At 50.3% G+C, this 57,671-nt stretch carries 44 protein-coding genes (2 of these 44 only partly in view); 39 read left to right on the top strand and 5 right to left on the bottom strand.

Annotated elements, in window-relative coordinates; genetic code table 11:
- From AC50Y5_RS27775 to AC50Y5_RS27790, 4 genes are all read left to right on the top strand, one after another.
- Positions 1-5,279, top strand: the 3' portion of a protein-coding gene (locus AC50Y5_RS27775; protein ID WP_056028432.1) for a type I polyketide synthase. The gene continues 424 nt to the left of window position 1, outside the view; the window shows 5,279 of its 5,703 coding nt (coding positions 425-5,703); its start codon lies off the left edge, out of view; the stop codon is at positions 5,277-5,279.
- A 512-nt stretch (positions 5,280-5,791) separates the two neighbouring features.
- The gene (locus AC50Y5_RS27780; RefSeq protein WP_056028428.1) at positions 5,792-7,141 is read left to right on the top strand and encodes an ATP-binding protein; all 1,350 of its coding nucleotides are present in this window, start codon (positions 5,792-5,794) and stop codon (positions 7,139-7,141) included.
- Positions 7,142-7,199: 58 nt separating this feature from the next.
- Positions 7,200-8,453 carry a tetratricopeptide repeat protein gene (locus AC50Y5_RS27785; protein ID WP_056028425.1) on the top strand — a complete coding sequence of 418 codons (1,254 nt, stop codon included), beginning with the start codon at positions 7,200-7,202 and terminating at the stop codon, positions 8,451-8,453.
- A 21-nt stretch (positions 8,454-8,474) separates the two neighbouring features.
- Positions 8,475-9,689: a hypothetical protein gene (locus AC50Y5_RS27790; protein ID WP_494864504.1), complete on the top strand. Its 1,215-nt coding sequence runs from the start codon at positions 8,475-8,477 to the stop codon at positions 9,687-9,689.
- 307 nt (positions 9,690-9,996) lie between these two features.
- On the opposite strand, the gene AC50Y5_RS27795 is transcribed toward AC50Y5_RS27790, so the two are convergent.
- On the bottom strand, positions 9,997-10,419 hold the full coding sequence (locus AC50Y5_RS27795) for a VOC family protein (RefSeq protein WP_056028419.1): 423 nt from the start codon (positions 10,417-10,419) through the stop codon (positions 9,997-9,999).
- Between the two features lie 396 nt (positions 10,420-10,815).
- On the opposite strand from AC50Y5_RS27795, the gene AC50Y5_RS27800 reads away from it, so the two are divergent.
- The 30 genes from AC50Y5_RS27800 to AC50Y5_RS27945 all read left to right on the top strand — a co-directional run bounded on the left by AC50Y5_RS27800 (position 10,816) and on the right by AC50Y5_RS27945 (position 49,860).
- Entirely contained in the window at positions 10,816-12,483 is a 1,668-nt protein-coding gene (locus AC50Y5_RS27800; RefSeq protein WP_494864507.1) for a DUF6138 family protein, read from the top strand.
- 42 nt (positions 12,484-12,525) lie between these two features.
- Positions 12,526-13,305 carry an SMI1/KNR4 family protein gene (locus tag AC50Y5_RS27805; protein WP_155972693.1) on the top strand — a complete coding sequence of 260 codons (780 nt, stop codon included), beginning with the start codon at positions 12,526-12,528 and terminating at the stop codon, positions 13,303-13,305.
- A 19-nt stretch (positions 13,306-13,324) separates the two neighbouring features.
- On the top strand, positions 13,325-14,302 hold the full coding sequence (locus AC50Y5_RS27810; RefSeq protein ID WP_494864509.1) for a hypothetical protein: 978 nt from the start codon (positions 13,325-13,327) through the stop codon (positions 14,300-14,302).
- A 17-nt stretch (positions 14,303-14,319) separates the two neighbouring features.
- Positions 14,320-14,919, top strand: coding sequence for a DUF6630 family protein (locus AC50Y5_RS27815; RefSeq protein WP_494864511.1), 600 nt, complete (start codon positions 14,320-14,322; stop codon positions 14,917-14,919).
- 158 nt (positions 14,920-15,077) lie between these two features.
- The gene (gene gucD, locus AC50Y5_RS27820) at positions 15,078-16,529 is read left to right on the top strand and encodes an alpha-ketoglutaric semialdehyde dehydrogenase GucD (protein ID WP_494864513.1); all 1,452 of its coding nucleotides are present in this window, start codon (positions 15,078-15,080) and stop codon (positions 16,527-16,529) included.
- A gap of 40 nt (positions 16,530-16,569) precedes the next feature.
- The gene (locus AC50Y5_RS27825; RefSeq protein ID WP_235533003.1) at positions 16,570-17,262 is read left to right on the top strand and encodes a GntR family transcriptional regulator; all 693 of its coding nucleotides are present in this window, start codon (positions 16,570-16,572) and stop codon (positions 17,260-17,262) included.
- Positions 17,263-17,402: 140 nt separating this feature from the next.
- Positions 17,403-18,308 carry a dihydrodipicolinate synthase family protein gene (locus AC50Y5_RS27830; protein WP_056028401.1) on the top strand — a complete coding sequence of 302 codons (906 nt, stop codon included), beginning with the start codon at positions 17,403-17,405 and terminating at the stop codon, positions 18,306-18,308.
- A 158-nt stretch (positions 18,309-18,466) separates the two neighbouring features.
- Complete coding sequence (locus AC50Y5_RS27835; RefSeq protein WP_056028398.1) at positions 18,467-19,555, top strand: glycoside hydrolase family 88/105 protein; 1,089 nt, start codon at positions 18,467-18,469, stop codon at positions 19,553-19,555.
- A complete protein-coding gene (locus tag AC50Y5_RS27840; protein ID WP_494864516.1) occupies positions 19,542-20,711 on the top strand; it encodes a mandelate racemase/muconate lactonizing enzyme family protein in 1,170 nt (389 codons plus the stop codon). Before AC50Y5_RS27835 ends, AC50Y5_RS27840 begins: the two co-directional genes overlap by 14 nt.
- A gap of 75 nt (positions 20,712-20,786) precedes the next feature.
- A complete protein-coding gene (locus AC50Y5_RS27845; protein WP_494864518.1) occupies positions 20,787-22,343 on the top strand; it encodes an extracellular solute-binding protein in 1,557 nt (518 codons plus the stop codon).
- A gap of 16 nt (positions 22,344-22,359) precedes the next feature.
- Positions 22,360-23,346, top strand: coding sequence for an ABC transporter permease (locus AC50Y5_RS27850; RefSeq protein ID WP_056028389.1), 987 nt, complete (start codon positions 22,360-22,362; stop codon positions 23,344-23,346).
- Positions 23,347-23,375: 29 nt separating this feature from the next.
- On the top strand, positions 23,376-24,269 hold the full coding sequence (locus tag AC50Y5_RS27855; RefSeq protein WP_056028386.1) for a carbohydrate ABC transporter permease: 894 nt from the start codon (positions 23,376-23,378) through the stop codon (positions 24,267-24,269).
- Positions 24,270-24,588: 319 nt separating this feature from the next.
- The gene (locus tag AC50Y5_RS27860; RefSeq protein WP_494864521.1) at positions 24,589-26,112 is read left to right on the top strand and encodes a response regulator; all 1,524 of its coding nucleotides are present in this window, start codon (positions 24,589-24,591) and stop codon (positions 26,110-26,112) included.
- Between the two features lie 74 nt (positions 26,113-26,186).
- Positions 26,187-27,935 carry a sensor histidine kinase gene (locus tag AC50Y5_RS27865; RefSeq protein WP_056028380.1) on the top strand — a complete coding sequence of 583 codons (1,749 nt, stop codon included), beginning with the start codon at positions 26,187-26,189 and terminating at the stop codon, positions 27,933-27,935.
- Between the two features lie 109 nt (positions 27,936-28,044).
- Positions 28,045-29,421 carry an ABC transporter substrate-binding protein gene (locus tag AC50Y5_RS27870; RefSeq protein WP_494864523.1) on the top strand — a complete coding sequence of 459 codons (1,377 nt, stop codon included), beginning with the start codon at positions 28,045-28,047 and terminating at the stop codon, positions 29,419-29,421.
- A 127-nt stretch (positions 29,422-29,548) separates the two neighbouring features.
- Positions 29,549-30,352: a carbohydrate ABC transporter permease gene (locus tag AC50Y5_RS27875; protein ID WP_155972917.1), complete on the top strand. Its 804-nt coding sequence runs from the start codon at positions 29,549-29,551 to the stop codon at positions 30,350-30,352.
- Between the two features lie 5 nt (positions 30,353-30,357).
- Positions 30,358-31,188, top strand: a complete 831-nt coding sequence (locus AC50Y5_RS27880) for a carbohydrate ABC transporter permease (RefSeq protein ID WP_494864525.1) — start codon at positions 30,358-30,360, stop codon at positions 31,186-31,188.
- Between the two features lie 7 nt (positions 31,189-31,195).
- On the top strand, positions 31,196-33,511 hold the full coding sequence (locus AC50Y5_RS27885; protein WP_494864527.1) for a beta-L-arabinofuranosidase domain-containing protein: 2,316 nt from the start codon (positions 31,196-31,198) through the stop codon (positions 33,509-33,511).
- 58 nt (positions 33,512-33,569) lie between these two features.
- Positions 33,570-34,640, top strand: a complete 1,071-nt coding sequence (locus tag AC50Y5_RS27890; protein ID WP_056028368.1) for a M24 family metallopeptidase — start codon at positions 33,570-33,572, stop codon at positions 34,638-34,640.
- A gap of 23 nt (positions 34,641-34,663) precedes the next feature.
- The gene (locus AC50Y5_RS27895; protein WP_494864529.1) at positions 34,664-35,860 is read left to right on the top strand and encodes an NAD(P)/FAD-dependent oxidoreductase; all 1,197 of its coding nucleotides are present in this window, start codon (positions 34,664-34,666) and stop codon (positions 35,858-35,860) included.
- Positions 35,857-36,858 carry a proline racemase family protein gene (locus AC50Y5_RS27900; RefSeq protein ID WP_494864531.1) on the top strand — a complete coding sequence of 334 codons (1,002 nt, stop codon included), beginning with the start codon at positions 35,857-35,859 and terminating at the stop codon, positions 36,856-36,858. The genes AC50Y5_RS27895 and AC50Y5_RS27900 overlap by 4 nt, the downstream gene beginning before the upstream one ends.
- Before the next feature lie 46 nt (positions 36,859-36,904).
- Positions 36,905-37,906: a proline racemase family protein gene (locus tag AC50Y5_RS27905; RefSeq protein ID WP_494864533.1), complete on the top strand. Its 1,002-nt coding sequence runs from the start codon at positions 36,905-36,907 to the stop codon at positions 37,904-37,906.
- 513 nt (positions 37,907-38,419) lie between these two features.
- Entirely contained in the window at positions 38,420-39,307 is an 888-nt protein-coding gene (locus AC50Y5_RS27910) for a dihydrodipicolinate synthase family protein (protein ID WP_494864535.1), read from the top strand.
- Between the two features lie 49 nt (positions 39,308-39,356).
- Complete coding sequence (locus tag AC50Y5_RS27915; RefSeq protein ID WP_494864537.1) at positions 39,357-40,802, top strand: aldehyde dehydrogenase family protein; 1,446 nt, start codon at positions 39,357-39,359, stop codon at positions 40,800-40,802.
- A gap of 303 nt (positions 40,803-41,105) precedes the next feature.
- Positions 41,106-41,378, top strand: coding sequence for a (2Fe-2S)-binding protein (locus AC50Y5_RS27920; RefSeq protein ID WP_099520054.1), 273 nt, complete (start codon positions 41,106-41,108; stop codon positions 41,376-41,378).
- Positions 41,378-41,710, top strand: a complete 333-nt coding sequence (locus tag AC50Y5_RS27925; RefSeq protein WP_494864539.1) for a (2Fe-2S)-binding protein — start codon at positions 41,378-41,380, stop codon at positions 41,708-41,710. The genes AC50Y5_RS27920 and AC50Y5_RS27925 overlap by 1 nt, the downstream gene beginning before the upstream one ends.
- The gene (locus tag AC50Y5_RS27930) at positions 41,707-42,942 is read left to right on the top strand and encodes an NAD(P)/FAD-dependent oxidoreductase (protein ID WP_494864541.1); all 1,236 of its coding nucleotides are present in this window, start codon (positions 41,707-41,709) and stop codon (positions 42,940-42,942) included. Before AC50Y5_RS27925 ends, AC50Y5_RS27930 begins: the two co-directional genes overlap by 4 nt.
- A complete protein-coding gene (locus AC50Y5_RS27935; protein ID WP_494864543.1) occupies positions 42,926-44,914 on the top strand; it encodes a glycoside hydrolase family 127 protein in 1,989 nt (662 codons plus the stop codon). The genes AC50Y5_RS27930 and AC50Y5_RS27935 overlap by 17 nt, the downstream gene beginning before the upstream one ends.
- A gap of 27 nt (positions 44,915-44,941) precedes the next feature.
- The gene (locus AC50Y5_RS27940) at positions 44,942-47,608 is read left to right on the top strand and encodes a LamG-like jellyroll fold domain-containing protein (protein WP_494864545.1); all 2,667 of its coding nucleotides are present in this window, start codon (positions 44,942-44,944) and stop codon (positions 47,606-47,608) included.
- Between the two features lie 53 nt (positions 47,609-47,661).
- The gene (locus AC50Y5_RS27945; protein ID WP_494864547.1) at positions 47,662-49,860 is read left to right on the top strand and encodes a LamG-like jellyroll fold domain-containing protein; all 2,199 of its coding nucleotides are present in this window, start codon (positions 47,662-47,664) and stop codon (positions 49,858-49,860) included.
- 157 nt (positions 49,861-50,017) lie between these two features.
- Here the strand turns inward: AC50Y5_RS27945 and AC50Y5_RS27950 are convergent, their stop codons facing one another.
- The 4 genes from AC50Y5_RS27950 to AC50Y5_RS27965 all read right to left on the bottom strand — a co-directional run bounded on the left by AC50Y5_RS27950 (position 50,018) and on the right by AC50Y5_RS27965 (position 54,202).
- On the bottom strand, positions 50,018-51,124 hold the full coding sequence (locus AC50Y5_RS27950) for a glycoside hydrolase family 88 protein (RefSeq protein WP_494864549.1): 1,107 nt from the start codon (positions 51,122-51,124) through the stop codon (positions 50,018-50,020).
- A gap of 150 nt (positions 51,125-51,274) precedes the next feature.
- The gene (locus tag AC50Y5_RS27955) at positions 51,275-52,141 is read right to left on the bottom strand and encodes a helix-turn-helix domain-containing protein (RefSeq protein WP_494864551.1); all 867 of its coding nucleotides are present in this window, start codon (positions 52,139-52,141) and stop codon (positions 51,275-51,277) included.
- A 129-nt stretch (positions 52,142-52,270) separates the two neighbouring features.
- Entirely contained in the window at positions 52,271-53,275 is a 1,005-nt protein-coding gene (locus AC50Y5_RS27960) for an aminoglycoside phosphotransferase family protein (RefSeq protein WP_494864553.1), read from the bottom strand.
- A 63-nt stretch (positions 53,276-53,338) separates the two neighbouring features.
- The gene (locus AC50Y5_RS27965; protein ID WP_494864555.1) at positions 53,339-54,202 is read right to left on the bottom strand and encodes a hypothetical protein; all 864 of its coding nucleotides are present in this window, start codon (positions 54,200-54,202) and stop codon (positions 53,339-53,341) included.
- A gap of 219 nt (positions 54,203-54,421) precedes the next feature.
- Between AC50Y5_RS27965 and AC50Y5_RS27970 the strand changes: the two genes are divergently transcribed.
- The 5 genes from AC50Y5_RS27970 to AC50Y5_RS27990 form a co-directional block, all read left to right on the top strand.
- The gene (locus AC50Y5_RS27970) at positions 54,422-54,865 is read left to right on the top strand and encodes an SMI1/KNR4 family protein (protein WP_056028326.1); all 444 of its coding nucleotides are present in this window, start codon (positions 54,422-54,424) and stop codon (positions 54,863-54,865) included.
- A 30-nt stretch (positions 54,866-54,895) separates the two neighbouring features.
- Complete coding sequence (locus AC50Y5_RS27975) at positions 54,896-55,339, top strand: DMP19 family protein (RefSeq protein WP_494864558.1); 444 nt, start codon at positions 54,896-54,898, stop codon at positions 55,337-55,339.
- Positions 55,340-55,354: 15 nt separating this feature from the next.
- Entirely contained in the window at positions 55,355-55,876 is a 522-nt protein-coding gene (locus AC50Y5_RS27980) for a hypothetical protein (protein ID WP_494864560.1), read from the top strand.
- A 97-nt stretch (positions 55,877-55,973) separates the two neighbouring features.
- A complete protein-coding gene (locus AC50Y5_RS27985) occupies positions 55,974-56,858 on the top strand; it encodes an AraC family transcriptional regulator (protein ID WP_494864562.1) in 885 nt (294 codons plus the stop codon).
- A gap of 189 nt (positions 56,859-57,047) precedes the next feature.
- Positions 57,048-57,671, top strand: the beginning of a protein-coding gene (locus AC50Y5_RS27990; RefSeq protein ID WP_494864564.1) for a hybrid sensor histidine kinase/response regulator. It continues 2,502 nt past the right edge of the window; only the first 624 of its 3,126 coding nucleotides appear in the window; the start codon lies at positions 57,048-57,050; its stop codon lies off the right edge, out of view.

Consider the following 57,671-nt stretch of genomic DNA (forward strand, 5'->3'; position numbering starts at 1 on the left):
CGCTCGATTATCACGCGCTGCAATTCGGCGATCCATTCCAGCGGGACGCCGGGCCGTATACCGCCGCAAGCAGTATGACCACGATGATTTCAAACCGGATTTCATATATTTATGATTTTTGCGGCCCGTCCATGACCATTGATACAGCCTGCTCGTCTTCACTTGTTTCGCTGCATTTGGCTTGCGAAAGCCTGCGTAAGGGCGAGAGTGAGCTTGCGGTTGCTGGTGGCGTTGTGCTGATTTTCACCCCGCAATACACGCTGGTAGAAAGCAGAGGCGGATTTCTGTCGCCGGAAGGCCGGTGCAAAACTTTTGACAACTCTGCGGACGGCTATGTCCGGGGCGAAGGCGTTGGTATGCTCGTGCTGAAACGATTGGAGGATGCTCTAGCAGATGGCGATCCGATTCAGGCGGTTATTATGGCAAGCAGTGTCAACCAGGATGGACATACGGCTAGCATTACCGTTCCCAGCTCCGAGGCGCAGGAGCGGCTGATTCGAAAAACGCTGGGCAAGGCGGGCATTTCTGCAGCGGACGTGCAATATGTTGAAGCGCACGGAACAGGCACGCCGGTCGGAGATCCAATCGAGGCGCGGGCCATTGCCGCAGCCTATGGAGAAGGGCGGACGGAATCGGAAAAGCTGTTCATTGGCTCCTGTAAAACGAATATAGGCCATACCGAAGCAGCGGCCGGTGTAGCTGGTCTAATAAAAACGGTGCTTTGCCTCCAGCATAAGCAAATTCCGCCGAACCTGCATTTTCATAATCCGAACCCGGCCATTCGATTTGATGAATGGGGCATCCGCGTGCCCGTCAAGCTTGAGCCGTGGCCTTCGCATGACGGTGAAGCCATTGCGGCAGTCAATTCATTCGGTTATGGCGGCACAAATGCGCATGTGATCGTCCGGGAGCCATCTGTGAGCGAAAAGGATATTTTGCCGCAAGAAGAGGCGTCCTTGATAGCCGTTCAAGCTGGCTATCGCCGTGATGGCGAGCGGCAGGCAGCGGCAGATGTTGACACAAGGGCAGCAGCAGGTCCATCAGCCGTTGTGGAGCAAAAAGGATTTGCTGCACAGCGCTCGTATTTGCTGCCGTTCTCGGCAAGGCGAGCGGAAGGACTGCAGTTGCTCAGCAAAAGCTACTTGCATCGGCTTAGCAGTCCCGGCTTAGCGCTGGAAGACCTGTGCTGGAGCGCTGGCGAGCGCCGCGAGCATCACGCTCACCGTCAAGCGAGTATTGCGAAAGACAGTGATGTGCTGGCAGAGCTTTTGGCTGCAGCTGGCGAAGGAAAAGCGGCACAGGGCGTCATCACCGGCATGAATAGGCCAAGCGACAAGCCGCGGCTTGCTTGGGTTTTCTCAGGTATGGGCCCGCAGTGGTACGGCATGGGAAGGCAGCTGCTGAAGCTTGAACCTGTGTTCCGAGAGACGATGGAGCAGTGTGACCGCTTGTTTGAAGAAATTGCCGGCTGGTCGATGCTGGCTGAGCTCGAGAAGGATGAAGCGGACAGTCTGATGGACGAAACCGAAATTTCAATGCCGATCAGCTGTGCTCTCCAGATCGCATTGGCAGAGCTTTGGCGCTCATGGGGAATCGTGCCGGAGTCCATCGTAGGCCATAGTGCAGGCGAGGTTGCTGCATTTTATGCGGCGGGCGTTTATCCCTTAAAGCATGCGCTTCAGATCGTTTACCACCGCAGCCGACTTCTTCAGCGCTTAAGTGGAAGAGGCGGCATGGCGGCTGTCGGCGCCAGCGAGGAGGAAGCGAAGAAGCTAGTGGAGGACTTTGAAGAAACGGTGAGCATTGCTGCGATTAACAGCCCTTCATCGGTCACGCTTGCAGGAACAATTCAGTCATTGGACAATGTTTTGGCCTTGGCGGCAGAGCAGAAATTATTCAACCGAAAATTGAAGGTGCGAGCCCCTTTTCACAGCCATTTCATGAAGGAGATTGAGGAGGAGCTGCTGGACAGCCTGCAGGGGATTCCGTCACAGTCAGCGTCCGTCCCGCTTTTTTCGAGCGTCACTGCTGAGCTTGTTGACGGCGCGTCTGTAGATGCTCATTATTGGTGGCGCAATGTTCGTGAACCGGTGCGCTTCGCACCGGCCATTGAACAAATGCTGCAGAGTGGCTATACGGTTTTTGTGGAAATCGGAGCGCATCCTGTTCTTACTGGAGCGCTGAATGAATGCTTTGGTGCCCGCCGGGCCTTGGCTGTTGCCTCCATCCGCCGCAAGGAGGACGAGCATGAAGCAATGCTGCTGTCGCTTGCTGAGCTTTATGCTTGGGGATTTGAGCCGAACTGGACCGCCCTTTATCCGCAAGCGCAGTGGACGAAGCTTCCGGCCTATCCATGGCGGAAGGAGGCCTACTGGCATGAGCCGGAGGTCATCCGGCTAATTCGTCTAGGATTGCGTGATCATCCGCTGCTTGGCAGGCCATTGCTTGGCGCAGCGGCAGCTTGGGAGGGTGAGGTCTCGCTCATTCGTTTTCCCTATTTGCGTGACCACCGGGTACTGGATCAGACGGTTTTCCCGGCGGCAGCATATATTGAAGCGTCAATGGCGGCGGTTCAGCACACCTTGGGCGGAAGCGGGTATGCGCTTGAGCAGATCGAACTGCACCGCAGTCTTACGCTACCTCAGCTCTCCACGGTCATGCTTACCCAGCACTATCTCGACGTGGAGAACGGCACGTTCCAAATTTATTCGGCGGCAGATACGTCAGGAAGTCCATATACGCTACATGCCTCCGGTCGGGTAAGGCAGCTCCAGCCGGTCGCGCCAGCGGCACAGCAGAATCCGAAGCTTGCGAGTCAAACGATGCGCCGTACCGTAGGGCGCGATCAGGCCTACCAGATTTTAAACCGTATGGGTTTTGATTACGGAGCCATGTTCCAAGGCTTGCAACAAGCTTATATTGGAATGGATGAGGCCTGGGCAGAAATTAAAATGGACCTAGCGGCAGCGGAGACAGAGGGTTACATCTTCCATCCTCAGATAATGGACTCCTGTTTTCAGGCGATGCTGGCTGCTGAATTCCCGCTTGAAGGCGAGGCGCCAAAGGAAACGAGAGATGAGTTTCGTCTGCCCGTGCGAATTGGGGAAATTCGCTTTTATCGAAAGGTAGAAGGGAAACTATGGGCTCACAGCCGATTGACGGAGCGCAACGATAAGATAACAAAGGGAGACCTGCGCGTCTATGACGAAGATGGACGCCTGGTAGCCGAGTTTCTCGGCTTCGTCAAACAGGCGGTGGATGCGGGAGTAGGAAAGATCAGGAGTGCACAATTAAAGCGCTGGTTCTATGAGCCGCAGTGGCAGCCTGCTCCTGAGCTGAGCGACTCGCCGCTGCGCGTGACAAAGAAGGATGTCTGGCTGTTTCTCGCCGATGACAGCGGTGTGGCGGAGGCAGCAAGCACAATACTGCGACAGCAGAATTTTGAGGCGGTTATTGTATGGCCCGCTGTTGAAGGAGAATATCATTTTGTGCCTGCTTTGAATGGGAGTAAAATACACCCTGGCACGAAGCAGCATTACGACAGCATGGTGAAGGATGCACTACAGGCATTTGGAAGCCGTCTTCGCGGCATTGTTCATGCCTGGAATTTGGATATTCCTGAACCGGTGAGCATGCATTTGCATGCTCTTGAAGCGGAAGCTGAGCAGGGCAGCAGGTGCTGGAGCAGTCCATGGATGGAAGGGAATGAGAGCTTTACACCGCATAAAGCGCTATCCCTTTATTCCATGCTTTATGCGGTGCAGAGCATAGCCAGTCATCATGCGAGGGTACGTCTCTGGACGCTGACGCGCGGTGCACAGCTCGTCCATCGCTTGGATGAACTCGCCGTTACAAAGCCGCCAGCAGTCTTCCAGTCCGCAGCATGGGGGCTTGGACGATCGATCGCACAAGAGTTTCGTGATTATTGGGGCGGCATTTGCGATATCGATCCGAATGCGGCCGCTGCAGAAGCGGCGCAGCAGCTTGTTCGGGAGCTGGTCAGTGAAGAAGCGGGACGCGAGGATCAGCTGGCCTTCCGGGATGGTGGGCGCCATGTGCTTCGCCTCAATCAGGCAACTCGCATTCCAGGAACGGCACTTCCGCTGCGCTGCCGTGAGGACGGCGCATATCTCATTACTGGCGCCTTCGGCTCGCTCGGCCAGAATGCTGCGCGCTTGCTTGTCAAGCGGGGGGCTAGAAGGTTGATTTTACTCGGTCGGAGCCCGCTGCCGGAAAGGCATGAATGGAAAGGCTATTTGGCGAACCTTGCCGATGATCCGACAAAGGCTGTGCAAGCGGAGCGAATCGCTTTCGTACTCGAGCTGGAAGCTGCTGGTGTTTATGTGCAGACCCTTTGCATCGACATTACAGATCAGCAGAGCCTAAAAGCTTTTATGGAGAATTATATCAGCAGTGGCCACCCACCAGTTCGAGGCGTCATTCATAGTGCAGGCACCGTCCAAGATATGCTGCTGAGACAAATGCCGGCACATATTTTCGATGAAGCCTATGAACCGAAGGTGAAAGGGGCTTGGAATCTGCATGAAGCAACACGCTCCGAGCCGCTGGAATTTTTCGTGATGTTCTCCTCCATTGCCGCGCTGCTTCCGCCAGCGGGACAGGGGAATTATGCCGCAGGCAATGCATTCATGGATGGATTGGCCCATTATCGTCTTAGTCAAGGGCTGCCAGCTATGAGCATTAACTGGGGGCCATGGCTGTCTGGTATGGTCACCAGACTGAACTTAGCAGCCCATTTTCAGGAAAATGGAATAGACTGCATTCTCGATGGAGAAGGGGAGCGACTGCTGGAGCATTTGCTCGGTCAACCGATTGCTCAGGTGGCTGTGCTTTCCGCAGAATGGAATTCCGTCCGCATGCTGTACCCGGACACGCCGCTGCTTAATCTGCTAGAACAAAAGGCGCGCAGCGAGGGGCAGCAGATTGAGGAAACCATTAACTGGTCAGAGAAATTGGCAGCATTAGAGCCAGCAGGAAGAGCGGCTGCTGTATTGGCACAGCTCACGGCAATTATCGCGGAGCTGCTTCGCTACGATCAGGAATTTCTTGAAACGACACGCAGCCTTCCGGAGCTTGGCCTCGACTCTATGATGGCTATTAAACTCCGTAATCGCATTACTAGCGAATTTGGCTGTGCGCCAATGGTGGGCGATCTTCTCAGCGGCAACACGATTGAAATGCTATCGGATGTGTTAGTCAGCTTATTGGAAGAGGAGAAACAGGCTGTAGAGCAGAATCTGGAAGCGAGTGTACTGTAATAGTGCTAACAAAAAAAGTCGCCGTTTTGACGGCTTTTCTTGTCAAATTGTAGAGAAACCCTACGTCTTGTCTCAAGACGCTTGGGTTTCTCTTTGTTTTGAGGCCTGAATGAAGCTAAAAGAAGGATTTCCCCGTATTGCGCTCATCTTCGTCATTTAATATAATAATACATCCATATTTTACCGATATTACTTATACCTTCATACGAAAGGTTGATATAAATATTAGATGGATCGAATAATAGGAAAAAACTTGCGCTCTACTTATGGTAAACGTGAACACATTTTCAGGATAGCTATATCAAGGCTTGTTTACCGATTTCATGCTGCTTAAGTTGAGATAGAAAGTATAAAAAATCAGAAATCATGAATGAAACGCTATTGTATCCTTTTGAATGATGATGGAGTTCAGGTGGAAATTAAGGTCCATTTTTGTGCATCTATTGAAATTGGACAGAAAGTATACGACATATATAGAGAGACTATTTTTCAGGAGTGGGGAGCATACACAGATGAACAAAATCGATTGGCTGCGCCAGATGGCGTCCGAAAGACCGGAAGACCCTCAAACCCATTATTGGCTGGGGATGGAATATGCCGCAGGCGGACAGTACGTGGAAGCAATTGGCGCTTATTCCGCAGGGCTTTCATGCTGTACGGGGCAAGAAGAGCTTCGCGCTCAACTGCTGCAGGAGCTTACTCATGCGTCGATGCGCCTACAAGGTGGCGCGGTGGCGCTAGCTGCTGCCGCTAGCGAAGCGAAGAGCGAACAGAATCAGAATTCAGCAAGCGGATGGACGGACAAATCCGATAGTATTGTAGCAAGCGACGATGAAGAAGAGTTCGAGGAAGATGGACAAGATGGTGAAAACGACGAAGATCGTGGTATCGCCGAACAGCCGGGAGCGGACGGCAGGTCTTTTTTAACAAAGGGACATATCGGATTGAAGGTGATTGACGGTGGACAAGTGGACCCGAAGCAGGAAGCGGTCAGCGTGCCCAAAATTACGTTCGAGGATGTCGCAGGCTTGACCGAGCTCAAGAAGTCGATTCATATCCGCATTATTAGTCCGTTTTACAATCAAGGGCTCTTTTCCAAGTTTCGTAAAAAAATCGGCGGAGGCGTACTGCTGTATGGCCCGCCCGGCTGTGGCAAAACATATATCGCGAGAGCGACGGCGGGAGAGTGCCGGGCGTCCTTCATTCCCGTCCATATTACGGATATTTTGGATCCTTACATAGGCGTCAGCGAACGAAACTTAAAAGACATGTTCGATAAGGCCCGTTCTCAAAAGCCCAGCATTATGTTTTTCGATGAAATCGATACGTTAGGATACAATCGTTCTAAATCTTCAAGCAGCTCGATGCGAGGCGTGATCGACACCTTCCTTACGGAGATGGAGGGAATCGATACGAACACAGATCAAGTGCTTATTCTTGGAGCGACGAATTTGCCGTGGGATGTGGACGGCGCGCTGAAGCGGCCGGGCCGGTTCGATCGGATGGTATTTGTGGCACCGCCTGATGTGGAAGCGAGAAAACGTACGTTCGAAATGAAGCTGCATGGCCGTTACGTCAAGCAAATGGATATCGCAAAGCTGGCCGCGTCCACGGAGTTTTATTCGGGCGCCGATATCGACAACGTCGTCGAAAGAGCGACGGAAATCGTGCTGGAGCATATTCTCGAGACGGGCGTCGAGCGGCCGATCGGAATAAAGGATATGGAGCAGGCGCTCGGAGAAATTCGTCCGACGACGCTGGAATGGCTACGCACGGCGAAAAACTACGTCAAATATTCCAATCAGAGCGGTATCTACAACGAGGTGGAGCATTATCTGCGGCAATTCGGGAGATTGATTTAATGGAAGCCGTGTACGGACTAGATATTTTACTAACGGAACAGAAAGGCAAGATAAGCATATGACAAATCAGGAACGTCAAATCGATAAGATAATGGAGCTTGCGAGAAACTATTGGGACATGAACAAGCATGAGGCCGCGTTGGAGCAAGCAGCCGAAGCGCTGCGAATCGATCCTGAGCATTACGACGCCTTGTACACCTGCGGATGGAATTGTTACGAGCTAGCAAGATACGGCGAGGCATTGGAGTTTGGCAGACTGTTAATCAAGCAGCAGCCCGACGATTTGTATGTGCATCGATTGTTTGGCTTTATTTATAGAAAGCTTACAAGATTCGAAGAATCGGTAGAGTCGTTGACGCGCAGCCTGGAGCTGGACCCGAACGATGCGCCATCCAACTATCATTTGGCCGTTACATTCTGCGAACAGGCAGTATATCGTTACGGCAGAAAGCCATACCAGAGAGTTTGGTTTCGTGTCAGTTGGAAAAAAAGATTGAAGGAACGGCTGGACGAGTCATGCAAGCTGCTGCGGACGAGCATTCGTCTCGATCCAGAATACAGTTGGTCGTATGCCTACCTCTCCTATGTGCTTCGGATAGTAGGAAGGATGGAAGAATCGGAGAAGCTCATTGTAACCGCACTTCAGCTTGAACCGCAAAACGCCGAATTTTTGGCGGAGCATGCAGTCGTGCTGCAAAATTTGGGCAGGCTTGAGGAGGCTGTACAGGTGGTAGAGTCGGCTGTGGAGCTCGATCCGTTCAACAAGTTCGTCGTTGGCACGCACGATAGCGTTCGCAAAAACCAAGAACGATATATCCATTATTTACGCAGTCTATTCAGCGAAACCTTTGTGCTCGCCAAACTGAACGACAACGATCCGGCAATACTGTTACGGGGCATCAGGATCGCACAATTAGAGAAGAAAATTAGTCCGAATACGTTGTTGAAGGAATACTTGAAGAAGCATCCCAATGATTTGGAAATGAGCCTGCATTACGGAAATATACTGTATAAGGGTAAGTTTTACCAACAAGCGATTGCGCATTTCAAGCAATGCTCGGAACGGCATCCTGGTCACCCGCAAGTTGAAGCGTGGGTTCAGCAAGTATCGAATCTTACACCTGGCGAGGTGCGTTACCGCTATTGGATTGCCAACCCGCTTCGCTCGGCCAGAAGCTTTACGATTATTGCGATAGGAATGACGTTGTGGATTATGCTTATTAGCATTCCTATCGCTATCGCATTTTCTATCACGTATTTCCAAAACCTGAGTCAGAAACGCGCCGATCGTAAAAATTCTTTATCCGTATAGTGTTCGAAAGGAGGGGGGATCGTGGACGAAACAAGCATGGAATGGCAGAACGAGCTGAGAGCGGTTTTCGACCGTTATATGCAAGGCTACAAGCATTACTGGAGTAAGATTCCGGCGAATAAGGAGCCGGCTATACGGCGAGCGCATCGCATTCCCTCTAGCGAAACCATCGTCGCTGTATTGGATCAATCCTTAATGAACAGTGCAAAAGACAGTCTTGTCGTAACCGATACGGCATTGTATGAAAAAATATTGTGGTTTCGTTATCGTTGTTCCTGGGAGGCTTATGTTCATTTGGATATAAAGGCCCGTAACGAAAAAACCGTCTATTTCTCGAAATACGAAAGCGTCAATACGAGGGAAGGAATGTCGGCATATCTGCTGGAGGAAATGCTGCGGGAAATACAGAAGCTAGCCGTTCAACGCGTGGATAAGATTAAAGCGGTGAAGGTACCGCTTGTCGAGGAAATGATTGTTCTTGAAGGAGACGATAGCGGCGAAATAATCGATCTCGGCGTTAACGGCGGTTCACTGTTGTTGGAACCGTCCAGCCTCGACGCCAGGGTTGACGAGCTGTATTTGCGCGAGCTTTGCTCGCGGCATCAGTGGACCCCTCATTTTTCGGCGGGCGCTTCGCTGTCGCCGAAAAAGCTGGACAAAATACGGAGCCATTATTCAATCGGCCATACCAGTTTGGTCCATGGGATCGTGTATCCTCGCAATTTCAAGTCGGGGCGTTACGGTATGGTTGTCGAATCGCGCGGCGTGCAGTGGAAAAAGGACGATTACCCGCCCGTGAATTGGAACTGGTCGGCGCTGAGAAATGCGGAGCTTGAAATGACGGACCGCAGCATTACTGCGGGAGGAGCGCCGCTGCTGGAGGGTCCTGTGGAATATGTATCAACCGCAAAGAAATTACTGGACGATATCAGGCTGTATTTGGAGGCTCTGGAGGCGGATGACTGCCCAATCCGTTACGCCTACGACGCATCCTATTCCAACGTTCGAGCAATGCCGACCGTCTCCAATTCGGACGATACACTTTGGATACCGGCAGAGAACGGCATGCCGCTAACGCCGATGCGGACGAACGAGCTGCTTTGGGCGATAGAAACGCGGCAGGTCGACTGGCAGATGCTCATGGTATGGAGAAGAGGTCTCTCCGGTTGGACAAACGCCGAGCACATTGAATCGCTCACAGGTGTCATCGGCAAAATCGAGAGTGCGGAAGGTTAAAATCGACTGAGGCCCTCCGCTCTTCCGCCAGAAACGCCTTATGGAAGGCAGCTCGGCACGAGGCTGAAGTGGCATATGGACACATTTCTTGAAGATGTCGGCGAAAGCTTGAAACCGGCTTTTGATAAATCACGCTAAATTCAGCGTTCCCTTGAAACAGGAATGAGGCTATACGATATTCTGCTCACTGCGCAAGACCACAAACGTTCAAGTAAATGTCAGAAAAATACCCGCCTGCCGCTGCTTGGACGAACTCCAAACAGGGCAGGCGGGTATTTATATGCAAAGCCTTATGAATGAGGCTTGATTAAAGCTCTTCGTCGGATTGGTTGATGAGCCATTGAATGCCAAATTTATCCTTCAGGCTGCCGTAGCCTTTAGACCAGAAGGTTTGCTGTAACTCCATCTCTACAGTGCCGCCTTCTTTGAGCTTGTTGAAGACTGACTGCAGTTCTTCAAGGTCCTTGCTGACGACGGAGAGGCTGATGTTTGTGCCTTCAACGTAAGGAGAGTCTGGAAATACATCAGAAAACATAATTGTGCTGCCCATTATTTTCAGCCGCGTATGCATAACCAAAGGTTTTACTGCTTCCGGCATCTCATACTCCGGATTTGGAGGAGAATCCCCGAATGTCATAATTTCAGGCTTGTCCGTTCCGAAAACCTCTGCATAAAACAATACCGCTTCACGACAGTTGCCATTAAAATTCAAATACGCCTGAACAGCCACTTACGTCACTCCTTCGTAGGTTTGAGTTGGGGTTAAGCTTGGTCAATTACGCTCCTATTGTATCATTAAACCGAGCATGTTCAAACTTGGAATCTGTGCAGCTAAGCTGAGGGCTTCTTTACCAGCAATTAGGGGAAAACCGTCCATAAGACTTATTGTTCCCGGCATCTGCCGCAGATAAAATAAGAGGACAAGCTTCGTTTGCAGTTGACGCTGGAAGCATGCCCCTGAAGATGATCATAGCTGTGCTTAAAAGCCGGGTACCCGCAGCGGGTGCCCTTTCATTTTTTAAAAAGCGGGCTGTTCAGGTTTAATGAAATCGGGTATTTAATGGATGGGATACATAACGGTTATTGCTTTAACTTTAAATATGGAAAGTGGAAGGTGAACAGTTGGATGGAAGCAGCACAACGAGCGGCAATAGATGAGATGAAACGAGAGATTCACCAATGGTTCGACCAATTGGAGAAGCAGGATGCAGCGGATACTGTTAAACGTACGAAGCTGCAAGTAGGCGTCTCTGATTACGCGTTAATAGACTGTACGGCGGAGCCTATACAAATTGTAGATCACGATTTGGGATTTGGTTGGCCGGATGAAAAGGATGAGCAGCCTGATCCGCATGCGCTGTTTACGATAGAGCAGATCCAGACGCTCATTAAGCCTCAACTGGCGGAAGCAATCGGGGAACGTTTGGAATTGCTGGCGGCTTCACCTGTTACGGATTACCGCTTTACTTTTTGCGGGAAGTTCCGGGCTGTGGAAAGCGTCTTCGAGCTCACGCTCGTAGAATACGTGAATGAGGCGAAAAAGCAGGAGCTGCTGGGACATATTCAAACTTATGTGGCGCAAAAGCTGGATGCCGGCAAATTTCCGACGAAGCCGCTGGATACGTTTTTTCTGGTGCGGCACCTGCTGAGTGAGCAGCTTTTCCCGCAGCTGGACGGCGAATGGATCATTGCCAAATTCGAGAAAATTTTAGAGCTCAATAAATCCCGTAAAGAAGCGCTCCAAGAACATCGCAGCTATATCATTATGATGCTGAAAGCCTGGGTGGAAAACCAACTGCTGCCTACGTATTTCGCCATAGAGGAGGGCGAGGATGGACAGAAGCAGTATATATTGAAGCCTGAGGCTGCTGACGACTCCGTACAGCCTGGGCTGATCACGCTGCTGCTTTATGCGGCTGTCGCTATTCTGCGCTTCGAGCCAAGCTATAGCAAGTCAAGAGGGCTCAGCTTTATCGATTGTGCTCGGCAACTAGGAAGCGACAAAGCAACACAGCTGCTTGAAGAAGGCAGCGGCGCCTATCCGAAGGAAGATAGCGATTATAGTGATGCGTTTGTACATTGTAAAGCTAATGATGTATTTTCAACGATTACGATCGTCATCAAGCAGGAGGAGCAGCAGAGCTACGGACGAGCGGTGTCGTTCATCCTTCGATTGCTGCAGCAGGGCTTCCCCAAAAGCTATAAGATCAAGCTTAAGTCGAGCGAGAAGCACTATTTGCCGCTGAAAGGGCTGGCCAAATCGGATACGCACCGTTTCTTTGCAAATGCACTCGCCTTTGATGAGCTGCATTCGCAGCTGGAGCAATATGCGCGCGAGGCAATGGAGGAGTTCGAATGGTATGGCGATGCGGAGGATGAGAAAAGCTGCATGCCGGGTAGCTATGCTGTTTTCGGCTTGGGCCTAGCCGATCCACGGTATTTTTCGCTAGTCGAGCAGTATATGAAGCTGGTTGATGTAGAGCATCAATCCGTACAAAATAAATTTACCGCCGAGTTCGCGGCCCGCTATGGTGTTAATGCCGATTCTATTGCAACGCTCGTTGTTTGCATGCTGCATAGCACGGAGGAGCTCAAGCTCAAAATCAAGCCGGCCTTTGAAGAGGAAGTCAATTTGGAGCTGCTGCTGGAGCAAGTGGCGGGGCTGCAAAATTATGAAGTGGAGCATCTCATTTATTTGATCTGGGGCGGGACCGACAAGCTGAAAGCAGCAGCTCGCAAAACGAAGGATACGCGCCAGCCGCTTATGGAGCAGCTGCTGCAAGCCGCCTATTAATACAACGCGAGCAGCGCATGCAGGAGCGGGAGCAAATGAGTAATGAGCAATGAGCTATATGAAGCGTTTTTTATAAAAGGAGGCCTGCCCATGTATATCGTATCGACTAATGGTTCACCTATATCGGCAGCGAAGCTGCATCAGCTGGAACAGGAGCGGCAGTTGACACTGCCTGAAGCGTATGTGCGCTTTTTGACTCTTAACGGGCCCGGCACTTATCGCGGTTGGTTTAATATTGAAGTGCCGGATTCCGGCGTGCTGGAGCCGTTTGCCGAGGAGGAGTTTTGGGAGCATAATGATGCCTCCCCGATTACGCAGCAGCAAATTGCCGAATGCGTGTCGATTGGCACGACCATTGATGGCGATTTTCTCGCGGTGCATTCCGATGTAAAGGGCATTCTCTGGCTGCCGCGGCATTCGGAAATCATTGAGCTGTATGCTGAGGTTGCGAATGAGCATGCCGACTATACGGAGCTTCTGGATCAGATTTATAGCGAAAAGCTTGCTCAGGAAGCGGCGGCTCCGCCTTATTTTGAGCCATGGACACAAACGCGTAAGCATCAATTTTTTCATTTTGCCCCGGATAAGGCCGGATATGAGCTGCCGGAGCTGGCACGTGAGTGCAAGGAAAGCTTCCAGCCGGATTTTCAGATTGAAAATGCCTATACGTGCACTTTGTTTTTGCAGCGTTTGGGCGGATATATTCGGTTTAATTATGCTTACAGGCTGGAGGTTGCCGTTTTCTATGAGGAGGGGCAGGAGCCGCTTTTGCAACAAATAACCGCTTTTTTGGTAGCTCATAATTGCAAATTGTTAACTTAATGGAAAAGGTGGGCGCACAATGGAAACATTAAATCGATCGATCTGGAACGGACTGCCGAGCCAGGAGAAGGAAATCGTCTTGAAAATGCTGCTGGAAAAGCTTCCGGAAGGCTTTGAATATAAAGGATTGGAAACGTTCGAACGTTATGGCAGCAAGGCGGAAACGGGTGTATATGATTATGCGGGCTATAAGTTCGTTTATGTGCCAGGAGATAAAGCAACACTGGGCTGGGAGCGCTGGGAGCAAGGCTTGGATGCTGCAACAGCTGAAGATTTTCAAGCGACGCTGGACGAGTTTGGTGTTGAGGATCGGGACACCTTTATTCGTGATCAAATGTCGCCGGTCCGCGAGGAGCAGATTGGCGCTTTGCTCGTCGAATGCGAGACGCATTCGCTAGGCTGGTACGAGGTAGAGCTTGATGACGAGGATTTGGCGGAGGATGAAGATTTTCAGGAGGAATTGAAAAAATTCAAGCTGAGCACCTATTCAGAATATGAGCGTCACCAAAATTTCCGCTTCGTACGCGATGGAGAGGAAATTATCGCTTATTTGTTTAACGATGAGCTGGACGCGGATAGCGTCGCTGAGCAAATCGAGCAATCCGGCTTTAGCCTGCCTACGGAGGATGAGTGGGAATATCTTTACGGCGGCGGCTGCCGGACGTTGTATCCATGGGGCGACAGCTTTGACTATGGGATGAAGCTCAGGCATTTTGAGGAGCTCGCCGAAGGCGAGAGCAGGCCTTACGATTTGGAGCTGCCGAATGCTTTCGGCATTTGCTTCTCAGGTGATCCTTATCAATATGAAATGACGCTGAAGGATGCGGAGTTTTTCCCAAAGGGCGGAGATGGGGGCAGCTTGGTATGCGGCGGAACAGGCCCGGTTGTCGGTTATTTGCCAGCGGCAGCGGTCTATTATCGCGATCCTAATGTGTTTGAGCTAGACTTCGAGGATATTGTCGGCAATTTGCGTTTTAGACGTATAATCCGTTTGTAATAGGGAGGGCGAGCAGCGTGGGATGGTTCGGATTCGGATTTGCGCGGAAAAAAGGATTGAAGCAGCAAAGGCTGGAGCAAGCCTCTCCGGCTGAAAAGGATGACCCGCAGCTTCACAACTCAGCGCTGCTGGAGCTGAGCAGACGGCTTGCCTTCGGGCAGTCGCAGATCGTGGACGAAGTGACTGAGGCTATGCTGCATGAAGAGGACTATTTTGTGCGCTGGTTTGATCGACTGGATGAGCGGGGAATTAGCTGCCCGATTCCTGAGCTTCCGTGGTTTGCACTCGTCGATTCCTTGCAAGCGGAAGGACTTGCCGGAGAAATTGACTGGAAAGAGGACAGCTATGAGGTGGTTAGCGTCATTGAAGATTTGCTTGCAAGAAAGCAGCTGCTGCCTGAAGAGGAGTGGAATTGGGAGAATGAAGTGGAAGAAATGATCCCAACCTACGATTTTTTAGTGAAAATGTTCAAGCTGCTTCAAGCGCATTCCATCACGCTCGCCTGTATGGATATTAATAGTGACAGCTACGTGCTGATTACGGTCCGTACCGAGGAGATTAGCAAGCTTCAAGCGCTCGCGCTGCGTGCAGGCTATCGAATTCATGAATTTGAATAAGGATAGCAATTGTTCAAGCATAGCCGTAAGAAGCTCCTGCCAGTTCGCTGGCGGGAGTTTTTTTTCGTGAAAGGGGTTGACGATTAAAGAGATTCGATATAATATCTGATATATCAGATATCAAATATAAAGTTGCAGAGGTGAGGCGATTGGTAACCATGTCTACGCATACCGCTTTCAATTACATTGGGGGAGAGTGGGTATCTTCCTCGTCCGGCGAAGTAGAAGCGAGCTTGAATCCTTCTGCCAAAGGCGAAATTGTCGGCTGGGTGCAAAGCTCCGGCACCGATGATTTGAATGCAGCAGTGCTGGCCGCGAAAGAAGCCCAGCCCATATGGCGCAAGCTGGCCGCTCCGGCAAGAGGCGAATATTTGTTTAAGGCAGCAGCGGCACTTGAGCGAAGGCTCGATGAAGTTGCTGAAACGATGGCACGCGAGATGGGCAAGACGCTGCCAGAGGCAAAGGGCGAGACGGCAAGAGGCGTGGCGATATTGCGGTATTATGCTGGCGAGGGCATGCGCAAGACAGGCGATGTCATTCCGTCAACGGACAGCGAAGCGCTTATGCTGACAACTCGTGTTCCGCTTGGCGTCGTCGGCGTCATTACGCCGTGGAACTTTCCAATAGCTATTCCACTTTGGAAGATGGCTCCCGCCCTAATATATGGCAATACGGTTGTGCTTAAGCCAGCTACGGAAACTGCTGTAACCGCTGTCAAACTGATGGAATGCTTGGCAGAAGCGGGTTTTCCAGCCGGGACGGTCAATCTCGTAACGGGCAAAGGCTCCGTCGTTGGTCAAGCGATGGCTGAGCATCCATTCATCCAAGGAATTACGTTCACCGGCTCGAACCAGACGGGAAAACGGATTGGCATGGCGGCGCTCGCCCGGGGAGCGAAATATCAGCTGGAGATGGGCGGCAAAAATCCGCTAATCGTCGCTGCTGACGCTGATCTCGATCAAGCGGTAGAAGCGGCTGTAAACGGCGGCTTCCGCTCAACCGGTCAGAAATGCACGGCTACGAGCCGGGTTATTATCGCAAATGATATTTTCGAGCCTTTTGTGGCGAAGCTGCTGGCCCGAACGAAGGAGCTTAAAGTCGGCAGCGCGCTGGCGCCCGATACATGGATGGGGCCTTGCGCCAGCGAGCAGCAATATAATAATGTCGCTTCCTATATTCGCCAAGGCGTAGAGGAAGGTGCGGTGCTGCTGCATGGTGGCGGGCAGCCGGAAGGGCTTGATCAGGAAGGCTATTACATTGAGCCAGCGATTTTTGATCAGGTAGATGCGGGTATGGCGATTGCGCGGGAGGAAATTTTTGGCCCAGTGCTGGCGCTTATGCGATTTGATACGATAGAGGAAGCGTTAGCGATTGCAAATGACACGGAATTTGGCTTAAGCGCTTCCATATTTACGCAAAATATCGCTCATATGCTATCCTTTATTCAGGACATGGATGCGGGCCTTATTCGAATCAATTCGGAGAGTGCGGGTGTGGAGCTGCAAGCGCCGTTTGGCGGCATGAAGCAGTCCAGCTCTCATTCGCGGGAACAAGGGCAGGCAGCGATAGAATTTTTCACCTCTATCAAAACCGTATTTATTAAATCCTGAGAAACAGGCGCGAGGCCTGCTGCAAAATTAGGGGGCGGTAATGATGAGCATACATGGTCAAGAGGAAGATATAGCTTTGCAGACGCGCTCGATTCGCGACGTCATATACGAGAAGCTGAAGGAAGCGATTTTGTCCGAGCAATATAAGGCGGGCCATCATTTGAAGGAACGGGAGCTGGCCAAGCAGTTCGGCATCAGCACAACGCCGCTGAAGGAAGCGCTAAGAAGGCTGGAGCAGGAGGGGCTTGTTACGACAAGCGCCAGACGGGGAACGTTCGTCTCCAGCGACATTATGAACTCGGTTGAGGAAATCAACTGGGCGCGATCGGCTCTGGAGGGTGTAGCCGCAAGGCTCGCGGCGCTCAAAATAACGGACGAGGAAGCCAGCGTGCTAACGGAAACAACGGAGCAAATGCGCATTTATACCGAAGCGAAAAATACAGAGCAGCTCATTGCGCTTAATGGACATTTTCACAAATTGATCCGAACGTATGCGAAAAATAATTATATTTTTCAACAGATTGAAGCGATTCATTCCTTTGACCGTTCCTTCCGTAAAAAGGCGCTGTCGCATGAGGATGAGCTGGAGCGGGGCTTTCAGGAGCATTATGCCATCTATCAGGCCATTGTGGCGAAAGATGCTGATCTTGCCGAGAAGCTGATGATTGGGCATATTCGCCGGACGATTGAGTTTGTGAAGGAAAGCAAGGCGGCGGCGAAAGCGAAGAGCTAGCATGCTGGGAGTAGACGGGACAGGCACCAAGCAATAGCAGCTTCGGCAGCGGGCGGGATGAAACGATGGCTGATCTTCATTCCGCAGGCAAACCGCTGGAGCAAACAATAGAAGATTAAGAGAAAGGAGATGCTGTGACGATGCATGAAGGCATTAAAGCTAAACTAAGAGGCATCAATGCGATTAATGTGACACCATTTGATGGACAGCTCGGCATTGATTGGACATCGCTGCAAGGCAACATTCGCTATTTGCTTGACCAAGGCATTCAAGCGATTTATCCATGCGGTAACACAGGCGAGTTTTATGCGCTGAGCGTGGAGGAGGCTAAGGAGGTTACGCGGTTTGTGACAGACACCGTTAACCACGAAAGTTTGGTCATTGCCGGGGTGGGCTATGATGCGAGTACAGCTTCCGAGCTAGCCCTTCATGCGGAAAAATGCGGCGCCGACGGCATTATGGTGCATCAGCCGGTTCATCCCTATTTGCTGGCGCAGGGCGTAGTCGATTATTACAAGCAAATCGCGGCCGCAACCTCGCTGCCCATGGTGCTTTATATCCGCAGCGAGCAAATTACGCATGAGGCGATTGTACAGGCTGCTGCCATACCGAATGTCGTGGGCATCAAATATGCGATTAATCATCCGCCATCCTTTAGCCGCGCTGTACAAGCTGTGGAGGACGACATCGTGTGGATATGCGGAACGGCTGAAATGTGGGCACCGACGTTTTATGCGGCCGGGGCGAAGGGCTTTACGTCGGGAATGGTCAATGTGGATACCCAAAGATCGTTTGCGATGCTGGAGGCGCTGAATGCAGGAAACTATGAGCGGGCGATGGAAATTTGGCGCGAGGTGCTTCCATTCGAGCAGCTGAGGGAAAGCCATCGAAACGGCAATAATGTAAGCGTAGTTAAGGAAGCGATGTACCAGCTGGGGCTGATAGCAACGAGAGCGGTGCGCCCGCCTATCAGCACATTAACGAGCAAGGAATGTGAAGAGGTAGCAGGCATGCTGAGGGAATGGGGCTTGCTGCAGCCCGTATAAGGGCAATTCTTTTTATAAAATATAGGGAGTATATGATTTTCCCATCTCCTCTCTATATTTCTCGGAATGTAACGCGCCGCGCCGCCAAAAGACGGAGACAGCCGTTTCACCTTGTGTAAGCGCATTAAATGGATTTTAATCAAAAAGGAGGAAGTTGAATGGCGGGGCAAAACAGATCAGAACTGCAATTGCTGCTAAGTAGAACCGCTGAGCGGACGCTGGCGCTTAGCCATACCTTTTCGGATGAACCCGGAGGCATTCGCTGGCGGCGCTGGGATTGGAGCATCGGGGTTGCCTTCTATGGGGTAGTGAAGGCAGGAGAGGCAGCGGGAGATGCACCCTATGACCTGATGCTGAAAGGCTGGATTGATGGGCGAATCAAAGCGCATTTTGAGAAAGTTTGCGTAAACTCCAACTCGCTGCTTCTGACGATGCTGCATTTGCGGGATCAGGACGATGAGGGCCAATATGCGAGTTTTTTTCAGACATTTGACGATTATTTGCTGAATAGCGGGCCGCGCACCGATTCAGGAGCTCTGGAGCATACGGTGCTGGACAATGACTGGTCGGATCAGGTGTGGGCCGATACGCTGTTTATGAGCTTGCTTTATATGGCGCAGCGGGGAGCGCTCCTCCATGATGAGCGGTTCAGGCTGGAAGCCGGAAGACAGCTTGCTCTGCATTGCAAGCTGCTGTTCGACCCTGAAGAGAAGCTGTTTTATCATGGTTGGAACGATAAGCAGCGGAAGTGGATCGGTGTTCATTGGGGCCGAGGCAATGCGTGGATGACGGCGGGCATCGTTGATATTTTGGAGCTGCTGCCGTCCGAGTTTGCGGAGCGGGAGGCGATTTTGGAAACGCTCCATGCGCAAGTAAAGAGGCTAGCTGAGCTGCAAGAGGCTTCAGGGCTGTGGAGAACAGTGCTGAACCGGAAGGACACGTATACGGAAACGTCTGCTACCGCGGGCATTGCTTATGGCTTGCTGAAAGGGATCAGGCTAGGCCTTATTTCGGAGCAATACCGCGAGGTGGCGGAGCGGGCGCTTGATGCAGTAGTGGCAAGCATTGATGAAGAAGGTTATGTAACAGGCGGCTCATCAGGTACCCCGGTGAAGGCGGATGCCGAAGCCTATAACCAAATCCCGTATGAAATTACACCGTTTACGCAAGGTTTGGCATTGCTTGCCCTTCAAGAAGGACTACAGCCTAACAAAAAAGGGAGTGTTTCGATTCATGAAGCTGTCTGATTTGCGCTTAACCGTCGTTGGCGTGCCGCGTTCTACCGGCTTTGTCAGCAAGCATGTCATAGTGGAGCTAATGACCGATGAAGGCTTGACGGGCATCGGCGAAATGTCGGATTTTTCCCATCTTCCTTATTATTCGATTGATTTGAATGACCTGGCGACAGTGCTCAAGGGCATCCTGATCGGACAAAATCCCTTCCAGCTGTCGCGCATCAATATGGAGCTGAAAAGCCATTTTCCCGAAGCCAACTTTTATTACGAGAAAGGTAATTTTATCCGCAATGGCATTGATGCCGCGCTGCATGATTTGTGCGCGAAGGCACTGAATATGTCGGTGTCAGAATTTATGGGCGGGGCTATTCAGGACAAAATTAAAGTATGCTTTCCGATCTTCCGACACCGGTTTATGGAGGAGGTTGAGGAAAATATCGCTGTCGTCCGCGAGCGGCTGGCACAGGGGTTTGACGTATTCCGGCTGTATGTCGGCAAAAACCTTGATGCGGATGAGGCGTTTCTGGACGGGGTGCAGCGCGAGTTCGGCTCACGGGTGAAAATTAAATCGCTCGATTTCAGCCATTTGCTGGACTGGAAGGCATCGCTTAAGGCGATACGCCGCTTATCTGCTTATGACTTTGAAATGGTCGAGAGCCCGGCTCCGCAAAATGATTTCGAAGGGCTGCGGCAAGTTCGCATGAAATCGGATTATCCCGTGAGCGAGCATGTGTGGAGCTTCCGCCAGCAGCATGAGATGCTGCGGCAGGACAGCGTAGATATTTTCAATATTTCGCCGATATTCATTGGCGGCCTGACCTCTGCCCGGAAAGCGGCAGCAGCCGCGGAAGTAGCTGGCAAAGGCTGCCTGCTAGGCACGACGCAGGAGCTGTCGATCGGCACAGCCGCCATGGCGCATCTCGGCAGCACGCTCGTCAATCTGAATTATACATCGGACCCGACGGGACCGGAGCTATATGTCGGCGATGTGGTTAAGAAGTCGGTTCGTTATGAGGAAGGTTACCTGATCGTGCCAGGGGCTGACAAGCCAGGGCTTGGGATGGAGCTGGACCCAGATAAAATCGAGCAATACCGTGTACCGGATTTAAGCTGGGGAGCGGTATCCGTCCATCAGCTGCAGGACCGCACGTCGCAAACGAAGCAGTAAAAGGTTGTAAAGAGTAGCAGAGAACAGCAGAGGCAAGCTGTGGCAAGCATTCCTAATTAAAAGGGGAGACGACTCATGACAAGCAAGCCGATTCAGCCTTTAGCAAGCAGCAGCAAGCGGTGGGTGAACCTCATCTGCTCCGGCGTATTGACGCTGGGGCTCGCCGCGGGCTGTGCGGGAACAGGAGAGAAAGCAGGCAGCAGCGGGGAAAATTCCGGAGAAAATGCAGGTGTGGGCAAGCCATATAAGTTGTCGATAGCGCTGCGCCAGGTGGGCGATATTCCAGCGAAGGGCAATGAGGTGGAGCAAGCGATTGGTAAGTATACGAATACGGAGCTTGCGATTCAGTGGATTCCGCAAGCAGCATTCGATGATAAAATCAACGTCATGATTGCTTCCAATGAGCTGCCGCAAATTTTAAAGGTCAACTATGTGCCAAACGTAATGAATGCAGCGCGCAACGGCTTGTTTTGGGAGCTGGGGCCGTATTTGAAGGATTATCCTAATTTGGCGGCGCAGGATCAGCGCTACTATGACAATATAAAAATTGACGGAAAGCTGTTCGGCATCCCGAACTACCGCGACATTGGCCGGGCAGCCGTCGTCTACCGCAAAGATTGGTTTGATAAAGCCGGGCTAACACTACCGGCAACGATGGATGATTGGTATAACGTTATGAAAGCGTTTTCTGAAAGCGATCCAGACGGCAATGGCAAGCAGGATTCTTACGGCACGATGCTGTTCAAAAATTACAACGCCGGAACGCAGCCTGTCATTACGAGGCTGGCGGTCAGCATTGGCGGCGTCAATCGCTGGGGAGAGGACAATGGCAAATTCACGCCGGAGTTTAAGACACAGCCATATATGGATGTGCTCCAGCTGTTCCGCAAGCTGTATGCTGACAAGCTGATTAATCAGGATTTTGCCGTCTACGATGTAACGGAGCTGGATAAGGCGATGTATGACGGCAGGGTCGGCATGCGGTTGAATGTGTCGGCGCAAAATGTACAGAGCTACTCTGTCGCCATGAAGGATACGATTCCGACGGCAGAATGGGATATTGCCCCGTTTGCTGGGCCAGATGGTCCGCGCATCGCGGGCGAGCCGGGCAACTTTGGATTTTTGGCGATTCCCAAATCGGCAGTCAAGGATGAGGCGGAGCTGAAGCGCGTGCTGACCTTCCTCGACAAGCTGATGGATGAGCCGATGTCCACGCTGCAAATGCGCGGCATTGAAGGCAAGCATTATGAGGTTGTGGATGGCACTAAAACGAAGTTTACAGATTTTGCTTTGTTCCAGCGGGAGGTCAAGCCATATCGTGACGGACTGCTAAACATTGAAGGCTACAATGTACCGGAAATTGATGATACGCCAATCGCTCTAAAAGGGACAAAAATGGCGAGGGATAACATTCAATATGCGGTGCCGAATCCCGCGCTGACGCTCAATTCGCCAACGTATAATGAACGTGGAGTAGAGCTTGATCTCATTATTCGCGATGCGGAAACGAAATATATTATGGGCCAAATTGACGATGCAGGCTTTCAGGCGGAAGTAGACAAATGGGCGAAGGCTGGCGGCGATGCCGTCGTGAAGGAATATGAGTCGTCCTTCGTAGAGCTTGGAGGCTAACAAGGGAGGGACGCGCATGAACGCACAAATCCGCACGACGGGCAGCAGCAGTAGCAGGCCAGGCGGATCAACGCTTGGCAAGGAGCGGGTAAGCAGACGCAGCGAGTGGCTGCGGGAGCTGATCAAGGATAAATGGATGTATGCGATGCTGCTTCCAGGCGTACTATTTTTCATCATTTTCAAATACGTCCCGATGTACGGCGTCATTATCGCGTTTCAGGATTATCAGCCCTTTCAGGGCGTGCTGGGGAGCAGCTGGGCGGGACTTAAGCATTTCGAACGATTTTTCTCGGAGCCGCAGTTTTGGCAGCTGTTCCGCAATACGCTGCTGCTGGCAGTTTACAACATCGTCTTCTTCTTTCCGCTGCCGATTGTGCTTGCTTTAATGCTGAATGAAGTACGGGTCGAGCGCTTCAAGCGGTTTGTGCAGACGATGATCTATATTCCCCATTTCGTCTCTTGGGTCGTCGTCGTAGGGGTATTCTACATTATACTGACGACGGAAGGCGGCATTATCAATGAAATGCTGTTTGCGCTAACCGGGCATAAAATCGCCTTTTTGCTGGAGCCGAGCTGGTTCCGAACGATTATTATGTCGCAGTCGATCTGGAAGGAAGTAGGCTGGGGCACGATTATTTTTCTCGCAGCGCTGTCGGGCGTTGATGTGCAGCTGTATGAAGCAGCGCGAATGGACGGAGCCAATCGGCTAAGACAGTTGTGGCATATTACACTGCCCGCTATTCGCAGCACAATCGTCATTTTGCTTATTTTGCGGCTCGGCACGTTTCTTGATTCCGGGTTCGAGCATATTTTCCTCATGCTTGCTCCAACGAACCGCGATGTAGGCGAAGTATTCGACACGTATGTGTACGTGAAAGGCTTGACGCAGGCCCAGTACAGCTACAGCGCGGCAGTTGGCTTGTTCAAATCCTTTATCGGCCTCATTCTGGTGCTGGGAGCGAACTGGATGGCCAAGAAGTTTGGGCAGGAAGGGGTTTACTAGCGCCATTATGAGAGCAGGAGGAGAGGACAATGAGCCAGGATCAGTCTTATGTTCGCGTTGACAATACGCTGGGCAACAAATTGTTTGACGGCGCCAATTTCATCGTGCTGACGATTATTGCCTTGGTGACGGTACTGCCGTTCATTTATATTTTGGCTGTATCTTTTACGAGTCCAGAGGAGGCGGCAAAAGGGGGCTTTATTCTTTTCCCGAAGTCGTTCTCGCTGTCGGCTTATCAATATATTTTCTCGACCGATACGCTGATGCGCAGCCTGCTCGTCTCGATTTATGTGACAACGCTCGGCACGGCCATCAATCTGCTGTTGACCTGCCTGATGGCCTATCCGCTTGCAAAGCAGACGCTGCGCGGGCGGCAGCCGATTTTAATGGCGGTGCTGTTCACGATGCTGTTCAGCGGCGGGCTCATTCCGACTTATTTTGTCGTAAGCGGCATGGGGCTGACGAATACGCTGTGGTCGCTGATGATCCCGAATGCCATAAGCGCGTTTAATCTGATTGTGCTGAAAAACTTTTTTCAGCAAATTCCTGATGGACTGGAGGATTCCGCGCGAATTGATGGCTGTACGGACGTCGGTGTGCTGTTCCGCATTGTCATCCCGTTATCGATGCCTGCCATTGCAACGTTCGGCATGTTTTATGCGGTATCGCATTGGAACCAGTTTTTCAGCGCCATCATCTACATTAATGACAGCGATAAGTGGCCGGTACAGGTGCTGCTGCGGGAAATTGTCATTTTGGCGCAAAGCCGCATAGGAGATACCGGCTTCGATGAAACGGCGATTCAGCCGCAAACGATTCGGATGGCGGTTATCGTATTTGCTACGATTCCAATTTTGCTCGTGTATCCGTTTTTGCAAAAGCACTTCGCCAAAGGCGTTATGCTCGGATCGGTTAAAGGATAAGGACAGGCAGGTAGGCAGCTACGTATGCGTTCAATCCACCAGGTAAATCAAGTCAATCAGCTAAAACAGCGGCAAAGCAGCCGCATCTTCATCCCTCCGAGTGGGATAAGGTGCGCAGCCTTGCCGCTGTTCGCTGTTTGCATAACCGGGCAAAGGAACGCTTATAAACGCAATTGGTTGAAAAAATGAAAGTATTGCTTCTGAATCTTTATTGTAATTATTAAGATTGTATATAGAATAGGACGTGTAAACGAAAACAGCTAGAAACATCCCGTTGATATTACTATAGAAAAGCTATTGAAATGAAGGGGGATGGAAGATGTTGAACGTTTTAGTTGTGGATGATGAACCAAAGCACAGAAGAGGGTTATCCCGGATGCTTAAACATTTAAGGCCGGAATATACCATCTATGATGCCATGGATGGGGCGGAGGCGCTGCAAAGCATGAGCGTGCATCCCATTGATTTGGTGTTCACAGATATTCAGATGCCGATTATGGATGGCCTCGAATTTATGGAGCATCTCATCGAACGCGGGGGAAGCGAATGCATTATTATAATGAGCGCGTATTCGGACTTCGAATACGCGCAGCGTGCTCTGCAATTAGGAGCTAGCGATTATTTGCTGAAGCCGGTTGAGGAACAAAAAATCGTCCAGCTGCTCGCGAAAACCGAAAATAAAATGCACGCCATACGCCTCGCCTCCGTGGAGGCTTCCCTTGCCGAATTGTTTGAAGGATTGCCGGATAAGGACGATTATCAGCGGCTTGAAAGAGCCTTTCCCGCTGTTAAGCAGGGTATGGTTATGGCCGCAGTGCTGAATTCGAAAATCGGGATTGGCGATCGCAAATGGATGCTGAGTGAGCTCAAAGCGATGCTGGAAGCAGCCTTGAAGGCGCAAGGATTTTCCTTCGCTTTTTACCAGTCTGATAAGGTGCTTCACACCATGATCATTAGCGGGGAAAACGCACCAATCGTCACCCCCGAATGGGAAGGCAGGCTGCGAATGCTCATCCGCCATTTCTCTGCCCAGCATGCAGCCGAATTAACGTTTGGCTTGGGGAGCAGCTTCACCAGTTGGGAGCATGAAGCCAGGGAATCTTTTAAACAAGCTAATCTCGCCTTACAAACGCGATTTTACAAGGGCGGAGGCGTACTGCTCGAAGCCGAGCAAATGAATGGCAGCAGTCATCGGGCGCTGCTGAAGCTAGAGGTGCGTTTTTTGACAGACGCTGTTGTATCGGGCGATAAGCCCGGCATTCGTTCGTATTTGGATTCCATCATTAATCAGGCGACCGCAAGCAGCTTCCCCCAGCCTGAAAAGCTAGTATATGCCATCGCTGCTGCTATCCATCATTTAACCTCCTGCTTAATGGAAAAAGGGCTGCTTTCTTTCAATAGCATGGCATTGGAGGAAGCGCTGCTGCAATGCCATACCGTCGAGCAATTAAAAAATGCGGCTCAGGCATGGATTTTCGAGTTGGCCGATTGCTTGGATAATCGAACCTCTTATCGCAGCGAAGCTATCATTGATGCCTGCAAAGCCTATATTGAAAACCACTATGACGAAGAATTGTCCCTCAGTACGATCGCTGCGAAATTTCATTTTAATGCTTCTTACTTTTGTTTGTTATTCAAAACGCATACCCATACAACCATTAACCAATATATTATGCAAACGAGAATGAAGGTTGCAGCCGGACAATTGTTGCAAACCTCGCAAAAGGTGTACCAAATTGCCGAAAACGTCGGATACAAGGATGTAAAATATTTCATCCGGCTGTTCCGCAAGGAATATGGCAGCAGTCCAGAGGAATATCGTCATTTATCTGCTTCTCGTTAAAGGAGGGGGTTTAGCTGCGTACGCCTTATTTTTTACATCGCTTTCAAAAGTATTTTAGCTTTCGGTCTAAGCTTTTGCTCACCTATGCGCTCATCGTCACGCTGCCGCTCGTCATATTGAGCTCAAAATATTTTTATTCCAGCAGGGAATTTGTTTCGGATTTTGCCCGGCAAAACCTTTATTCGATCGTGAAGCAGAACAATGAAATCATTGATGAGGAGCTTTCGCGGGTGGAAGAAAGCAGTCTGGCCATGTTCGCCGATCAGGTGCTGTATGAGCAATACTTGCATGCGGACCCAAAGGACGAATACAGCATGATTACGATGGAGAAAAAAGTGAATCAAGTCATCAGCAAATATTTCCTCGATTTAAATCAAATCTACTCGATTCATTTGATGACGAGCTATGCGAATATCGGCACGTCTACTTTTATTCCGTATCAGGATTTTAATAAGACCGCTTTATATCAAAGGGCATGGGCAGGAAAAGGGGGGATGGCATGGGTGCCGACTTTTTCATTCGATCGGATGTTTGACCGGAAAACGAGCCAAGTGAGGCCGCCAGAATATGCCCATCTATTGTCGGGTGTACGCCTGCTCAAGTTGTTTCAGATTAATAATAGCGAAGTGATCGAGCTGCAAGGGAAGGCTGAGCTGCCGGTGCTGGTCGTGACCTATAATCCTGAGATGTACGGCGCACATTTGTCGGGAGCACTTCCTGCTGATGGCGCTTCTTATTTTATTTTGAGTGCGGAAGGCGAGCCCATATCTGGCACGGATATGTTTAAAGAAGCCCGCCTCGGCAAGCCCGCATGGCTCGATGAGATCGCAGCGATGAAAAGCGGCACGATAACCGTTATGCAGGATGGAAAGCCGCTGATCGTTTGCTTTGATACGTCTAAAGTAACGGGCTGGATATCGGGCATTACGATTTCCCCAGGAAAGCTCATGGCCTCTTTTTTGCCGGAAATTAAATCCTATACGCTGTACTTGGCTGTATTTCTGCTTATCGTATCGCTTCTGCTGGCTTATATATTCGCGAGCTCCATTACGAAGCCTATTCATCAGCTGCTGAAAGCGATAAAAAAGACAGGAGAGGGCGAATTTGATACTAGAATTCCCGTCGAGTCCTATAACGAAATGGGCTATCTGATTCATAAATACAATCAAATGAATGTGAAAATTAATCGATTAATCGAAGAAAATTACATCGTCAAGCTAAGGGAGAAAGAAACGCAAATTATGTCGCTGAATATACAGCTTAACCCTCATTTTTTGTATAACACCTTAAACATTATGAATTGGACCGCTTTGGAAAATAATCAGAAGGAATTAAGCAGCATGATCGTCAGCTTATCTGCGATGCTGCAATACACATCTGCAAATAGCCAGGACATAGGCGATTTCAATGATGATTTAAATTGGCTCAAGCATTATATTTTTATCACGGATCAACGCTTTGAAGGGAAATTTGCCGTTACCTATGACATTGCTCCCGAGCTTTATACATACACGGTGCCCAAGCTTTTTTTACAGCCCTTTGTTGAAAATGCGATCGTGCATGGCTTTGCCCATATTCATCGCGGCGGGCTTATTCACATTCGCGGCTGGCTGGAGGACAAGCAGCGCTGCTTCACGGTCGAAGATAACGGCATCGGCATTCCAGAGAGCCAAATTGCGTCTTTGACCGAAACGGAAAGCAGCTCGATCGGCATTCAAAATGTCGACAAACGAATAAAGCTTATCTACGGAGATTCATATGGCGTTACCATTCATTCCCAGCCCCAACAGGGCACGGTGGTGAAAATTCATTTGCCTATATAGAAAAAGCGAAGATCCTCCACCAATACAAAAATGTTCGAATTCTTTTTATAGCGGCTCTTATTTACAATAAAACTATAAACCATTTGTAAATATGATGGAGGGCGAGCCAATGAAGAAAGCTAAACGTTTAACCGCATTAGCTTTGTCGGCAGTTTTCACCATGACAGTCATACTGACAGCCTGCTCCAGCGATGAAGGGTCTCCTGAAAATCAATCCGGCGTAAAACCACCGAAAGACGGCGAGCAGGTTACGCTTAAATTTTCCTTTTGGGGCGATACGATCGAGAAGAAGACGGTTACGGAGGCGCTTAAGCGTTTTGAGCAAGAAACGGGCATTATCGTCGAGCCTATGCATGTGCCATCGGATTATTTGACGAAGCTGACGACGATGGTTGCCGGAAATGTGGCACCCGATCTCGGTTATTTGTCTTCTGGCGCGGCGCTCACCTGGGCAGAGGATGGAAAGCTGCTTAATCTCACCCCGCTCATTGAAAGCGATCCCGATTTTAAGAAGGAAGATTATTTAGATCAAATTTGGTACGACTACGCGCCTGGCAAGACGATCGGAATGAGCACGGCAGTAGAAGGCTACGGACTCATGTACAACAAGGATATGCTGCTGGACGCGGGCGTGGAGCTGCCTCCGACAGAAGCAGGCAAGTCATGGGACTGGGATACGTTTATCGAATATTCAAAAAAATTAACGCTGGATGACACGGGAAAAAATGCGCTGGACCCTGCCTTTAATCCAAATAAAATCAAACAGTATGGCTTTCAATATGATCCATACAACATGATGGCAGCGGTTGTGTCCAATGGCGGCAACTTCTTAACGGAAGATGGCAAGGGCTTTGGACTAGTGGAGCCGGAAGCGATCGAAGCAATTCAAAAGCTTGCTGACCTGATGTATGTACACCATGTTTCACCTACCCCGCTTCAAACGAAAAGCCTTCCCGATATGGCGCTGCAGACGAAAAAAGTCGCCATGACCGTATCTGGAAACTGGGCTCTGCAAGCATTCGCCGAACAGGACTTTAATCTAGGCGTAGGCGTTCTTCCCAAATTAAAAGATAGCAATACGCTGCTGGATGGCGCACCGACGGTCATATTCAGCTCAACCAAACATCCTGAGGAAGCATGGCTGCTTTATAAATATATGGCTGATCCGGAATCGGTGCTGCCGCTGATCGCAGGCGGATTGTGGATGCCGCTCAAAAAAGCGTGGTATACCGATCCAGAGCTGATCAGCAAATGGGCTTCAGGAAACAAGGCGCATCCAGAGGGCTATACGGAATCCTTTATGAAGCAAACGCTGGAGAATGGCATACGGACGCCAGGCTTTGAGGTGAAAAATCTAGCTAAAATCAATGCGCTCGTCACGCCTGCCCTTGATTTGGTATGGACGGGCAAAGAAACGGCCGAGCAAGCGTTAAAAGGGGTTGAACCTAAAGTGGAGCCGCTGATTCAGGGCTATTACGGAAGGTAGCCAGGGGGATAGCCATTCGCCCGGAGAGGAGGTTTTTTTTATCACTCGTAAACGCCGTATTGCGCTTGCTGGCATCCTGTTTGCCTTGCCCAGCATTTTGGGCCTGCTCACTTTCACCATTTTGCCGATGCTATCAAGCTTATTGCTAAGCTTCACGGATTATCGCATTGTGAATACGCCGAAATTTATCGGGTTCGACAATTATACGAGGCTTTTTGATGGCACGGATCAATATTTTTACAACTCTTTAGCGGTTACTTTTAAGTACGTGATTTTAAGAGTTCCTCTCGGGCTTATGTTTTCATTTATCGTCGCCTTTTTGCTTAATATGGAGTTTATTCGCGGCAAGTCGATTTTTCGAACGATCTTTTATTTGCCCGTGATTGTGCCTGCTGTCGCTTCTTCAATGATTTGGATTTGGTTGTTCAGTCCTGATTTAGGACTATTCAACAGCTTTCTGGAAGCGCTCAATCTCCCAACTTTAAACTGGCTTTATTCAGAGGAGACGGTCGTTCCTTCTATTGTTCTTATGAGCCTTTGGGGAATGGGGAGCACGATCATCATTTTTCTGGCGGGCTTGCAAGGTGTGCCGAGATCGCTGTACGAGGCGGCTATCGTCGATGGTGCAGGCGCCATGCGCAAATTTCTGCACATTACGATACCGATGATGACGCCGATTATTTTCTTTAATTTGATTATGGGGTCGATTGGCGCCTTTCAGGTGTTCACCGAAGCGCTCATTATGACACAAGGCGGACCAAACAATGCGAGCTTGTTCTATAACTATTACATTTATCGGGAGGCCTTTTTATTTGGGGAAATGGGGCATGCTTCGGCGATTGCCTGGATTCTCTTTATCATCATTCTTATCGTGACGGCGATTTTTTTCCGGACTTCGAAATCATGGGTATTTTATGAAAGCGAGGTGTAGCCCATATGCTGAGAAGCCGCCGAATTTCGCAAATAATCGTCTATTTTTTCCTGCTCATAGGAGCCGCTTTCTGCCTGCTGCCGCTATTCTGGCTCATACGCAGCTCGCTCATGACGTCGTTGCAAATTTTTGAAATGCCGCCCAAATGGATTCCTGCCCCGTTTCAATTTCATAACTATGTGGAGGCGCTGACATCGATCGATTTCTTCCGCTTTTTCCGAAATACGCTGACCATTACGGTTAGCTGCTTGGCAGGAGCGCTGATCAGCAGCTCTCTAGGCGCGTATAGCTATGCCAGACTGAGCTGGCCGGGGAGAAATATTTTTTTCTCCTTGCTGTTAGCCAGCATGATGCTGCCTAGTGCAGTCACCTTGATTCCTACCTTTATTGGCTGGCGATTGGTAGATCTCATTAATACGTATTTTCCGCTTATTATGCCGGTCTGGTTTGGCTCAGCGTTTGATATTTTTCTGCTCAGACAGTTTTATTCGAGCATTCCAAAAGATTTGGATGAAGCGGCGTATGTCGATGGAGCGGGCCCCTGGACTATTTTTTACCGCATCATTATCCCTTTGTCTAAGCCGGCTTTAATCGTCATTGGACTGTTTTCGTTTATGAATTCCTGGAATGATTTTATGGGGCCGCTCGTTTATTTGAACGAGGAAAGCAAATTTACGATGGCGCTTGGCCTCCAAATGTTTCAGTCGCTGCACAGTGCGCAGTGGCATTTGCTAATGGCTGCTTCCACCTTTGTCATTATGCCTGTCATCATCGTGTTTTTTATAGGGCAGCGTTATTTTATTGAAGGTATTACGTTAACCGGTATGAAAGGGTGATAACCAAATGAAAGCAAGCATGAGAATTAAACAAGCGGCTCAAGCTTTCGCATTAGGCGAGGTTAAGCTGTTGGAGGGGCCATTTAAGCATGCGATGGAAACGAATCGCCGTTATCTTCTGGAGCTTGAGCCAGACAGACTGCTGGCTAGATTTAGAGAATATGCAGGACTTGAGCCGCGAGCGCCGCAATATGGGGGCTGGGAAGCAGAGAGCTTGTCGGGACATACGTTAGGGCATTATTTATCCGCGTGCTCGATGATGTATAGCTCTTTGGCAGAGGCGGAATTCAAGGAAAGAGTCGATTATATAACGGATGAGCTTGAGCTTTGCCAAAATAAGCATGGGGATGGTTATGTTTCTGGCATTCCGCGCGGCAAGGAAGTTTTCCATGAAGTGGCTTCCGGAAATATTCAATCCAAGGGATTTGACTTGAATGGGGCCTGGGCGCCCTTGTACACGCTGCATAAGTTGTTTGCGGGACTGAGGGATGCTTACCGGCTAACCGGCAATGAGAAAGCGCTCGTTGTGGAAAGGAAGCTTGCCGACTGGGTTGAAGGGATTCTCGCCCCGCTGTCTACAGAGCAAATGGAAGAAATGATGATCTGCGAGTATGGCGGCATGAACGAGGTTTTAGCTGATCTATATGCCGATACGAATGAATACAAATATTTAACGTTAGCCGAGAAATTTTGGCATAAGCTTGTCCTTGATCCGCTTGCTGAGCATGTGGACTGCCTGCCCGGAAAGCATGCGAATACCCAAATTCCGAAGCTGATTGGCCTAGCGAAGGAATATGAATGGACTAGCGACGAGAAGCGCCGGGATACGGCTGAGTTTTTCTGGAACAGCGTCGTTCATCACCATTCCTATGCGAATGGCGGTAATAGCTTTGGCGAATATTTTGGCGATGCGGATTCGTTTAATGACAGGCTGGGGCCGCAAACGACGGAAACGTGCAACACCTACAATATGCTGAAGCTGACGAAGCATCTGTTTGAGTGGAAAGCATCAGCTGCGGAAGCCGACTATTATGAACGGGCGCTGTTTAATCATATACTCGCGTCCCAGCATCCGGAGTCTGGCGGCATGACGTATTTTTTGTCGCTGGCAATGGGCGGGCATAAAATTTTTGATGACAAATTCGACGATTTCACCTGCTGCATCGGCACAGGAATGGAAAGCCAGGCCAGCTATGGCAGCGCGATTTATTTTAAAGGGGAGGACCAACTGTTTGTGATCCAGTTTATCCATTCCGAGCTGGCGTGGACGGAAAAGGGCGTAACGCTGCTGCAGGAGACGGAATATCCGTTGGACGATGTGATAGGGCTCAAGCTATCGTGCGCGAAGCCTGTGCAGTTCAGTCTCAACATTCGCTATCCGGGCTGGGCGGAGCAAGGGGTCTCCGTTGAAATTAATGGTGAACCGATAGCGGTTGACCAATCCCCCGGCTCCTTTATTGCGATCAACCGTTTATGGATCGACGGGGACTTGATTCGGGTTGTTATTCCGAAGTCGCTAAGGCTGGAGGCTATGGCAGACAATGCCGATCGCGCAGCGATTTTTTATGGACCTGTGCTGCTTGCGGGTGATCTGGGGAGCCATGATGATCCCCATGCTTCCGAGTATCTTTATGCGCCTGTTTTGCTGGCAAAAGAGAAGCCGCTGGATACATGGCTGGAAGCTGTGCCTGGCAAAAGCTTGGCTTTCCAAAGCAAATTGGTCGGTTACCCCCGCAATGTGGAGCTTGCGCCATTTTACCAAATGGTTGACCGTTCCTATACCGTTTATTGGGACTTGTTCACGCCGGATGGCTGGGCAATAGCGGAAGCGGATTACAGAAAAGTGATGGAAAAGATGCAAAGGCTGGAGCAATGCACAATTGATTATGCGCAGCCAGGAGAAATGCAGCCGGAGCGTGACCATGATTTTAAAGGCGACAGCTCGACTCGCGTCGGCATGTTGAACCGCAGGCCATTCCGCATGGCGGGCCAAGGCGGGTGGTTCTCGTTCGATTTGAAGGTGAAGCCCGAAAACGAAATGATGCTGGTCGTGACTTATACATCGGCACAAGAGATGCCGAATTGCGAGTTTGATGTCTGTTTGAATGGCGAGCTGCTGACAGAGGTGGAGGAAGGTTTTACGGAAGAGGATAAGTTCTATAATGTAAACTTCCCGCTCCCGGCTGCAGCACTTGCTGGTGCCGAGAAGGTAACCGTTACATTCCAAGGCAAAGAAGGAAAACGCATTCGCCGCGTATTCGGCCTTAGAATTGTGGATCGCGAGCAATATAAGCAGTTGGGCGTGCAAAGCGACTCTATTTAAAAGCATGTTGAACAGGCGACGCGGAATGAAAGATCGGACTGGAGGGAGCGTGAAGCAAATGGAAGCCCAGCGGCTCAAGAGGATTAGGGAACAGCTGGAACGCGAGCAGCTAGACGGGATATTGATTGCAAGTCCATACAATCGCAGATATTTGACCGGATTTACGGGTACAGCGGGATTTGTGGCGATTACGAAGGATCAGGCACTGCTAATCACTGATTTTCGCTATACGCGTCAAGCGGCGCAGCAGGCGGTTGAATACGAGGTTATCCAGTATGCAGGCAAGCCATTTGAGCTTATTCGGGAAAAGCTGGACGCGGTGGGAGCCCGCAAGCTCGGGTTTGAGAAAACTCATGTGACATTGGCAGGCTATGAAGCCTACGAGGAATCTTTTAACGGACTCGAGCTTGTCCCGACCCAAAATATCGTTGAAAAGCTGCGCGGCATTAAAGATGAGCGCGAGCAAGGGCATATTCGCAAGGCGATCGACATTACGGAAAAGGCGTTTGAGCATATTTTAGGCTTCATGAAGCCGGGCCTATCTGAGAAGGACGTATCTGCCGAGCTCGAATATTTTATGCGTAAAAATGGGGCGACCTCTTCGGCTTACGCTACGATTGTAGCCTCCGGCTTGCGTTCGGCATTGCCGCATGGGCTCGCGAGCGACAAGCTGCTGGGAACGAACGAATTCGTTACCCTTGATTTTGGAGCGAGCTATGAAGGCTATTGCTCCGACTTGACAAGGACGGTGTTTATCGGCAAGCCAGAGCAGCGGCATAAAGAAATTTATAAGATTGTATTGGAAGCAAACGAGACCACCTTAAATGGACTAAGGCCAGGCATGACGGGCAAAGAAGGCGATTCGCTGGGACGGGACTGTATTGCTGGCTACGGATACGGGGAGTATTTTGGCCATGGGCTCGGTCATGCATTCGGCTTGGAAATCCATGAATGGATGGGCTTTTCCCAGAAGTCGGATGATGTTTTGCAGCCGGGGATGATTTTGACAGTCGAGCCTGGCATTTATATCCCTGATTTTGGAGGCGTCCGTATCGAGGATGATATTTTGATCACAGACACAGGCATTGAAGTGCTGACGAAGTCGAATAAGGAATTAATCGTTTTGTAATGTAGAAGGAGGTGGCCTCGTCCATGCATGCTGAATCTGCGGAAGTCGTCATCATTGGCGGAGGCATCATTGGGATGGCCATCGCCTATTATACGGCCAAATTAGGGATGGACGTTCTCGTTGTCGAGCGCGGGGAGATTGCGGGGGGAACCTCCTCCAAATGCGACGGCAACATTTTAGCCATTGATAAAGACCCCGGCTTCGACAGCCAAATGTCCTTGAAATCCCAGCAATTAGTCGCTGAACTGGTGCAGGAGCTTGATGAGGAGTTCGAGTATCGGGCACCCGGAAGCATTCTCGTCTGCGAGACGGAGGAAGAGATGATCGCTGCTGAGCGCTGGGTTTCCCGGCAAAAGCAGGCAGGACTCCCCTTTCGGATGCTCGATCAGAAGGACCTCAGAGACGAATGGCCTTATATGGCCGAGGATTTATTAGGCGGTTTAGAGTGTGCAACGGATTCTACGGTTAACCCCGTATTGCTAACCTACTCCTTGGCTGCAACCGCTCGCCGTCATGGTGCCCGTTTTCGAACGCATACGGCGGTGACAGCGATTTTGCTCGATGAGAAGCGGAGAATTCGGGGAGTAGAGACAGCGGCAGGCACGATTAAAGCGAAAATCGTCATTAATGCGGCTGGCGTATGGTCGAAGCTTATTGGACAAATGGTAGGTATCGATATTCCAATTGAGCCGCGAAAAGGCCATATCCTCGTCGCTGCCCGCTCAGCCAACATTGGGAAACGGAAGGTGATGGAATTCGGCTATTTGATTAGCAAGTTTGGCGGGAAGCGGCAAGTCGATCCCAAGTTCGAAGCGTATGGCATTGCCCTCGTATTCGAACCAACCGCTTCCCAAAACTTTTTAATCGGATCGAGCCGCCAATTTGCTGGTATGGATACTCGTGTCGATCAAGAGGTCATTCGGCTTATTGCGCAGAGAGCGATCCGTTTCTTTCCAGTCATTGAGCATATTCCGATGCTTCGAACGTACGCTGGCCTTAGGCCATGGACAGCCGATCATTTGCCCATCGTTTCACCAATCGACGAAATACCGGGTTTTTATGTAGCAGCCGGTCATGAAGGGGATGGAATCAGCCTCGCCGCGGTTACGGGGAAGGTCATCAGTGAAATGTTAAGCGAAGCCGAGACCTGCATTCCGGCCCAGCCGCTGCGCTATGACCGATTCCGTCGTGGCGACGTTAATCAGGAGGTAGTCCTATGAAGCTTTCCAAACTGGTGACCACCATCGATACCCATACGGGAGGCAATCCGACCCGAACCGTTACGAGCGGAGCGCCGGAGCTGATCGGAAGCACGATGACCGAGAAGATGGTTTATATGTCCGAGCATTTTGACCATTTTCGCAAAGCGTTGATGTTTGAGCCCCGGGGCCATGAAGTGATGTCCGGTTGTATTTTGACTCCACCGTGTGATAAAACGGCCGATATCGGCGTCGTTTTTATTGAGACGGGCGGTTATTTGCCGATGTGCGGGCATGATACGATTGGCCTTTGCACGGCGCTGATTGAGGGCGGGATCTATCCTGAGAGCAAAAATGTCATTCGGCTGGATACGCCAGCGGGGCTTGTGGAAGCCCAGCTTGACATCGCGCAGGGAAAAGTCAAAGAAGTGACGTTCACGAATATTGCTTCTTTTTTGTACAAAAAGGATGTCCGGCTCCAAGTTGAAGGAATTGGAGAAATTTCCGTTGATATTGCGTATGGCGGCAATTTTTACGGCTTGGTTGATGCGCGTCTGCTGCAGCTGCCCTTAGTGCCTAATCGGGCTTCGGAAATCGTCCGCTTGGCGATCAAAATTCGGGATGCGATTAACGAGAGCATTGAAGTGGTTCATCCCGAGATTCCAGTCATTCGCGGGCTGACCCATATTGAGTTTTACAGCGATCCCGTATCGCCTGCTGCCCATTGCCGCAATACGGTCGTCGTGCCTCCGGGAGGAATTGACCGTTCGCCATGCGGGACGGGAACCTCGGCGAAGGTAGCCGTGCTGCATGCCAAGGGCGAACTCTCCAAGGAGCAGGAATTTGTGCATGAAAGCATTGTAGGCTCCGTGTTCCGGGCAAAAATTTTGGAGGAGACAACGGTAGGCGGCTTGCCAGCTGTCATCCCGCAAATATCAGGGTCAGCCTGGGTAACAGGCTTTCACCAGTTTGTTTTTCACGATCAGGATGAGCTGGGTAGCGGTTTTTTCTTGCTTTAATTCTACTCTGAATTTGCTCTAACGCTGGTTTGATGGAGGCTTGGATATGGAAATTAACAAATGGTATGCAGCGATTGATACGCATTCCGGCGGGGAGCCTCTTCGCATCCTGACAGGCGGCCTGCCGCAAATGGCGGGCGCCTCGCAGCAAGCCAAGTCGGTAGTTTTCAAGCATCATCATGATTCCATAAGAAAACTGCTTATGGCTGAACCGCGAGGACATTACGGCATGACAGGCGCCATCGTTACAGCTCCCGTATCGGAGGAAGCCCAGTTCGGCTTGTTGTTTTTGAATCAGGAAGGATATGCAGCTATAAGCGGACATGGAATCTTCGCGGTCGTAACGGCATGGATTGCGACGGGGCAGCTGGATGCGGCTATTGCCGCCGAAGGTATATTAATTGACTGCCCAGCGGGAAAGGTAAAAGCTATTGCTGGCTGCGAAGGGCAGGAAGTACGAACGGTATCCTTCCACAATGTTCCGAGTTTTGTCTATGCGGAGTCCCTTATATTGATCATACAAGACATTGAACTACGTGTCGATATTGCTTTCAGCGGGGAGTTTTATGCGGTTGTCGATGCTGCCGGACTTGGCGATAGACGGTCAATTCCTGAGCTTCAAGCATGCGGAGGGTTAATCCGCAAAGCCATTGAAGCGCAGCTGGAGGTTAAGCACCCGGTGCAGGAAGGGATTACTGGCATTCATGGCGTGTTTTTTTATGAAAAGGCTGAGGGCGATTCGGTTAATCCGGTCTATCGCAGCTGGTCCATATTTGCTGGCGAACAGCTTGATCGCTCTCCCGGAGGAGCGGGGGCCTGCGCCCATATGACGGTTCTGAACCATAAGGGGCTGCTGAAGCGCGGGCAGCAGGTTGTTTATGAAGGCAGCGCTGGAACGCGTGCAGTTGGCAGCGTGGAGGAGGAAATATGTGCGTTCGGGCAAAAAGCCGTCATTCCACAGCTAACAGGAAGTGCTTATGTGCTGGGCTTTATGAATTTTGTACTCGATTCTAGCGATCCGCTGGCTGATGGATTCGTACTGTACTAGAACGTGTATGAAAAAGGGGGCCCTTGCTGCTGCTCCTTGCTTTGTGCCTATTCGAGGCCAATTTCTTCTGACAATTCAAGGCTTAAGGAACCACAGTAAAGAACCACAGTATGCGATTGTGGCTGAGAACATAGTTGCAGAGAGCAATGCGGCTCAGAATACGCCGTTTTGGAAGTTCATTCCTTTTTTCGCGGACTGAGGTTCCGCTATTCTGGATTTTAATCCCATTTTAGGCCTTAAGCGGACAGGAGATCCGCTGTTGCCTTCATAATCCTCTGAAAATGACGATGGACAGCGCATTAGCGGCACCTGAGTCCGCAGACTATGCCAAAACCAGTGATTCGATTGAAATAACGGCTGCTGTGTCCTCCAAGCTGTGTCCACGAAGTCTATCTTTGTGTCTTCGTGCAGGGAGCATCCACCTGAAACGAGCAGCATGAAGCTGCTTTTTGCATATAGGGTTTAGAAGGTCAAAAATCTAAACGATTAACATTCGAGAGGAGCAATTTTGAAATGGCAAAATTTGAAGGTGTTTATGTGGCAATCGTTACCCCTTTCACTGCTTCCTATGAAGTCGACTATAAGCGTTTGACGGAGCATTGCGATTGGCTTATCGCAAATGGCATAAGCGGGCTTGTTCCTACTGGATCTCTTGGCGAATATGCAACGATGAGCAGTGAGGAACGAGCACAGGTAGTGGAGACGGTCATCGAAGCCGCAGCAGGGCGGGTGCCTGTCGTTGTTGGTTCGGCCGCGCCTTCTACGAAGCAGGCGGTCGCATGGGTTCAGCATGCCAAAGATTCAGGTGCGGCAGGGGTTATGGCGCTGCCTCCTATTAATTACAAGCCGCTTGAGCATGAAGTTGTCGCTCATTACGAAGCGCTGAATGAGGTAGGACTTCCCATTGTAGCGTACAACAATCCTCATGATTATAAAGTAGATTTGACGCCGCAGTTTCTTGCGAAGCTTTCCAAATTTGATCATGTCGTTGCGGTAAAAGAGTTTTCTGGCGACATCCGCCGCGTGCATGATATTTTGGCCCAAACCAATCTTGAAGTTATGATCGGCGTAGATGATTTGGCGATGGAAGGCCCGCTGTTTGGCGCAACAGGCTGGATTTCCGGTGTGCCCAATGCGCTGCCGAAGGAAGGCGTAGAGTTGTTTAACCTTGCCAGACAAGGGAAAATGCAAGAGGCAAGCGCGCTTTATCGCCGTCTGCTGCCTTTGTTCCATATGGATGCCAGCCCTCAGCTCGTTCAATCGATCAAATATATGATGGAGTTGGCGGGATTCCCGGTCGGTCCTACACGTCCGCCGCGCCTGCCTTTGCCAGAAGCAGATTACCAGCTCATTAGAGAAGCTTTTGAATACGCGGTTAGACCTAATCAGCCAGCAAATTAACGGAATGATGAGTTTAAAGTAGCCTAGTCCGAACAGGAGGGATCGCAAAATGACGAGCAGTCGAAATTGGATCGGAGGCGAGTGGATTACGCCAGCAGCAGGCGAATCTGTCGTTAAAAATCCATCGAACATCAAAGAGGAGGTTGGCATTCTTCATCTATCTGATCAGTCGCATGTTATACAGGCGCAGCAGGCAGCGCGTAAAGCGTTTGAAGTTTGGTCTCGTTTAACAGGTGCTGCTCGAGCAGAGCATTTGTATAAGCTTGCTGCCGCACTGGAAGCCAAGCTGGCTGAGGTAGCGAATCTCGCAAGCTTGGAAATGGGCAAACCAATTATGGAAATGCGCGGCGAAGTGATGCGTGGAGTAAATCTGCTCCGTTATTACGCGGCGGAAGGGGTACGAGCCAATGGGGTTGTCATACCTTCGAGCGAGCCAAACGTTTTGCAGCATACGAAAAAGGTTCCTTTGGGCGTCGTGGGCATTATTACCCCATGGAATTTCCCGGTTGCCATACCTATTTGGAAAATCGCGCCTGCGCTTATTTGCGGCAACACCGTTATATGGAAGCCTGCGGAATTTGCCTCCTTAACGGCAACGAAGCTTATTGAGATTTTTGCAGAGGCAGGACTTCCTGCAGGCGTCATTAATCTCGTTATTGGCAAGGGCAGCAAAATCGGAGACGTATTACTAGAGCAAATTTCGCTCGATGCGGTAAGCTTTACCGGCTCCACATCAACGGGCACTCATATTGCCCAGCTTTGTGCCAAGCGAAATATTAAATATCAGACCGAAATGGGCGGGAAAAATGCCGCTGTTGTTTTAAACGATGCTGATCTTGAAAAGACGATTCCGCTCATTGTCAGCGGAGCCTTCCGTTCGGCAGGTCAGAAATGTACAGCAACGAGCCGAATTATCGTTGAATCAGGCATTTATGCTTCGTTTACGAAAGCGCTCAGCACGGCAGTATCGCAAATTAAGCTGGCACCTGCTCTCGATCCTGCCGCTTATTTAGGCCCCGTTGCTTCTGCAAGCCAGTATGAAACGGTCATGTCTTATGTCCATATGGCCCAGCAGCAGGCGGAGATTGTTGCCCAAGGTCCAGCTGTAGCTGCAGCTGAGCAAAACGAGGGATATTACATTCAGCCGATCGTGGCCGCAGGCTTGGATGCGGGGCATCCTCTCATTCAGGAAGAGGTTTTTGGGCCAGTTGCAGCGCTGCTTCAGGCATCCGATTTTGAAGAAGCTATCGCTTTATGCAATCAATCGATTTTTGGGCTGAGCGCTTCGCTGTTTACGCAAAATTTATCCTACGCCCATCGGTTTTTGGACGAAGCGCAGGCGGGCATGGTTCGCGTGAATCAGGAAACAGCGGGTGTGGAATATCAGTCCCCATTCGGCGGAATGAAGCTTTCCAGCTCGCATTCGCGCGAGCAAGGGCAAGCGGCTTTGGATTTCTATACCGAATTAAAAACATGCGCTATCCGTTATTTTTAAAATATAGAAAAATACGAGATTTTGATCCTTTCTTTATATTTCTCGGACTGAAACGCGCCGCGCCGCCAGAGGAAGGCGGCAGCCGTTTCACCTTGAAATATAAGAAAGTATAAGTTTGGCCATACTTGTTCTTCTATTTCTCGGATTGAAACGCGCTGCGCCGCCAAAGGAAGGCGCCAGCCGTTTCACCTTGAAATATAGGAAAGGATATCCTAGTGTCATCCTTTCTCTATATTTCATCGCGAAACGGTGCTTTGCCGCCAGAGGACGTCGAAAGCCGTTTACGCTTGGGGGGCTTTTGCGATGAAGCATCCATCCTTAGTCGTTTGCCGCTGTGAAGAAGTGACCATGGAGCAATTGGAAGAAGCTTATGCGTCTGGAAGCTGCACTTCACGTCAATTGAAGATGAAAACAAGGGCTACGATGGGCGCTTGCCAGGGACGGGTTTGCCGAGCCCTTGTAGAAACATGGATTCATGTGAAAAATCCAGATGGTCCTCGAGACGCTGAATTATTATCGTACCGTCCGCCTATTCGGCCTATAACGTTTGGCCAGCTAGCAAAGGATGAAGCGTAATGGAAAGGATTGAGAACCATCCGTTACTCGGCCGTTGGCAGACGCCGCGTGAACGTGTTGCCTTTTCCTTTAATGGGAAGCCAATGACAGGGCTAAAGGGAGAGCCAATAGCGGCGGCACTGCTCGCAGCAGATATTCGCACGCTGCGCAGGCATGAGGAATCGGGGCATGCTCGCGGGCTTTATTGTGCCATTGGCCATTGCATGGAATGCCGGCTGAGCGTAGCAGGAAAAGGAATGGTACGTTCCTGTCTTACTCCGCTTGAAGAAGGAATGTGTATAGCTGAAGGGCTGCAGCTTCCAAACGAAATAACAGGGAGGAAGCTGCTATGACGAAGGAGAGAGAGCCTGATCTCATTATTGTCGGTGCTGGGCCAGCTGGCTTGTCGGCAGCTGTTGTAGCTGCCGAACACGGCCTAGCCGTCACCATATTGGATGAATTTCCCGAACCCGGCGGACGCATGCTCGGCCAGTTTCATGAAGAGAAGGGCCACTGGTGGATAGGGAAGCAGGTTGCCCATCATCTCATCGAGCAGTGCTGCGCATTAGGTGTTCATATCCGCTGCGGCGTATCGGTTCACGGCATGTGGAAAAACGATCAGCATTGGGTGATTAGAACGTCAGACGGTTCCATCACGGCAGCTAACGTATTGCTGGCAACGGGCGGTGCCGAAATTCCGCAGCCGTCTCCCGGGTGGACACTGCCTGGCGTCATGTCCATTGGCGCGGCGCAGGTTATGGCTAACGTACATTTCGTTAAACCCGGACGTCGCGGCCTTATTATCGGGGTTAACGTGCTAGCGATGGCAATCGCTCGTGAGCTGTCTATAAGCGGGGTATCCATTGCAGCCATCGTGCTGCCTTCGCAAAGCCCGCTTTCTGGAACAGACGCTTTGCCTAAAGAAAATGTAGAAAAGCTGCTCAGCTTGTCCCATTTAGCCCCGTCCGCGTTTATGAGAATGGGAGGCCGAGCTGCCCATTCGCTAAAAATGGCGGGGGTAGTATCCCATTTTTTTCCGCGAAGAGGGATCAAGCTGTGGGATATTCCCTTAAAGCTGCGGACAACGGCTGTAGCTATCAATGGCAAAGATCAGGTGGAATCCGTGACGCTTGCCGACGTAAATGGATGCGGTGAAACGATTGCCGGAAGCGAGCGGGAGGAAGCGGTTGATTTCGTCGCTCTTGCGGGCGGATTATATCCATTAGCTGAGCTAGCTTCGGTGGCCGGCTGTCCATTTGTTTATATGAAAGAGCTCGGCGGCCATATTCCGCTTCATAGCGAAGCGATGCAGACGCCTATGGCAGGGCTGTATGTAGCCGGCAATATTACCGGTGTCGAAAGTGCGCTTGTAGCGATGGCCCAGGGACAGCTTGCAGCCACTTCCATTTGCAGAGATGTTGGGCTGCTTGGCGAGCAAAGCGCTACCAAACTAGCAGAGGCGAAGCAGAAGGTTCAGCAAGTGCGGGCTTCCGCTTTAATTCAATTTCATCCGGGCATTCCAAAGGCGAGAGAGCAAGTCTACAAAATGTGGACGAAAGGCTGTGGCAATGTTGAAAATAACTGAAAACACAGAAAAATGGCGAAAGGTTTCATATAAGTCGGTCAAAATTCATGATCCCTTTTGGTCCCATTATAGAAGCCTCGTTCGTGATGAGGTCATTCCCTATCAATGGGAGGCCATCAATGACCGGGTTGAGGGCGCTTCTCCCAGCCATGCGCTGCAAAATTACCGCATAGCGGCTGGCGAAGCGGAAGGAGCGTTTTACGGTTATGTTTTTCAAGATAGCGATGTAACCAAATGGCTAGAGGCTGTCGCTTACAGCTTGCAAGCCGATCCAAATGCGGAGCTGGAAAAGCTTGCGGATGAAACGATAGAGTTGCTAGGGAAAGCCCAGCAGCCGGACGGCTATCTTAATACTTATTTTACGATTCATAATCAGGACCAGCGCTGGACGAATGAACGCGATAATCATGAAACCTACTGCGCAGGCCATCTGATTGAAGCAGCTATTGCTTATTATGAGACGACGGGCAAGCGCAAGCTGCTGGATATCGCCTGCAAGCTGGCGGATCATATCGATTCGGTGTATGGCGAAGAGCAGGGCAAGCTGCGCGGCTATCCCGGACATCAGGAAATAGAGCTTGCCTTAATGAAGCTTTATAGCGCAACGGGGCAGGAGCGATATTTAAAGCTATGCCGATTTTTTATTGACGAGCGCGGCCAGGAGCCTCATTATTTCAAGCTTGAAGCAGAGAAGCGGGCTGAGAAACGGGGACGGGAAGCGCTGCTGCGAGAAGGCTACTATTCGTTATATAAAAACAATTATGAGTACAATCAAGCCCACCTGCCTGTTCGGGAGCAGCTGGTGGCGACAGGGCACGCCGTGCGGGCGGTATATATGTATACCGGCATGGCGGATTTGGCTGGCGCGACGAATGATACAGAGCTGCTTGAAAGCTGCAAGAGGTTATGGGAAAACGTGACGCAAAAGCAGATGTATGTAACGGGAGGCATTGGCTCGAATCACGACGGGGAAGCTTTTTCATTCGACTATGATTTGCCTAACGATACCGCTTACACCGAGACTTGCGCTTCTATCGGCCTTGTTTTCTGGGCACAGAGCATGCTCCATCTTGATCCAGACAGCAAATATGCAAACGTCATTGAGCGTGCATTGTATAACGGAACCATTAGCGGCATGGGGCTGGATGGCAAAAGCTTTTTCTACGTCAATCCGCTGGAGGTGTGGCCTGCCGCCTGCAAACGTACAGATAAACGGCATGTAAAGACCGCCCGGCAAAAATGGTTCGGCTGTGCTTGCTGCCCGCCCAATCTGGCCCGTCTTATCGCCTCGCTCGGCTCTTATATTTATTCCCAAAACGAGCATGCGGTTTATGTCCATCAATATATCGGCAGCGAGACTACGCTAAAGGTTGCCGGGCAAAACGTAAGCCTTTCCCTGCAAGCTAATTTCCCATGGGAAGAGACGGTCGCCATTAACGTGACGCCTGAGCGTGACGAAGCGTTTACGATCGCCGTTCGCATCCCGGATTGGTGCGAGGGAGCAGAAATGAATGTAAATGGTCAAGCGATATCGCCAGACTCGCTGCAATTCCACAAAGGTTATGCTGCGATAAACCGTATCTGGCAGGAGGGAGATCAAATTGCGCTGAAATTTCCGATGGCCATTAAGCGCCTATATGCGCATCCTCTTGTTCGTGCGAACGCAGGCAAGGTGGCCTTGCAGCGGGGGCCTGTCGTTTATTGCTTGGAGGAAGCGGATAACGGGGCGGCCTTATCGCATATCGCGCTGCCGGAGCAAGCGGCGCTTGCTGCGCATTTTATGCCGGATCTGCTTGGCGGTGTCGTCGTCATTGAAGGGCAGGCCGTGCGAGGCGAACAGCCGGGCAGCAGCCAAAGGCTATATGAATCCCGCAAGCGAGGGGAGCATGCCTGCAGCATTCGGGCTATCCCTTATTATGCTTGGGCGAATCGTGGCGAAGGAGAAATGGCGGTATGGATTCGGGAAAGCTAATACGCGGAAGTAGAGGGAGGCTTGTTGATGAAAAAAGGGATTTCTTTCGTCATTTGCTGTATGTTATTCGTTTCGCTTTTTGCTATGCCCGCTGCTGCGAAGCCTAAGCCTGTTCAGCCGGAACCAACGAGCGACGAAGCGAAGCTTGAAGATATTTTTGGCAGAACCGTCAATCATTACGGTGTGGAGCTGGTTGACTGGCAAGGCTATATTGCCAACCCCTATGTAAAGTTGAACGTCATTCCGCCTGCCGATGCTGCTTATCCGCTCACCATAGACATTAAAGCTAAAGGCACCTCACGCTTGATGATGGACCGGCCAAGTACACTCAGCGCAACAGGTGCCCAAAAAACGCTGGCCTTTGATACTGCTGGCGAACACAAACCGTTTTTGCTGGAAATTCATCCGGATCGAATAGGCGGCAATGGCGAAATCGAGCATTATACGCTTGAGCTGACGATTACCGATGCGCTAGGAGCCGTTCGCTCGCAGACGACGCCTATTCGCGTATTGGATCAGGATGACGAGAAGGAGCCCGAGCTTCCTTTAAAATTCGATTACCGATTCGATACGATACAGCCTTATTTTAGTGATCCTGCTATCCGCGAGGCGGGCGAGCAGGCCATTAAGGATTGGTTTTATTTTTTTGATATGGAGCCATTTGATACCGTTCCTGCAAACTCCGAAGTAAGCATGCTTCCCGAAGATAACTTTGACGGCCATATTGAAGTAACGAATGATGAGCCATTCAACGGGATGTGGATTTTTCTAAGAGGGCTGAGTGGCCCTTATTCAACAGGCGCTCCGACGGACAATGGAAAATATCATAAGCGCGGCGGCATTACGATTCCGGATAAGCTTCATCGTTCATTAATGACGATTCTTGATTTTTACGATACGGCGACGCCATTTACCTCTATGGATGATGAGGAGTGGTACCTCACGGAAATGTCCAATACGTCTACCGATGTGTATGGCCTCATTATGCATGAGTTTGGCCATGCGCTCGTATTTTCCGGCAACTGGAAAGGGGTAGCTGCTTATAAGCGAAGCGGGGGCACGGCAGACAATATCGTCGCCTATCAAGGCGGGCCCGTTCCGCTCGACGGCACCTATCATATTCCGGGAGAGGAGCCTTATTGGGACCGGATCAGCGGTCAAAATGGCGGACGGACGCATCTTTTTCACAATAAGCGCTGGATGCTGACGAAGCTGACGCTGCTGATTGCAGAAAAAGCAGGATGGAAGCTGAACGATAAGCTGACTCCATTCCTGAGCCCATCCATTAAAAACATGCCGATTCCAAATGCGAAGCAGGGGAAAAATTACGAGCTGCAGCTGCAGGCGGAGGGCGGCGTTCCTTTTTACGATTGGACGATTGTAGATGGCTCGCTGCCTCAAGGGCTGACCTTGGACCGCTTCACCGGCAAAATCGCGGGAAAAGTGTCTGGGCAAGCAGAAGGAAGCTATTCGTTTACGGTACAGCTTCGCGATTACGATGAGCTTGGAACCCCCGTTCAAAAGACATTCACATTAAATGTGGGCCAAGGCGAGCTTTTAGGAAGCTATTTGTTTGATGAAGCAGACGGGGAGATCGCCCTAGATTATTCGGGAGCGGGGCACGATGTCTCGACCTTGCATGCAAGCAGAACAGATGGGGCGAGAGGGGGTGGGATAGCCTTAAATGGGGCTTCCAATTATGTTGATCTGCCACGTGACATGCTAAAAAAAGCAAAAGCGTTCTCGTTCTCTTCATGGGTGAATGTGACGGATAGCGTCTATTCTCGAAGCTCAGTTGGCGTGACGAATTCGGTCTATGACACGAGCTCGCGGATTTTTGATTTTGGCACATCGGATGCGAAGTATATGGCACTATCCACAGATTCCCAAGGCGCCTTTAGCTTTAAGGTTTCGAGAAAAGGGGGCAAGGAGGAAGCAATCATCTCAGGGGACGGCATAACCTCTGGAAAATGGCAGCATGTGGCGGTGACAGCATCGGGTAATACGGCGGTCCTTTATGTAAATGGGACGGAAGTAGCGAGGACCTCTAATTTGACCCTGGGAGCGATCGAATCCCTTTTAAAGGGCGAGCACCATTACATTGGCAAGTCTCAAAGCGATGAACGGTATTGGAATGGCATTTTGGATGAGATCAAGCTTTATAATCGCGCTTTGTCTGCCGCTGAGATTGCCAGTCTTGCAGCAGATGAGCCAGTGCCTCCAGTTGTTGATCCGCCAGAGCCCGCAAACCCTAATGTGGCGATTGAAGGAAGCATTACGACTTCCTACGTCTCGCCATGGGAGAGCTTGGTAGGGCTGAATGACGAGTACGAACCGGAGAGCTCCGCAGACCGAGGCCATCCGGTATATGGCAACTGGGACACGCACGGAACCGAGCAATGGGTGCAGTATGATTTTGACCAGCCTTTTACCCTATCATCAAGTGAAGTGTATTGGTTTGATGATAATGACGGCATTGATTTGCCGGAGTCGTTCTACATCCAATATTGGGATGGGACGAATTGGGCGCATGTGTCCAATCCGTCTGCATATGGCGTTTTGCCGGACCAGTATAATGTGACCGCCTTTGATCCGGTGACGACGACCAAAATTCGGCTAACGATGAAAGCAAAGCCAACAACTTCAACGGGCATTGAGCAGTGGAAGGTCATTCGCGTGACAGAAACAGATTAGGCTGGATTATACACAGAAGGCAGGCAATCCACAAATAAAAGGGAGGCTTGGCGATGTTGAAAAGAGGTACGAACCGCATATCCGTTAAAAAAATGATGTCAGCAGTTGTTTGTTTGGCCTTGCTGTTAGGCGTAATAGGCACGATTCCGCAAAAACCGGTGTATGCGGCAGCCAATTTTGCGGAAGTAGTGGATATATTCGGGCGGACCGTTAATGACAACGGCATTGACTTGGTCGATTGGCAGGGATATCTTGCGAATCCTTCTGTTAAGCTCACGGTTAAGCCGCCATCGAGCGCTGTTTTCCCCGTTACGATTAACCTGCGTACACAGGGAACGACCCGGCTGATGATGAATAAGCCGAGTACGCTATCGGCGACGGGCTCGGCCAAAACGTTAACTTTTACTAATGCATCCCAGCAGCTAGACTTTGAATTAGAGATTCACCCCGATCGTATTGGCGGGCCGAATGAAATCGAAAATTATACGCTGAGCATGCAGGTCATCCAAAACAATAATACCCAGAGCACGCAGACGATTCCGATTCGGGTGCTGGATCAGGATGATAATGCAGAACCGTCGCTGCCTATTAACTTTGATTATCGTTTTGATACGATTACGGGCATATTTGCCGATGCAGGGGTGAAGGCTGCCACGGAGCAGGGCATCAAGGACTGGTTTTATTTCTTTGATGAGACGCCTTATGACACAGTAGCTGCAGGAGCTGAAAATATTTCAATTCCGGGCGACAACTGGCTGAATCCCATTACGGCTACCAACAATGCCGCCTACAACGGCGTATGGGTGTTTCTGCGCGGCTTAAATGATCCATATTCTACGGGCTATCCTGCAGATAACGGCAAGTTCCACAAGCGGGCAGGGGTTCAAGGTCCGATTCACCGCTCATATGGACTGATTTTGGACTTTTACTCAGGGTTTACACCGTTCTCCTCTTTGAATGATGAAGAGTATTATTTGGCTCAAATGCCGGGATCTGCTTGTACCTCAAACTGCCAGACCGATGTATTAGGCTTAATCGCTCATGAATTTGGCCATGCGGTTGCCTTCCACAGCAGCTGGAACGGCATGGTGAATTACCATAGCGCCGGCGGCAGCAATGATGCAGAAGTCATCGCATATCAAGGGAACGCGGTTCCGCTAGATTCCAGCTATCATATTTCGGATGCCAATTCCCTTTATTGGGATCGAATCAGCGGCCAAAGCGGAGGCAGAAACCACAAGTTTCCTTCCCAGCGCTGGATGATGACGAAGCTGAGCCTCTTGATCGCTGAAAATGCGGGCTGGAAGCTGAATAAAAACCTGTCGCCGTTCGTAGCGCCGTCCATCGTAACAACCTCGCTGCCAAGCGGAACGAAGGGTGCTGCTTATTCGCAGCAGCTTACTGCCAAGGGCGGTGTGCCATTCTATGATTGGAATGTAACGAGCGGTTCGCTGCCGCCAGGACTGACGTTAGATCGCTTCAAAGGCACTTTAACTGGAACGATTGACAATAATGCGCCGCAAGGCAGCTATACGTTCACCGTTCAGTTGAGGGATTATGACGCGCAAAGCACGCCTGTCACCAAATCGTTTACGATTAATTTAGGCGGAGGCGGGACAGTCAGCGATGTCGTGGCCCAATATTTATTCAATGAAACAAGCGGAGCTTCGGCCGCTGATGCATCAGGCAATGGAAAAACAGCCACGCTGAGCGGCGGCATCACTTGGGCCGCAGGGCATGCGTCGGGCGCGGTCAATTTTAACGGTACCACTGGCTACGGCAGCTTGCCAGCCGGCATCGTAAGCAGCTTGAATGATTTTACGATTGCGACTTGGGTGAAGCTGAATTCGGTATCCGATTGGACGCGAATTTTTGATTTTGGCACAGGAACAACGGCCAACATGTTCTTAACGCCAAGTCCAGGCGGTGCAGGCTTAAGATTTGCCATTACGAATAGCGGCAGCGGAGGGGAACAGCGAATTTCAACGACGACGGCATTCCCTACAGGGGTATGGAAGCATGTCGGAGTTACCCTCTCGGGCAATACGGCAAGTCTATATGTAGATGGCGTCCTCGTTGGCACCAATGCGAATATGACGCTTAAGCCTTCCAGTCTTGGCAACACGACGCTTAACTATTTGGGCCGTTCGCAATATACGGGAGACCCGTATTTAAATGGGGGACTCGACGATTTCCGTATATACAATCGAGCGCTAAGCGCTGCGGAAATGACGACACTATTTAACAGCTAGCGTTAAACCCGGCGCACCTGTTCTCAATGTCGCTCCTAATTAAGTAAGATGCCCTCTGGAAGCTCATTGCAAAGCCCTTGTGGGCGTTGCAATGAAGGTCCGGAGGGCATTCTTTTTGATTCATTCAAATCGTTTTTTGGGGGAGGGCTGCCAGCCGTTAAAAAATGCGGTGCTTCCAGCCATTCAGCTTGGCAATCGCTTCGACATAATAATAATCGCCATAGATGAGCGATACATCGATAAAGCTGGTGCCGCTGCCCGTGCCATGCAGCAAAATCGCCTCATGCTCCGGCTGCTCCCATGTCGCATAATTTTCCGTCAGCGAACGCAAAATCCGCTCCGCGGCATTCGCATACAAGCTTTTCTCGCCGGGGGCCACAAGCTCCGCCAGCTCCAGCAGGCCAGACGCAGCGATGCTTGCTGCTGAGCTATCCCGGAACAGACGCTCATCGTCTCCGAGACGGAAATCCCAATACGGCACCTGATCATCCGGCAGACCCGAGATAAAGTAATGGGCGATCCGCTTCGCCGCATCAAGAAAACGCTCATCTCCGGTATGGCGATACGTATTCGTAAAGCCGTACAGCCCCCAAGCGGTGCCGCGGCTCCACGACGATTCCGGCGAATAGCCTTGACCGCCAAAGTTTTCGAGGTAGGCGCCAGTTTCAGCATCGAAGGAAATAATATGCTTCGTTGAGCCGTCTGGACGGATGCCGTATTGCAGCGTCGTCTCCGCGTGGCTGATCGCAATATGCTTGTAGCGCGGATCTCCGGTCACCTTGCTCGCCCAGAACAAGAGGGAGATGTTCAGCATGCAGTCGATAATGACCCAGCCATATTTGTCCTCATTCCAGGCACGGATGAATTTGCCAACCGGGTTGTAGCGGGCAGCGAGGAAGTTCGCCGCTTCGATTCCTCGGCGCAAAGCATCCTCATCGCCCGTGAGCGTATGCTTAATCACCGCAGTCGGCAAAAACTGAAAGCCAACATCATGATGCAGCTCAACCGTCGGCTTAATAAACCATTGCTCTAGCGTTTCATCCCAATGCCAAGCAGCATCCTTGTATTCTGGCTTGCCCGTCATATCGTGCATAATCCAGAGCAGCCCCGGCCAGAAGCCCGTCGTCCACCAGTCGGACCCAATATCGTCAAATTTCCCGTCCTTGCCAGCGAAATGCGGACATTTCGCTCCGATCTGCTGAACCATTCGCTCAGCCTTGCCATCCAGCCGATTCATTATTTCTTGCCAATAGGTTGTAGTCATTGTACAGGCCTCCATCACTTTGAATATGTGGTGACCTGAGTATAGCCCGTATGAGACATAGAAAGTTGCAATTGAATATAAAGAAATGTTTATATTTTGTCATTGCGCTGCAAAGCTTTGGCGCCGCTTAGGTTTACTTTGTACGGGTTGCTACTGATTTTTGCGGTATTTGAGCGGAGTGGTTCCGAGCGCCTTGCGGAATAGCTGGTTAAAATAAGAGGCATTAGGAAAACCGCTGGCAATGCCAATTTGCTCGACAGACAAATCGGTCGTGCGCAGCAGCCGGCAAGCCTGTTTAATGCGCCGAGCGGTCAAATAATCGACAAGCCGGCTTCCCGTTTCCTGATGAAACAGTCTGGAAATATACGATTTGGACAAATGCATAGCTGCCGCAAGCTGCTCCAAATGAATTTCTTCATGGTAATGGTCCTCAATCCAGCTCATCATGCGCTCGGAATAGCGCAGCGAACGATGCTGCTCGGCAGGCAGCAGGGTGCTGTCGCCAAGCTCCAGGCAGCTTACGAGCTGAAGCAGCAGCATTGTTATATTTTCAACATTTTCACGATGAATAGAACCACTGGGCTGTTGCGTGCAGTCGTAAGCCTGGAGCATCCATTCCATAACCGTGGCACGCTCGCTCAGATCAAAGCCGCAGCGATCGTTTGACCCTTGCCATAACGCCGAAAAAATCGTTTTGCGATTCGGAAAACCGAGCAGCAGCTTCTCTGCAGCATGGGGGTCAATGTAAAAAATCGAGCGCTGAAACGGATTTTCCGGTGATACGTCCGAATAAATGCGGTGCAGCTGATACGGCTGAAAGAAAAACAGCATGCCTCCGCGAATATCGTACATTTGCTGGTTGACGACAATATGCCCCTGGCCGCGGTGGATGTACATGATTTCACAGCATTGATGCCAGTGGTAATAACCTTTGTAGTGGTCGTCCGTGTACATATTATAATTCCACACAAGCGACTGCTGATTTTGAAAAAAGACAGGTTCGAACAGCTGCTTCATAAGCCCTCCGCGATGACAAAATATAAACATTTGTGTTCGATTATATTATAGCCTTATACAGAGGAAGAACGCCATGAGTCGAAAACATCTATTTTCTTGCGGGGACAAGCTGACCACGGCGCAATCGCTTTAACCGGGGCCATATTTGGCGAGATACTGCGGGTAAGCATGAAGATGGATAGCCTTGGCCTTGCGCTGAGCTTCCTCCCGATGCTCCGGCACCTGCTCAGCCTCGACATAGTCAGCCAGCACGTCAATAACGTCATCTAGAAGCTTCGCCCGAAAATACAGCTCCAGTCGTTCAATAACCTCAGCTCCTGCTCCTGCCAGCACCTTTTCTTTCCATAACGGGCAAGATGGATCATGCAATAGTGGCCAAAGCAGTACCGAGTAGTCCATCGCCGCATCGCCCTGACCGGATAGGTCATCCCAGTCAATTATTCTGAAGCCATGCCTGCTGGAGGTCAGTACATTGTTGCTGTTCAGGTCGTTATGAACAACATCGCTTGCAGGGAGTAAAAATGCAGGTGTGCGCAGGACGGTGTCCCTCAGTCTCCCAATCTCTTCCCCGAACCACAAAATCGTCTCGTCCGACACGAAATCCCTGATCAGATCGCGTAAGCTTAGAATTCCGTCGAGATCCTCCGTAAAACGGGAAATGTACTCGTCCTCGAATGCTTCCGCATAAGTACGAGTCTCAGCCTTAGGCAGCATTTCGCGAAGACGCTCGTCGCGATGGAGCTTAGCAATGGTCTCTATGACACCCGTTAGCGCAACCTCGGGATTCGGTGTTTCCATAAGCGGGATTGCATCCGCGATATATTCAAAAACGAGTCCATAGGGGTATCCCGGCACGATCTCGCGGTCAATCTCATAGACCAAGCTTGGCGCGGTGTAGGACTCAGCAAGATAATCACTGACGCCAGCCCACTGGCGCAGCCGCGGGGCATTGTCAGGTGGAGCCAGCTTGACGTGAAGCTGAGTGCGGCCGTCCGTCAGACGGATAGACAAGTTGTCGAAGCCCCCAGGATTATAGATGTATGACGCCCGAATAGCATTCGGGTCTAAACCAATGGCAGCGGCGTTTGCGGACGCCCACTCCGCAATCATTTTTTCTATTCGTTGCACCTGCATGTTTACCCCCTGCTTACTCGGCATATTTTAGTCGCTACCTGATATTTTTGCATATTATTGGCCTTAAATATATTTCCCGAACAGCTGATGCGCTTTATTCCAGTCTACGCCTAGCTCGCCCTTCCAGCCTGCCCATGGCATCTCCATATCGGAGCGTCCTTTCGTATTGCTTAGCTGGAGCCCGCCGTTCAAAACGTCCTCGATATTCGTCCAGGAGTCAGGAGCGAGGAGGAGAACTGTATTGGGCAGTATACCTACCCATGCGAGGGATTGCAAAATGCTGCGTCGCATGCCGGGCGTTCCTTTCAGAAGCTTCGCTGCGGTAAGGCGCTTCTCCAATTTGCCGGGTGTTTCACCCACTTCTGCTTCATCTAATAGGTGCAGCAGCTGGACAAATTTTTGCATATCCTCAGCGGTTGGAATAATTGGGCCCTGCGCAGTCAGCTCAGCTAACTCAGTTAAATGGGCGTAAGCGCCAACTGTTGAATCATAGGCATTCCCCAAATGAACGGCGTACCGAATATAGGCAATATGCTCGTACTGGTCACTGGTGAATCCGCAATATTTGCAGCACATGAAACGCTCTGCCTGCTCATAAGGATGCTCCTGCATATGGATCATTTGTTTATAGTTGATTAAAGAGGAGATGCCTGCTGGAAAGCTTCCACCCACACCAGCAACGAAAATACCAGCAATGCTGGCCCATGAAAATGATTCGGTGGATTGAAGCGCAATGAGCTTGCGGTTCAGCTCGTCATGGGTAAGCAGCTCGATTTTATTAGCTTCCCACTTATGATGTTCAAGCAGCTCGCGCTCGCTTGGCTCCAAAATATCCGTGTTATAAAGGCTGATGCTGCGCTCACGATCGTATTTGGAATTGTTATATTTATACAGCTTTTTGAGCGCTTTCAGCAGTTTTTTATCCATTATGTAGACTCCTTGTCTATTAGAATTAAAGGTGAATGCTGTTCAAATATAAGATTAATAGCAACGCATGGCCAATGCAAATATGGGAGGAAGAATTGGTAGAATACGCTAATCGGATGGTACAATAGGAAGCAAGAGCAGAGTGAGTAGGAAGCAGGAATGGTAGAAGCTAATATGGCTTAAAAGCTAGTTATTATCGGCAAGGAGGAGATGGATGATATGAATGAGAAGCTTATGGGACGACTAAAGGCGTTCCTTCATCGGGAGGATAATAGTACGTTAGTTGGCATTGCTGCCAGCCAAGAAGAAATCGCAAGTGCGCAGCAGCGGCTGAATGTGAGCTTTCATGCGGACTATATTCATTTTATCCAAACGTTTGGCGGTGCGTATGCAGGTCTAGCTGTACATGCGTTCTCCAACGGCTCCAGCATAGGAAAAGAAACGGTTGTCGATTTGACGCTGGATTTTCGAGAACAATACGAAGGCAGCCCATTTGCCGAGGTTTTGGAGAGCAGTTATGTCATATCGATGGATGGCTCAGGCGATCCTATTATCATTAATCCTGCTGGGCAGGTTCTCATTTGTTATCACGATAACGGGGAAATGAAGCCATTGGCAGACTCGTTTGAGGCGCTGATAGAGGATTGTTTTTTGGAGTGGTGAGGGGAAACGGATAGGAGAGGCGGAAGTCCAGTGGAGAAAAATGTTTCGGACGTATGGTTTGATTTTGCCATGCAATTTGTGGATAAGAAAAATCAGGCTGGCGGAGATTGGGGCTCCTTAACGGAGGCGGAGCAGGAAGTTGCAGCTTTATGGCTGCTGGAAGCCGATATGTATAACGGCGGGTTTCTGCAGTTTTTTTGCAACTGGGGATATGAAGCTTATTTACACGCCGTTCGTGCCTTAAATTCCATTACAGCGCCAAAAGCGCTGGATATTCTCACAGGCTGCTATGCGGTGATCGATGTTTATAAGGATGATCCGCGTTTGGAAGCGCTTTGGGACATTCCGAAGGTGCTGACAGAGGAGGAGAGCGATACGCTCGAAGAGCAGGATGAGCAGTTTTGGGAGGATGAGGACAAGCTGTCCGAGAAGGCTTATGCGCATTATTATCTTTTGTTACACTTGAAGCCTTAGATATGGAGGGAATAAATGGGGACGGATATTCATTGTTTCGTAGAGCAAAAAATGTATCGGTATGCGGGCCTAGATGATACAGGAATATGGATTTCAATTGATAAATGGACTAAAAGCCGTTGGGCCATTCTTTATCCGGAACGTAATGAAGAGGCGCCTTGGCTTGTCGAGAGGGAGGATATGATTTTTAAAGATAGGAATTATTATCTCTTCGCCATTCTGGCCAATATTCGGAATTCTGAACAAATGCCTTTTATCAGTGAACCGCGCGGATTGCCTGACGATGTTAGTCCAGAAATTCGGCTTCAAATGAAATATGGTGAGTATCACAGCACTACTTGGTTTACCGCCAAAGAACTTTTAGAATACAATTGGAACCAAGTGTTTGAGTTCGAAGACGAAACGATGGACGGAAAAGTTTATATAGATACCGTAAATTATATGGAATGTAGCCGTGCTTTTTTGGATGTCGTCAACCATGTGGTTGGAAGGGAAGAGCCCTCAACTCTACGTTTGATTATTACGTTTGATTGTTAAAAATACTTTAAATACCCGTCAATTTGGTGCATGTACTGTCGGACTCCTTCGGAGCGAATTTGATACTCTACAAGTGTGGAAGGGAGGGCGCCTAAAGATGCTTGAGCATATGAACCGGGCATTGGCCTATATGGAGGAGCATTTGACGGAGGAGATTGATTTTAAAGAGGCGGCAAGGCGGGCGTTATGCTCGGAATATCATTTTAAGCGAATGTTCTCATTCCTTGCCGGGCTTACGATGTCAGAGTATATTCGCCGCAGGCGTCTAACGCTCGCTGCCTTTGAGCTGCAGCAAAGCCAGGTTAGAGTGATCGATGTTGCGATGAAATATGGCTATCAATCACCGGACGCATTTACGAAGGCGTTTCAGCTTTACCATGGGGTTACGCCATCCGAAGCAAGAAGCAGCGGTCCATCGTTAAAGGTTTGCCCTCGCATGACCTTCCAGCTAATCGTTAAAGGAGGAGTCGAAATGAATTATCGCATCAAGGAAAAAGCGGGTTTTCGCATCGTCGGCATTCACAAGCGGGTGTCCATCCAGTTTAACGGGGTGAATCCGGAAATCGCGGCGATGTGGCAAAGCTTGGATGAGCAAAAGATAGCTGCGCTCAAGCAGCTGTCCAATACCGAGCTCTATGGCATGATCAGCGGCTCGGCGAATTTCTCGGAAGGCCGGATGGAGGAGAAGGGCGAGCTGGACCATTATATTGGCGTGGCCACAACGCTCGCGTGTCCAGAGCCATTTTCACAAATTGAGGTTGCTGCATCATCCTGGGCTGTATTTGAAGCAGTCGGGCCATTCCCGGGTACGCTTCAAGAAATTTGGGGCCGGATTTATTCGGAGTGGTTCCCGTCTTCCAGCTATGAGCAAGTAGAGGGGCCGGAGATTTTGTGGAATGAGCATAAGGACATCACATCCGCGACGTTTAAAAGCGAGATATGGATACCGGTCAGGAAGCGAATGGAAGACAGTAGCGATTGACGCAGCATAAAAAGAAAGGGAAGCCGGAAGGAATCGTGCTTCCCTTTTTGCATTCATTGAAATTGCTGAATCAAGGTTATAGGCATGGCTTTCGGCAGCACGATGATTCGGACTATTTTCATTTGTGGCGGCATGAGCTATATTTGAGAGAATTAGAATGTAACGGTAAATGAGGGGTTTATAATCATTTTGAGAAAACAGATTCAGTTAAGCCATGTGATTTACTTGGTATTTTTTGTTTTGCTGCTCATTGCTGTGCGCTGGAGCTGGCAAAACCAGCTCACCGTAGAGAATCCGCCAACGGTAAAGCAAGGCGTGCTGGATTTGCGCGGTGTAGATTTGGATGAATCCAAGCCGTTCCCGCTGGACGGAGAGTGGTTATTTTATGCGGGGCAATGGGTTGGGGCGTCTAATGTTGAAAGCGCTGTTCAGGGACATCTGCTGCAGGTGCCGGGCAAATGGAATGCCGCCTTTGAGCATGCTGATCAAGAGGCATACGGATATGGAACGTATTATGTGCGTATTTTGCTCGATCGACCTTTAGTGGAGCCGTTTAGCGTGTGGTTTCAATCGATTTATACCGCTTCGGAGGTGGAGATTAACGGGGAGCTGCTAGCCAAGTTCGGCGAGCTTGCCGAGGGGCAGGAAGGACATGTTTCTGAAAATAAGTCATTCAAGGTGAGCTATGACGGTGAAAATCAAGTGGAGCTGGATTTGTTCGTTCGAGCCTCCAATTATGAAGCGCCGCTGAACGGCGGCATTATTCGTTCTGTACAGATTGGCACGGAAGAAGAGATTGACCAAATCTATACC

The organism is Paenibacillus sp. JT22N7, from assembly GCF_059383875.1.

What these genes read in the sequence shown, in the direction of transcription:
- AC50Y5_RS27780 (WP_056028428.1), top strand. Translation starts at nt 5,792, where the DNA reads ATGAACAAAATCGATTGGCTGCGCCAGATGGCGTCCGAAAGACCGGAA.
- AC50Y5_RS27785 (WP_056028425.1), top strand. Translation starts at nt 7,200, where the DNA reads ATGACAAATCAGGAACGTCAAATCGATAAGATAATGGAGCTTGCGAGA.
- AC50Y5_RS27800 (WP_494864507.1), top strand. Translation starts at nt 10,816, where the DNA reads ATGGAAGCAGCACAACGAGCGGCAATAGATGAGATGAAACGAGAGATT.
- AC50Y5_RS27805 (WP_155972693.1), top strand. Translation starts at nt 12,526, where the DNA reads ATGAGCAATGAGCTATATGAAGCGTTTTTTATAAAAGGAGGCCTGCCC.
- AC50Y5_RS27810 (WP_494864509.1), top strand. Translation starts at nt 13,325, where the DNA reads ATGGAAACATTAAATCGATCGATCTGGAACGGACTGCCGAGCCAGGAG.
- gucD (WP_494864513.1), top strand. Translation starts at nt 15,078, where the DNA reads ATGTCTACGCATACCGCTTTCAATTACATTGGGGGAGAGTGGGTATCT.
- AC50Y5_RS27825 (WP_235533003.1), top strand. Translation starts at nt 16,570, where the DNA reads ATGATGAGCATACATGGTCAAGAGGAAGATATAGCTTTGCAGACGCGC.
- AC50Y5_RS27830 (WP_056028401.1), top strand. Translation starts at nt 17,403, where the DNA reads ATGCATGAAGGCATTAAAGCTAAACTAAGAGGCATCAATGCGATTAAT.
- AC50Y5_RS27835 (WP_056028398.1), top strand. Translation starts at nt 18,467, where the DNA reads ATGGCGGGGCAAAACAGATCAGAACTGCAATTGCTGCTAAGTAGAACC.
- AC50Y5_RS27840 (WP_494864516.1), top strand. Translation starts at nt 19,542, where the DNA reads ATGAAGCTGTCTGATTTGCGCTTAACCGTCGTTGGCGTGCCGCGTTCT.
- AC50Y5_RS27845 (WP_494864518.1), top strand. Translation starts at nt 20,787, where the DNA reads ATGACAAGCAAGCCGATTCAGCCTTTAGCAAGCAGCAGCAAGCGGTGG.
- AC50Y5_RS27850 (WP_056028389.1), top strand. Translation starts at nt 22,360, where the DNA reads ATGAACGCACAAATCCGCACGACGGGCAGCAGCAGTAGCAGGCCAGGC.
- AC50Y5_RS27855 (WP_056028386.1), top strand. Translation starts at nt 23,376, where the DNA reads ATGAGCCAGGATCAGTCTTATGTTCGCGTTGACAATACGCTGGGCAAC.
- AC50Y5_RS27860 (WP_494864521.1), top strand. Translation starts at nt 24,589, where the DNA reads ATGTTGAACGTTTTAGTTGTGGATGATGAACCAAAGCACAGAAGAGGG.
- AC50Y5_RS27870 (WP_494864523.1), top strand. Translation starts at nt 28,045, where the DNA reads ATGAAGAAAGCTAAACGTTTAACCGCATTAGCTTTGTCGGCAGTTTTC.
- AC50Y5_RS27875 (WP_155972917.1), top strand. Translation starts at nt 29,549, where the DNA reads ATGCTATCAAGCTTATTGCTAAGCTTCACGGATTATCGCATTGTGAAT.
- AC50Y5_RS27880 (WP_494864525.1), top strand. Translation starts at nt 30,358, where the DNA reads ATGCTGAGAAGCCGCCGAATTTCGCAAATAATCGTCTATTTTTTCCTG.
- AC50Y5_RS27885 (WP_494864527.1), top strand. Translation starts at nt 31,196, where the DNA reads ATGAAAGCAAGCATGAGAATTAAACAAGCGGCTCAAGCTTTCGCATTA.
- AC50Y5_RS27890 (WP_056028368.1), top strand. Translation starts at nt 33,570, where the DNA reads ATGGAAGCCCAGCGGCTCAAGAGGATTAGGGAACAGCTGGAACGCGAG.
- AC50Y5_RS27895 (WP_494864529.1), top strand. Translation starts at nt 34,664, where the DNA reads ATGCATGCTGAATCTGCGGAAGTCGTCATCATTGGCGGAGGCATCATT.
- AC50Y5_RS27900 (WP_494864531.1), top strand. Translation starts at nt 35,857, where the DNA reads ATGAAGCTTTCCAAACTGGTGACCACCATCGATACCCATACGGGAGGC.
- AC50Y5_RS27905 (WP_494864533.1), top strand. Translation starts at nt 36,905, where the DNA reads ATGGAAATTAACAAATGGTATGCAGCGATTGATACGCATTCCGGCGGG.
- AC50Y5_RS27910 (WP_494864535.1), top strand. Translation starts at nt 38,420, where the DNA reads ATGGCAAAATTTGAAGGTGTTTATGTGGCAATCGTTACCCCTTTCACT.
- AC50Y5_RS27915 (WP_494864537.1), top strand. Translation starts at nt 39,357, where the DNA reads ATGACGAGCAGTCGAAATTGGATCGGAGGCGAGTGGATTACGCCAGCA.
- AC50Y5_RS27920 (WP_099520054.1), top strand. Translation starts at nt 41,106, where the DNA reads ATGAAGCATCCATCCTTAGTCGTTTGCCGCTGTGAAGAAGTGACCATG.
- AC50Y5_RS27925 (WP_494864539.1), top strand. Translation starts at nt 41,378, where the DNA reads ATGGAAAGGATTGAGAACCATCCGTTACTCGGCCGTTGGCAGACGCCG.
- AC50Y5_RS27930 (WP_494864541.1), top strand. Translation starts at nt 41,707, where the DNA reads ATGACGAAGGAGAGAGAGCCTGATCTCATTATTGTCGGTGCTGGGCCA.
- AC50Y5_RS27935 (WP_494864543.1), top strand. Translation starts at nt 42,926, where the DNA reads ATGTTGAAAATAACTGAAAACACAGAAAAATGGCGAAAGGTTTCATAT.
- AC50Y5_RS27940 (WP_494864545.1), top strand. Translation starts at nt 44,942, where the DNA reads ATGAAAAAAGGGATTTCTTTCGTCATTTGCTGTATGTTATTCGTTTCG.
- AC50Y5_RS27945 (WP_494864547.1), top strand. Translation starts at nt 47,662, where the DNA reads ATGTTGAAAAGAGGTACGAACCGCATATCCGTTAAAAAAATGATGTCA.
- AC50Y5_RS27950 (WP_494864549.1), bottom strand. Translation starts at nt 51,124, where the DNA reads ATGACTACAACCTATTGGCAAGAAATAATGAATCGGCTGGATGGCAAG.
- AC50Y5_RS27955 (WP_494864551.1), bottom strand. Translation starts at nt 52,141, where the DNA reads ATGAAGCAGCTGTTCGAACCTGTCTTTTTTCAAAATCAGCAGTCGCTT.
- AC50Y5_RS27960 (WP_494864553.1), bottom strand. Translation starts at nt 53,275, where the DNA reads ATGCAGGTGCAACGAATAGAAAAAATGATTGCGGAGTGGGCGTCCGCA.
- AC50Y5_RS27965 (WP_494864555.1), bottom strand. Translation starts at nt 54,202, where the DNA reads ATGGATAAAAAACTGCTGAAAGCGCTCAAAAAGCTGTATAAATATAAC.
- AC50Y5_RS27970 (WP_056028326.1), top strand. Translation starts at nt 54,422, where the DNA reads ATGAATGAGAAGCTTATGGGACGACTAAAGGCGTTCCTTCATCGGGAG.
- AC50Y5_RS27980 (WP_494864560.1), top strand. Translation starts at nt 55,355, where the DNA reads ATGGGGACGGATATTCATTGTTTCGTAGAGCAAAAAATGTATCGGTAT.
- AC50Y5_RS27985 (WP_494864562.1), top strand. Translation starts at nt 55,974, where the DNA reads ATGCTTGAGCATATGAACCGGGCATTGGCCTATATGGAGGAGCATTTG.